Origin of the sequence: Streptosporangium sp. NPDC002721, assembly GCF_042888905.1 — a bacterium.
GTDB lineage: Bacteria > Actinomycetota > Actinomycetes > Streptosporangiales > Streptosporangiaceae > Streptosporangium.
Genome location: NZ_JBIAQI010000017.1, coordinates 183,128 through 240,798 on the forward strand (window position 1 = coordinate 183,128; position 57,671 = coordinate 240,798).

At 70.5% G+C, this 57,671-nt stretch carries 47 protein-coding genes and 2 riboswitches (1 of these 49 cut by a window edge); of the genes, 14 read left to right on the plus strand and 33 right to left on the minus strand.

The window, feature by feature from the left end; all coding sequences use genetic code 11:
• The 3 genes from ACFYWM_RS24820 to ACFYWM_RS24830 all read right to left on the minus strand — a co-directional run.
• Positions 1-1,963 carry the 5' portion of a (Fe-S)-binding protein gene (locus ACFYWM_RS24820; protein ID WP_389917827.1) on the minus strand. The gene continues 188 nt to the left of window position 1, outside the view, so only the first 1,963 of its 2,151 coding nucleotides appear in the window; the start codon lies at positions 1,961-1,963; its stop codon lies beyond the left edge, outside the window.
• A 198-nt stretch (positions 1,964-2,161) separates the two neighbouring features.
• Positions 2,162-2,836, minus strand: coding sequence for a TetR family transcriptional regulator (locus tag ACFYWM_RS24825; protein ID WP_389917829.1), 675 nt, complete (start codon positions 2,834-2,836; stop codon positions 2,162-2,164).
• Complete coding sequence (locus tag ACFYWM_RS24830; RefSeq protein WP_389917830.1) at positions 2,833-3,642, minus strand: sugar phosphate isomerase/epimerase family protein; 810 nt, start codon at positions 3,640-3,642, stop codon at positions 2,833-2,835. Before ACFYWM_RS24830 ends, ACFYWM_RS24825 begins: the two co-directional genes overlap by 4 nt.
• Positions 3,643-3,804: 162 nt before the next feature.
• Between ACFYWM_RS24830 and ACFYWM_RS24835 the strand changes: the two genes are divergently transcribed.
• The 5 genes from ACFYWM_RS24835 (at position 3,805) to disA (ending at position 8,104) form a co-directional block, all read left to right on the plus strand.
• The gene (locus ACFYWM_RS24835) at positions 3,805-4,503 is read left to right on the plus strand and encodes a class I SAM-dependent methyltransferase (protein ID WP_389917832.1); all 699 of its coding nucleotides are present in this window, start codon (positions 3,805-3,807) and stop codon (positions 4,501-4,503) included.
• A gap of 104 nt (positions 4,504-4,607) precedes the next feature.
• Positions 4,608-4,988: a MerR family transcriptional regulator gene (locus ACFYWM_RS24840; protein WP_389917834.1), complete on the plus strand. Its 381-nt coding sequence runs from the start codon at positions 4,608-4,610 to the stop codon at positions 4,986-4,988.
• The gene (trxA, locus tag ACFYWM_RS24845; protein WP_362869363.1) at positions 4,985-5,299 is read left to right on the plus strand and encodes a thioredoxin; all 315 of its coding nucleotides are present in this window, start codon (positions 4,985-4,987) and stop codon (positions 5,297-5,299) included. Before ACFYWM_RS24840 ends, trxA begins: the two co-directional genes overlap by 4 nt.
• Before the next feature lie 105 nt (positions 5,300-5,404).
• Positions 5,405-6,808 (plus strand): DNA repair protein RadA, encoded by a 1,404-nt coding sequence (radA, locus tag ACFYWM_RS24850; RefSeq protein ID WP_389917836.1) that lies wholly within the window; start codon positions 5,405-5,407, stop codon positions 6,806-6,808.
• A gap of 210 nt (positions 6,809-7,018) precedes the next feature.
• Positions 7,019-8,104 carry a DNA integrity scanning diadenylate cyclase DisA gene (gene disA, locus ACFYWM_RS24855; RefSeq protein WP_389917837.1) on the plus strand — a complete coding sequence of 362 codons (1,086 nt, stop codon included), beginning with the start codon at positions 7,019-7,021 and terminating at the stop codon, positions 8,102-8,104.
• 138 nt (positions 8,105-8,242) lie between these two features.
• On the opposite strand, the gene ACFYWM_RS24860 is transcribed toward disA, so the two are convergent.
• The gene (locus ACFYWM_RS24860) at positions 8,243-8,914 is read right to left on the minus strand and encodes a hypothetical protein (protein ID WP_389917839.1); all 672 of its coding nucleotides are present in this window, start codon (positions 8,912-8,914) and stop codon (positions 8,243-8,245) included.
• Between the two features lie 98 nt (positions 8,915-9,012).
• Here ACFYWM_RS24860 and ACFYWM_RS24865 point away from each other — a divergent pair, with 98 nt between their 5' ends.
• On the plus strand, positions 9,013-9,933 hold the full coding sequence (locus ACFYWM_RS24865) for an A/G-specific adenine glycosylase (protein ID WP_389917840.1): 921 nt from the start codon (positions 9,013-9,015) through the stop codon (positions 9,931-9,933).
• 182 nt (positions 9,934-10,115) lie between these two features.
• Here ACFYWM_RS24865 and ACFYWM_RS24870 read toward each other — a convergent pair whose 3' ends face one another.
• The 5 genes from ACFYWM_RS24870 to ACFYWM_RS24890 all read right to left on the minus strand — a co-directional run bounded on the left by ACFYWM_RS24870 (position 10,116) and on the right by ACFYWM_RS24890 (position 17,706).
• Positions 10,116-11,066: a TIM barrel protein gene (locus ACFYWM_RS24870; protein WP_344744010.1), complete on the minus strand. Its 951-nt coding sequence runs from the start codon at positions 11,064-11,066 to the stop codon at positions 10,116-10,118.
• A gap of 371 nt (positions 11,067-11,437) precedes the next feature.
• Positions 11,438-13,945 (minus strand): ATP-dependent Clp protease ATP-binding subunit, encoded by a 2,508-nt coding sequence (locus tag ACFYWM_RS24875; protein ID WP_389917842.1) that lies wholly within the window; start codon positions 13,943-13,945, stop codon positions 11,438-11,440.
• A 279-nt stretch (positions 13,946-14,224) separates the two neighbouring features.
• Positions 14,225-14,557: an Lsr2 family protein gene (locus ACFYWM_RS24880; protein ID WP_389917844.1), complete on the minus strand. Its 333-nt coding sequence runs from the start codon at positions 14,555-14,557 to the stop codon at positions 14,225-14,227.
• Between the two features lie 1,292 nt (positions 14,558-15,849).
• Positions 15,850-16,935, minus strand: a complete 1,086-nt coding sequence (locus ACFYWM_RS24885; protein ID WP_389917846.1) for an RDD family protein — start codon at positions 16,933-16,935, stop codon at positions 15,850-15,852.
• A gap of 228 nt (positions 16,936-17,163) precedes the next feature.
• Positions 17,164-17,706 (minus strand): amino-acid N-acetyltransferase, encoded by a 543-nt coding sequence (locus ACFYWM_RS24890; protein ID WP_389917906.1) that lies wholly within the window; start codon positions 17,704-17,706, stop codon positions 17,164-17,166.
• A 466-nt stretch (positions 17,707-18,172) separates the two neighbouring features.
• Positions 18,173-18,319, plus strand: a riboswitch (cyclic di-AMP (ydaO/yuaA leader).
• A 5-nt stretch (positions 18,320-18,324) separates the two neighbouring features.
• Here ACFYWM_RS24890 and ACFYWM_RS24895 point away from each other — a divergent pair.
• Positions 18,325-19,374 (plus strand): NlpC/P60 family protein, encoded by a 1,050-nt coding sequence (locus ACFYWM_RS24895; RefSeq protein ID WP_389917847.1) that lies wholly within the window; start codon positions 18,325-18,327, stop codon positions 19,372-19,374.
• A 339-nt stretch (positions 19,375-19,713) separates the two neighbouring features.
• Here ACFYWM_RS24895 and ACFYWM_RS24900 read toward each other — a convergent pair whose 3' ends face one another.
• From ACFYWM_RS24900 to ACFYWM_RS24925, 6 genes are all read right to left on the minus strand, one after another.
• Positions 19,714-19,914 (minus strand): LuxR C-terminal-related transcriptional regulator, encoded by a 201-nt coding sequence (locus ACFYWM_RS24900; protein WP_362873574.1) that lies wholly within the window; start codon positions 19,912-19,914, stop codon positions 19,714-19,716.
• Between the two features lie 1,304 nt (positions 19,915-21,218).
• Positions 21,219-22,721, minus strand: coding sequence for a bifunctional lysylphosphatidylglycerol synthetase/lysine--tRNA ligase LysX (gene lysX / locus ACFYWM_RS24905; RefSeq protein WP_389917850.1), 1,503 nt, complete (start codon positions 22,719-22,721; stop codon positions 21,219-21,221).
• Between the two features lie 213 nt (positions 22,722-22,934).
• The gene (locus ACFYWM_RS24910) at positions 22,935-23,717 is read right to left on the minus strand and encodes a type III pantothenate kinase (protein WP_350972521.1); all 783 of its coding nucleotides are present in this window, start codon (positions 23,715-23,717) and stop codon (positions 22,935-22,937) included.
• Entirely contained in the window at positions 23,717-26,272 is a 2,556-nt protein-coding gene (locus ACFYWM_RS24915) for an L-aspartate oxidase (protein ID WP_389917851.1), read from the minus strand. The genes ACFYWM_RS24910 and ACFYWM_RS24915 overlap by 1 nt, the downstream gene beginning before the upstream one ends.
• 308 nt (positions 26,273-26,580) lie before the next feature.
• On the minus strand, positions 26,581-27,408 hold the full coding sequence (panC, locus tag ACFYWM_RS24920) for a pantoate--beta-alanine ligase (RefSeq protein ID WP_389917908.1): 828 nt from the start codon (positions 27,406-27,408) through the stop codon (positions 26,581-26,583).
• Positions 27,409-27,722: 314 nt separating this feature from the next.
• Positions 27,723-28,613, minus strand: a complete 891-nt coding sequence (locus ACFYWM_RS24925) for a Rossmann-like and DUF2520 domain-containing protein (protein WP_389917853.1) — start codon at positions 28,611-28,613, stop codon at positions 27,723-27,725.
• Positions 28,614-28,958: 345 nt separating this feature from the next.
• Between ACFYWM_RS24925 and ACFYWM_RS24930 the strand changes: the two genes are divergently transcribed.
• Positions 28,959-29,900 carry an SAM-dependent methyltransferase gene (locus ACFYWM_RS24930; RefSeq protein ID WP_389917855.1) on the plus strand — a complete coding sequence of 314 codons (942 nt, stop codon included), beginning with the start codon at positions 28,959-28,961 and terminating at the stop codon, positions 29,898-29,900.
• Between the two features lie 212 nt (positions 29,901-30,112).
• Here the strand turns inward: ACFYWM_RS24930 and ACFYWM_RS24935 are convergent, their stop codons facing one another.
• A complete protein-coding gene (locus tag ACFYWM_RS24935; RefSeq protein WP_389917856.1) occupies positions 30,113-31,312 on the minus strand; it encodes a cytochrome P450 in 1,200 nt (399 codons plus the stop codon).
• Between the two features lie 27 nt (positions 31,313-31,339).
• On the minus strand, positions 31,340-32,221 hold the full coding sequence (locus tag ACFYWM_RS24940; RefSeq protein ID WP_389917858.1) for a TerC family protein: 882 nt from the start codon (positions 32,219-32,221) through the stop codon (positions 31,340-31,342).
• A 265-nt stretch (positions 32,222-32,486) separates the two neighbouring features.
• Positions 32,487-32,602: riboswitch (SAM riboswitch) on the plus strand.
• A gap of 52 nt (positions 32,603-32,654) precedes the next feature.
• Between ACFYWM_RS24940 and ACFYWM_RS24945 the strand changes: the two genes are divergently transcribed.
• From ACFYWM_RS24945 to ACFYWM_RS24955, 3 genes are read left to right on the plus strand one after another with little or no spacing between them, the layout of a single operon-like run.
• Positions 32,655-33,995 (plus strand): aminotransferase class V-fold PLP-dependent enzyme, encoded by a 1,341-nt coding sequence (locus ACFYWM_RS24945; RefSeq protein ID WP_389917860.1) that lies wholly within the window; start codon positions 32,655-32,657, stop codon positions 33,993-33,995.
• Between the two features lie 17 nt (positions 33,996-34,012).
• Positions 34,013-35,197 (plus strand): NADH-quinone oxidoreductase subunit D, encoded by a 1,185-nt coding sequence (locus tag ACFYWM_RS24950; RefSeq protein ID WP_389917862.1) that lies wholly within the window; start codon positions 34,013-34,015, stop codon positions 35,195-35,197.
• A gap of 17 nt (positions 35,198-35,214) precedes the next feature.
• On the plus strand, positions 35,215-36,540 hold the full coding sequence (locus ACFYWM_RS24955; RefSeq protein WP_389917864.1) for an acyltransferase family protein: 1,326 nt from the start codon (positions 35,215-35,217) through the stop codon (positions 36,538-36,540).
• 15 nt (positions 36,541-36,555) lie between these two features.
• On the opposite strand, the gene ACFYWM_RS24960 is transcribed toward ACFYWM_RS24955, so the two are convergent.
• From ACFYWM_RS24960 to dacB, 11 genes are all read right to left on the minus strand, one after another.
• A complete protein-coding gene (locus tag ACFYWM_RS24960) occupies positions 36,556-37,008 on the minus strand; it encodes a DUF3180 domain-containing protein (protein WP_389917866.1) in 453 nt (150 codons plus the stop codon).
• A complete protein-coding gene (gene folK / locus ACFYWM_RS24965; protein ID WP_389917868.1) occupies positions 37,005-37,502 on the minus strand; it encodes a 2-amino-4-hydroxy-6-hydroxymethyldihydropteridine diphosphokinase in 498 nt (165 codons plus the stop codon). The genes ACFYWM_RS24960 and folK overlap by 4 nt, the downstream gene beginning before the upstream one ends.
• Positions 37,499-37,888, minus strand: a complete 390-nt coding sequence (gene folB, locus ACFYWM_RS24970) for a dihydroneopterin aldolase (RefSeq protein WP_389917910.1) — start codon at positions 37,886-37,888, stop codon at positions 37,499-37,501. The genes folK and folB overlap by 4 nt, the downstream gene beginning before the upstream one ends.
• A 416-nt stretch (positions 37,889-38,304) precedes the next feature.
• Positions 38,305-38,745, minus strand: coding sequence for a nuclear transport factor 2 family protein (locus tag ACFYWM_RS24975; RefSeq protein WP_350972537.1), 441 nt, complete (start codon positions 38,743-38,745; stop codon positions 38,305-38,307).
• Positions 38,742-39,593, minus strand: a complete 852-nt coding sequence (folP, locus tag ACFYWM_RS24980) for a dihydropteroate synthase (RefSeq protein WP_389917870.1) — start codon at positions 39,591-39,593, stop codon at positions 38,742-38,744. The genes ACFYWM_RS24975 and folP overlap by 4 nt, the downstream gene beginning before the upstream one ends.
• Positions 39,594-40,008: 415 nt before the next feature.
• Positions 40,009-40,593 carry a GTP cyclohydrolase I FolE gene (folE, locus tag ACFYWM_RS24985; protein ID WP_362695303.1) on the minus strand — a complete coding sequence of 195 codons (585 nt, stop codon included), beginning with the start codon at positions 40,591-40,593 and terminating at the stop codon, positions 40,009-40,011.
• Between the two features lie 2 nt (positions 40,594-40,595).
• Positions 40,596-42,599, minus strand: a complete 2,004-nt coding sequence (ftsH, locus tag ACFYWM_RS24990; RefSeq protein ID WP_389917873.1) for an ATP-dependent zinc metalloprotease FtsH — start codon at positions 42,597-42,599, stop codon at positions 40,596-40,598.
• 280 nt (positions 42,600-42,879) lie between these two features.
• Complete coding sequence (gene hpt / locus ACFYWM_RS24995; RefSeq protein WP_362695307.1) at positions 42,880-43,437, minus strand: hypoxanthine phosphoribosyltransferase; 558 nt, start codon at positions 43,435-43,437, stop codon at positions 42,880-42,882.
• Positions 43,438-43,449: 12 nt separating this feature from the next.
• Entirely contained in the window at positions 43,450-44,463 is a 1,014-nt protein-coding gene (gene tilS / locus ACFYWM_RS25000) for a tRNA lysidine(34) synthetase TilS (protein WP_389917875.1), read from the minus strand.
• 279 nt (positions 44,464-44,742) lie between these two features.
• Complete coding sequence (locus ACFYWM_RS25005) at positions 44,743-45,837, minus strand: zinc-dependent metalloprotease (protein ID WP_389917912.1); 1,095 nt, start codon at positions 45,835-45,837, stop codon at positions 44,743-44,745.
• Between the two features lie 77 nt (positions 45,838-45,914).
• The gene (gene dacB / locus ACFYWM_RS25010; protein ID WP_389917877.1) at positions 45,915-47,282 is read right to left on the minus strand and encodes a D-alanyl-D-alanine carboxypeptidase/D-alanyl-D-alanine-endopeptidase; all 1,368 of its coding nucleotides are present in this window, start codon (positions 47,280-47,282) and stop codon (positions 45,915-45,917) included.
• A 121-nt stretch (positions 47,283-47,403) separates the two neighbouring features.
• Between dacB and ACFYWM_RS25015 the strand changes: the two genes are divergently transcribed.
• Positions 47,404-47,901, plus strand: a complete 498-nt coding sequence (locus ACFYWM_RS25015) for an inorganic diphosphatase (protein ID WP_329087576.1) — start codon at positions 47,404-47,406, stop codon at positions 47,899-47,901.
• Between the two features lie 250 nt (positions 47,902-48,151).
• On the opposite strand, the gene ACFYWM_RS25020 is transcribed toward ACFYWM_RS25015, so the two are convergent.
• The 4 genes from ACFYWM_RS25020 to ACFYWM_RS25035 all read right to left on the minus strand — a co-directional run bounded on the left by ACFYWM_RS25020 (position 48,152) and on the right by ACFYWM_RS25035 (position 54,605).
• Positions 48,152-49,441: an NlpC/P60 family protein gene (locus ACFYWM_RS25020; protein ID WP_389917879.1), complete on the minus strand. Its 1,290-nt coding sequence runs from the start codon at positions 49,439-49,441 to the stop codon at positions 48,152-48,154.
• A 358-nt stretch (positions 49,442-49,799) separates the two neighbouring features.
• Positions 49,800-51,827: a sigma factor gene (locus ACFYWM_RS25025; RefSeq protein ID WP_389917881.1), complete on the minus strand. Its 2,028-nt coding sequence runs from the start codon at positions 51,825-51,827 to the stop codon at positions 49,800-49,802.
• A 285-nt stretch (positions 51,828-52,112) separates the two neighbouring features.
• Entirely contained in the window at positions 52,113-52,931 is an 819-nt protein-coding gene (locus ACFYWM_RS25030) for a hypothetical protein (RefSeq protein ID WP_389917883.1), read from the minus strand.
• Between the two features lie 63 nt (positions 52,932-52,994).
• A complete protein-coding gene (locus ACFYWM_RS25035) occupies positions 52,995-54,605 on the minus strand; it encodes an ABC-F family ATP-binding cassette domain-containing protein (protein ID WP_389917885.1) in 1,611 nt (536 codons plus the stop codon).
• Between ACFYWM_RS25035 and ACFYWM_RS25040 the strand changes: the two genes are divergently transcribed.
• Positions 54,575-55,093, plus strand: coding sequence for a transposase (locus tag ACFYWM_RS25040; protein WP_389917886.1), 519 nt, complete (start codon positions 54,575-54,577; stop codon positions 55,091-55,093). The genes ACFYWM_RS25035 and ACFYWM_RS25040 overlap by 31 nt on opposite strands.
• A 1,307-nt stretch (positions 55,094-56,400) precedes the next feature.
• Here ACFYWM_RS25040 and ACFYWM_RS25045 read toward each other — a convergent pair.
• On the minus strand, positions 56,401-57,354 hold the full coding sequence (locus ACFYWM_RS25045; protein WP_389917914.1) for a MarR family winged helix-turn-helix transcriptional regulator: 954 nt from the start codon (positions 57,352-57,354) through the stop codon (positions 56,401-56,403).
• On the opposite strand from ACFYWM_RS25045, the gene ACFYWM_RS25050 reads away from it, so the two are divergent.
• Positions 57,253-57,573, plus strand: coding sequence for a hypothetical protein (locus tag ACFYWM_RS25050; RefSeq protein ID WP_389917888.1), 321 nt, complete (start codon positions 57,253-57,255; stop codon positions 57,571-57,573). The genes ACFYWM_RS25045 and ACFYWM_RS25050 overlap by 102 nt on opposite strands.
• Positions 57,574-57,671 lie beyond the last annotated feature (98 nt).

Sequence of the window (57,671 nt, forward strand, 5' to 3'; positions counted from 1 at the left end):
GCTCGGTGTTGATGCGCTTTCCGAGCCGCTCCTCCATCCACATCCGCGCGCCGCCCGCGCCGCAGCAGAAGCCGCGGTCCTTGTGGCGGTGCATCTCCTGGGTCTTCACCCCGGGCACCTTGGCCATGATGTCGCGGGGCTGGGAGTAGACCTTGTTGTGGCGCCCGAGGAAGCACGGGTCGTGGTAGGTGATCTTCTCCTCGATCGGCGTGACCGGGACCAGCTTCCCCTCGTCCACGAGCTTGGCCAGCAGCTGGGTGTGGTGCACCACCTCGTAGGTGCCGCCGAGCTGGGGATACTCGTTGGCGAGGGTGTTGAAGCAGTGCGGGCAGGTCGCGACGATCTTCTTGACCCCGGCCTCGTTCAGGGTCTCGATGTTCTGCTTGGCCAGCATGTCGAAGAGATACTCCATGCCCAGACGGCGGGCCGGGTCGCCGGTGCACGCCTCCATCGGGCCGAGCACCGCGAACTTGACCCCCGCGACGTGCAGCAGCTCCGCGACCGCCTTGGTGGTCTTCTTGGCCCGGTCCTCCAGGGCCCCGGCGCAGCCGACCCAGAAGAGGTACTCGGTGTCCTCGGGCATCGTCTCGTCGATGAGCTGGACCTCGACGGGGTCGACCTCGCGCCCCGCCAGCTCCTCGATCCAGTCGGCCCGCTTCGTCTCGGACATCCCCCACGGGTTGCCCTTGTTCTCCAGGTTCTTGACCATGACGCCGGCCTCGGACGGGAAGTTGGACTCCACCATCGCCTGGTAGCGGCGCATGTCGAGGATGTGGTCGATGTGCTCGATGTCGACCGGGCACTGCTCGACGCAGGCGCCGCAGTTGGTGCAGGACCACAGCACGTCGGGGTGGATGACGCCGTCCTCGCCGACCAGCGGCTTCTCCAGCAGGGCCAGCACGTCCTCGTGGAAGCCCGCGCGCTGCTCCTGGGTGGCCGTCAGGTACGGGGCGACCTTGAAGGCGTGGTCGCGCTGCTCCAGGATCAGCATCTTCGGCGAGAGCGGCTTGTCGGTGTTCCAGGCCGGGCACTGGTCCTGGCAACGCCCGCACTCGGTGCAGGTGTAGAAGTCGAGGAAGCCCTTCCAGGTGGTGTCCTCGATCTTGCCCCGGCCGAGCCGGTCGCCGTCGAGCTCCTCGTCCTCGAAGTCGACGAGCTTGCCGTCGATCCGCATCGGCTGGGCTGGGCCGTTGCCGTCGGGGCGCCGGGAGAAGGCCACGTTCATCGGCGCGGTGAAGATGTGCAGGTGCTTGGAGTTCACCACGATCACGAGGAACACCAGCATGACGCCGATGTGCAGGAGCAATCCGACGTGTTCGAGCACCTCGTTGGCCGAGGGGCCGAGCGGGCGCAGCAGGGCGGCGGTCGCGTCGGAGGCGAACGCCCCCGAGGCGTAGGGCAGGTTGCCGGTGTTGGCCGCCGCGCCGCGGAAGAGGAGCATCGTCCAGATCACGTTGAAGATCATGAAGAGGACGAGCCAGGCACCGCCGAGGTGCGACCCGAAGAATCGGGACCTGCGGCCCAGCTTCTTCGGCGAGTTCTTGATCCTGATGATCGCGAAGGCGAGGAGCCCGAGCAGGGCCGCGACCGCGATGAAGTCCTGCAGGAAGCCCAGCACGGCCCACGTCCCGACGAGCGGGATGTGGAAGTCGGGGGTACCGGTGACGGCCCCCTGGATCAGCGCTCCGTACGCCTCCAGATAGACGGTCGCCAGGATGAAGAACGCCCACATGACGAAGAAGTGCGCGACGCCCGACGCCGTCCACTTCAGCAGCTTGCGCTGCCCGAAGACCTCGACCAGCTGGGCCTTGATCTCGTCACCCAGATGGGTCCTGGCGTACTCGACGCGCTCGGGCGCGGCGGGCCCGACGGTGGCGAGCTTGTACAGGAACAACACGCGGCGCGCGGCAAGCGCGACCGCGACGGCTGTCATGACCAGCCCGATGATCGCTACCCAGAGCACGGGTCCTCCCACAGACGGCGTTGGCTGCCAGCGTACGACCGCCGGTCATCCACGATGACAAGGGGCCTCCACGAATCCTACCGGTGAGTAACTTCCCTTCGCACCGGGACCCGCGGCGACCGTGGTCACCCTATGGTCAACACCGTTCCCAGAACAATGCTCTGTACGCCTCCGGGCGACCCGGATGGGCGGGAAAGGCTATCGGGGCGGGTCGAGATAGCCCTGGACCGCGGGGGTGAGCAGTTTCACCAGATCCTCGATGTCCAGCGAGGCCAGCGGTTCCAGCCTGAGGACGTGACGCACCAGGACCACGCCGAACATCTGCGCGAACGCCGCCTCCATCCGGACCTTGGGGACCTCCAGGGCCTCCGCGACCCGGCCGAGGAGCGCCTGGCCGAGGAACTCGCGGATCGTGGCGACCATCTGCTCGTTGGTCATCGCGGTGCGGACCAGAGCCAGCACCGGCTGGCGCGCCCCCTCGTCCGAGATGATCGTCAGGATGAGCCGGACCAGCCGCTCCCCGACCTCCTCGCGGGGCACCGCCATGACCGCCGAGAGGACGACGTCGGGGGTGATCGGCAGGTCCATCGCCTCGACGAACATCCCCTCCTTGCCGGAGAAGTAGTGATGGACCAGCGCCGGGTCCACCTCCGCCCGGCGGGCGATGCCTCGGATGGTCGCCTTGTCGAACCCCTTCTCCGCGAAGGTCTCGCGCGCCGCCGCGAGGATCTGCCCCCGCGTGTCGGCCGACCCCGGCCTGCGCCCCGGACGCCTCCTGACCTCCGACGACTCGGAGGACTCACTCACGGAGAGCTCGGAGGACCCGGAGAGCTCGGAGGACCCGGAGGACTCGCTCGTGGAAAGCTCGCTCATGCGGGGGTGGAGGCGGCGAGGTGCAGCCGGGCGAAGGCCAGCGCCTCCGCGAGGTCGTCGATCCGCTCGGAGCGGCTGGTGGCCTTGCGCGTGTTGATCTCCAGCACGACCAGCCCGGAGTATCCGTTGCCCGCCATCCGCTCCAGGATCGGCGCGCACGGCTGGGCGCCCCGGCCGGGAACCAGGTGCTCGTCCTTGTTCGGCACCCCCAGGCCGTCGGCCAGGTGCAGGTGGGCGAGCCGGTCGCCGAGCTTGGTGAACATCTCCAGGGCGTCGGACCCGGACACCGCCGTGTGCGACAGGTCCAGCGTGACCTGCGGGAAGTCGTAGTCGACCGGGTTCCAGTCGGGCGAGTAGGGGACGACCTCGTTGCCCCTGGCCTTCAGCGGGAACATGTTCTCCACCGCGAAGACCACATCGGTCTCGTCGCGCATCCTGGCCAGGCCGACCTCGAAGTCGCGCGCGTAGTCGCGCTGCCAGCGGAACGGGGGGTGCACCACGACGGTCCTGGCGCCGACCCGCTCGGCGGCGCGCTGCGCGCGCTGGAGCTTGGCCCACGGGTCCTTGCCCCACACGCGCTGCGTCACCAGCAGGCACGGGGCGTGGATGGCCAGGATCGGCAGCTGGTAGTGGTCCGACAACCGCTCCAGGACGTCGACGTCCTGGCTCACGGGGTCGGCGCCAACCATGATCTCCACGCCGTCGTACCCCAGGCGCGCGGCCAGCTCGAAGGCGTCGGGAGTACGTTCGGGATACACCGACGCGGTGGACAGCGCGATCTTCGCGCTGGATACACGGACGCTCATACCGCTTCCTCGTCTCCGGCTCGGAGCGCACACTCGCGAACACCGCCGGGCCGACCGGCCCACTCGCTCAAGTCGCTCACCTTTGCCAGCCTAAGCGGGTCCGGAGAGCGGTGCTGTCCGCCACCACCGACGCGTCCGAGATCACACCATTACGGTGAGGGCATGCCGAGGTTCTTACGGGGCGCCATCCCCAGCCCCAACATCTGGAACACCCCCCAGACCTACGAGCTGGAGAACCGGGCGGTGGACCCCGAGGGGCGCGCGGAGGCCGCGATGTCGGCCGTCCGCTCGTGGACCGGGGCGACGGTCCTCGACATCGGCTGCGGCACCGGCTACCACCTGCCCGCCCTCGCCGCCACCGCCGGCCGCGTGATCGGCGCGGAACCGCACGAGGACCTCGTCCGGCTGGCCAGGCGCCGCTGCCGCGCCCTGCCGAACGTCGAGATCCACGCCGCCACCGCCCAGGACCTCCCGCTGCCCGGCGCCTCCGTGGACGTGGCCGTCGCCCGCTGGGCCTACTTCTTCGGCCCCGGGTGCGAGCCGGGCCTGGCCGAGCTCTCCCGGGTGATGCGGCGCGGCGGCGCGGCCTTCGTGATCGACATCGACCCCACCCGCGGCGCCTTCGGCCGCTGGTTCGGCCAGTCCATCCCCGCGTACTCGGCCAAATCCGTCGAGAGCTTCTGGAACCGCCAGGGCTGGCGGACGGAGAGGCTCGACCTGCGCATGTCCTTCGAGCGCCGCGCCGACCTGGAGGCGGTGCTCCGCATCGAGTTCACCCCCGCGGTCGCCGAACAGGCCATCGCCGAGACCCCCGGCCTGGAGATCGCCTACCCCAACGTGCTGCGCTGGAAGCTGTTCTGACCCTCCCCCGGACACGCGCGGACCCGGCCGTACGGGAACAACGGGACGGGGCTTGACCTTGACGTTGATGTCAAGGTTTATCGTCGTCCCATGGGGAGGGCCGGATGCGGATCGGTGAGCTGGCGCGGCGGGCGGGTGTCAGCACCCGGGCGCTGCGCTACTACGAGCAGCAGGGCCTGATCACGGCCCGGCGCTCGGCCAACGGCTACCGGGAGTACGGGGAGACGGACCTCAGGCTCGTCTCCGAGATCCGTTCGCTGCTCGCCGTCGGGTTCACCCTGGACGACGCCCGCCCGTTCGTCGACTGCCTGCGGGCCGGACACGACTCCGGGGGGTCGTGCCCGGAGTCCGTGGCCGTCTACCAGCGCAAGCTGGCGGAGATCGACGACGAGATCCGCGCGCTTCTCACCCGGAGGGCGGAGGTGGCGGCACAGCTGACCACGGCCTGCCCAGGATGTGTACTGAGGAAAGTGGGAGAGTCATGATCACATTGACCGCGGAGAACTTCGACGAGCAGGTGCTGCGGAGCGACAAGCCCGTCCTGGTCGACTTCTGGGCCGAGTGGTGCGGGCCGTGCAAGATGATCGCGCCGGTCCTGGCGGAGATCGAGTCCGAGTACGGCGACCGCGTCACGATCGCCAAGCTCAACGCCGACGACTACCCCGAGATCACGGCGAGGTACGGCGTCCTCGGCCTGCCGACGCTCAACCTCTACAAGGGCGGCGAGGTGGTCCAGCAGATCAAGGGCGCCAAGCCCAAGCGCCTGCTCCTCGCCGACCTCGAAGGCCACATCTGACGGCCGCGTCTGACGGCACACCTGAGGGAGCACGCGCCGTCCTCCACCCGGTACGACACCCCGTACCGGGTGAAAGTTGTCGGCCCCTGCCGGTAACGTGCGGCCATGGCGAAGAAGGCTGGTGGCTACCGCTGTGCCGAGTGCGGGTGGCAGACGGCCAAGTGGGTGGGGCGCTGCGGCGAGTGCCAGGCCTGGGGCACGGTCGAGGAGGAGACGGCGGCCGCGGGGGCACGTGTGGCCCCCGCCGCGGCGGTGTCCGCGCCGGCGGTGCCGATCGGCCAGGTCAAGGCCGAGGTGGCGCACGCGCGCGGCACCGGCGTGCCCGAGCTCGACCGGGTCCTCGGCGGCGGCCTGGTCCCCGGGGCCGTCGTGCTGCTCGCCGGTGAGCCCGGCATCGGCAAGTCGACCCTCCTGCTGGAGGCGGCGGCCAAGATCGCCCGCCAGCAGACGGTCCTCTACATCACGGGCGAGGAGTCGGCCGCCCAGGTGCGGATCAGGGCCGACCGGATCGGCGCGATCCAGGACCGCCTCTACCTGGCCGCCGAGACCGACCTGGGCGCGCTGGTCTCGCACGTCGAGAAGGTCCAGCCCGACCTGCTCATCGTCGACTCGGTGCAGACGATCGGCTCCACCCAGGCGACGGGCGTGCCGGGCGGGGTGACCCAGGTCAGGGAGGTCGCGGGAAACCTGGTGCGGCTGGCCAAGGAGCGCGGCATGTCCACCGTGCTGGTCGGCCACGTCACCAAGGAGGGCTCGATCGCCGGTCCCCGGACCCTGGAGCACCTGGTCGACGTCGTGCTCCACTTCGAGGGCGACCGGCACTCCCGCCTCCGCCTGGTCCGCGCGATCAAGAACCGGTACGGCCCGGTCGACGAGGTCGGCTGCTTCGACCTTCACGAGAGCGGCATCGAGGGCATCACCGACGCCAGCGGCCTGTTCGTCTCCCATCGCACCGACCCGGTGCCCGGCACGTGCGTCACGGTCACCCTGGAGGGCACCCGGCCGCTGCCCGCCGAGGTTCAGGCGCTGGTCGCCAGGACCGAGGCCCAGCAGCCGCGCCGCTCATCCTCGGGCCTCGACACCTACCGGGTGACGATGGTCCTGGCCGTGCTGGAGCGGCGGCTCAACGCCAAGCTGGGCGGGTGCGACGTCTTCACCGCCACCGTCGGGGGGATCAAGCTCAGCGACCCGGCGGTCGACCTTGCGGTGATGCTGGCGGTCGCCAGCGCGGCCGGCGACAAGGCGCTGCCCTCCGGCCTGGTGGTGCTCGGCGAGGTGGGCCTGGCCGGGGAGCTGCGCCCGGTGCGCGACGTGCGGCGCCGCCTGTCGGAGGCCGCCCGGCTGGGCTTCACCCGGGCGCTGGTCCCCGCGGGCTCCCTCGACACGGGCAAGAGGCGCAACGGCGACCACTCCCTGGTCCCGGTGGCCGGCCGCGGCGCGCCCTTCGCGCCCGGATTCGACGTCGTCGAGGCGGAGAACGTCTGGGACGCCCTCACCCACGTCACCTGAGCCTCCCGTAACCGTCCACGAACGCCGTACGGGGCGTGGGACCACCCGCGCCGGTGCGGCGCGTCACGGGAGCCGCACGAGACAGGGGTGGCAGCCCCGCGCCGGTGCGGCGCGTCACGGGAGCCGTACGGCGCGTGGCATCCACCGATTCCGGGCCGCGCGGGGTCTTCGCCGGTAAGCTGAGCGTTATACGCAGACCACGGGGGTCATGTGGCAGCAACCTACAAAGGGCTCGACGAACGCCGCCGGGCCGTCCTGGCCGCGGTCGCACCGGGCACCGCTCTGCGCGACGGGCTGGAGCGCATTCTCCGCGGGCACACGGGTGGCCTGATCGTGCTGGGATACGACGGCACGGTCGAGGAGATCTGCAGCGGCGGCTTCGAGCTGGACGTCGAGTTCTCCGCGACGCGGCTGCGCGAGCTGGCCAAGATGGACGGGGCCATCGTGCTCAACTCCGGCGACCTGCGGATCGTGCGCGCGGCCGTTCACCTGATGCCCGATCCCTCGATCCCCACCGACGAGTCCGGCACCCGCCACCGCACCGCCCAGCGCGTGGCCCTGCAGACGTCGCTGCCGGTCATCTCCCTCAGCAAGTCCATGCGGATCATCGCTCTCTACCTCGACGGCATCCGCTACGTGGTGGAGGAGTCGGCGGTCATCCTGTCCAAGTCCAACCAGGCCCTGGCCACGCTGGAGCGCTACAAGCTCCGCCTTGACGAGGTCTCCGGCACGCTCTCGGCCCTGGAGATCGAGGACCTGGTGACGGTCCGCGACATCGCGGTGGTCGCCCAGCGGCTGGAGATGGTCAGGCGCATCTCCGAGGAGATCGCCGGTTACGTCGTCGAGCTCGGCACCGACGGGCGGCTGCTCTCCCTGCAGCTGGACGAGCTCGTGGCCGGCACCGAGAGCGACCGCGAGCTGATCGTGCGCGACTACCTGCCCGTGGCGGGCCGGCGGCCACGCAAGTTCGCCGAGGCGCTGCACGAGCTCGACCAGCTCTCCTCCGCCGAGCTGCTCGACCTCTCGGTCGTCGCCCAGATCCTCGGCCACTCGGGCAACGACGCCCTGGAGACCCCGGTGAGCCCCCGGGGCTACCGCCTGCTGGCCAAGGTCCCGCGCCTGCCGAACACGGTGGTCGACCGCCTCGTCGACCAGTTCGCCAGCCTGCAGAAGCTCCTGGCGGCCAGCATCGGCGAGCTTCAGGAGGTGGGCGGGGTGGGCGAGGCGAGGGCCCGCCACATCCGCGAGGGCCTGTCCCGGCTGGCGGAGTCGTCCATCCTGGAACGCTACGTCTGAGGTCCCCGCCCGTGCGGGGCCCAGGCGCCCGCGACGCCCCGCCCGGCGCGGACCCCTGACTCCCCGCCGGCCGAGAGCCCTCGACGACCACCGGAGACGGACCCGGGGTTCGCCGCCAGGCGAAGGGCCCCTCGACGGCTACCTGAGGTGGAAGACGGCCTTGCGGCTCCTCAGGCCCGGGGCGTGGACCACCGCGACGTAGGTGCCGGGCAGGGCCGCGGCGCGGTCGGCGGCGCAGTCGTCACCGGACCGGCGACGGTCCCACACCAGCTCCTTGACGTACGGGATGCCGCGGTTGAGCTCGCGGACGTTGGCGGCCTCGCCGCTGACGCAGTCGGAGGAGGACCACACGCGGTCGTCACCGGAGGTGATGCGCACCTCCAGGGCGCGCGGTCCCACGTCGGTGGTGCACATCACCTTGCCGACGTTGACGAGGGTGAGGATGAACCGGGGCCGGATGCCGGCCGGGTAGATCGTCCCCTGGCCCTCCATGCTCAGCACGAGCTGCGGGGAGGCGCAGGCCTCGCCGGGCCGCCTGGGCCTGGCGGACGCCTTGACCACCCCCGGCGAGGGGGTCGGGCTCGCGGACGGCGAGGGGACGACCGTCACGGTCGGCAGGACGGCCGCCAGCGGGTCCGGGGTCTCCTGCCGGGCCGCCGTGTTCCTCTCCCTGACGTCGTCCGGCCCGCTCGTCGACGAGCAGGCCCACGCCACGACGGCGACCACCACGAGCACACCGACGAGCGCGGCCATCCGGCGCCGCCAGTAGACGTCGACTCCGATATCGCTACGGAACGTGTCGGGATCCATACGCTCAGTATGGTTAGTCCTCGCGGGCCACAGCAGGCGACCCGCCGCTTCCGGCCTGTTTCGGCCTCCGGGCACGGGGCGGTGACGGGCGAAGGCCGGTGAAGACGGGCCAAGGGCGCCCGAGGCCGCACTATCGTCGAAAGGTGCCCGAGCCGAACCGCTTACTCGAACCCGTCCTCGACTGGTACGCCGGCAACGCCCGCGACCTTCCCTGGCGGACGCCCGGCGCCTCCCCCTGGTCGATCCTGGTCAGCGAGATCATGCTGCAGCAGACCCCGGTGGTCAGGGTGCTGCCGGTCTGGACCGAGTGGATGGAACGCTGGCCCACGCCCGCCTCGCTCGCCCGCGAGTCCCCCGGCGAGGCCGTACGCCACTGGGGCCGCCTCGGCTACCCCCGCCGGGCGCTGAACCTGCACGCGTGCGCCCGCGCGATCACCGAGCGGCACGGTGGCGAGGTTCCCACGGAACACGACGCCCTGCTGGCGCTTCCCGGCGTCGGCGAGTACACCGCCGCCGCGGTCGCCAGCTTCGCCTTCCAGGGCCGCCACGCGGTCCTCGACACCAACGTGCGGCGGGTCCTGGCGCGGGCCGTGAGCGGCCTGGAGTATCCGCCGAAGGCCACCACGCCCGCCGAGCGCAGGCTGGCCGCCACGCTGCTCCCCGACGCCGACCGCGCCCCCGTCTGGGCCGTCGCCGTCATGGAGCTGGGCGCCCTGGTCTGCACCGCCCGCGCCGCCCGCTGCGCCAACTGCCCGATCAGCGACCTGTGCGCCTGGCGCCTGGCGGGCAAACCGGCCTACGACGGCCCGGCGCGCAGGGGCCAGACGTACGCGGGGACGGACCGCCAGTGCCGTGGCCGCCTGCTCGCGGTGCTGCGCCAGGCCCACGGCGCCGTGCCCAAGGAGGCGCTCGACGTGGTCTGGGACGACGCCCCGCAGCGCGAGCGCGCCCTGGACGGCCTGGTGGCGGACGGCCTGGCCGAGGTCCTCGACGACGGCGCCTACCGCCTGCCGGGCTGAACCGGCGGCGCCCACCGCCTAACCGGACTGAACCGGCGGCGCCCATCGCCTGCCGGGCTGAGAGGACGACGTCTGTCGCCTGCCGGACCGAACCGGCGGCGCTCAGCGCCTGCCGGGCTGAACCGGCCGACGGCGCTCACCGCCTCCCCGGCCGCGTCACGCGAACCGGTGGGCGAGAGGGGTCAGGCGGCGAGGCGCAGCCCGAGGGCGGTGAGGCTGGTGCGGGCCCAGTCGAGCTCTTCGGCGATCATGTTGACCAGGGCGCCGGGCCCCCTGGTCCTCAGGGGCACGGCCAGATCGTGGGTCTCCACCTCGATGTGCGCGGTGCCGTTCACCGCGCCGGAGAGCATCGCGGTGAGGGTGTCCTCCAGCACCGGACGGGTGCTGGGCAGCTCCTGGCAGGCGGCGGCCATGTGGTTGTGCACGTGGCCGAGCTTCACGACCGGGGCTCCGGTGTCGGCCAGGCCGCGCAGGGCCGCTCCGGGCTCCTCAGAGCCGCCGGCGAGGTAACAGGCGTCCAGGCAGATCCCGAGATGCTCGGAGTCGATGCCGCCCACCCGGTCGAGGGCCTGCTTGGTGGTCTCCAGCACGCATCCGGGCCACGGCTCGAAGCCGACCCTGATCGTCTTGCCGGTGACGCTGTGCAGCCCGCGCAGCTCGCGGGCGAGGCGCTCCAGCCGCCGCGAGGCGATCGAGTGCAGGTCGGCCGGCCAGTCGCGGCGCCAGCCGATGGGAATGGTGGAGATGCTCCCGAACCGGACGTCCTCCGGGAGCAGGAAGGCCAGGATCTTGGCCAGGGCCATCGTGTAGCGGTAGCGCTCGGGCTTGGCCCAGTCGGGACCGGGAACCTCCTGGTTCCTGCCGCCGGTGCCGTTGAGGCTGACGACCTCCAGGCCGCGCTCCTCAAGGGAGCGGCGCAGGCGCACCAGCTCGATCCGGTCGGCGGTGAGGTGGTCGGCGACGCTCGGGGAGAGCCAGAGGCCGACCCCCATCCGCTCCACTCCGAGGCGCTTGCGCACCGGCACCGCGTACCGCGTCAGGTGCGCGATGAGGTTCTCCAGATCCTCGGCGGGGTGCACGCCCGCGTTGTAGGCCAGGTGAACGAGCGTCCCGTCCTCGTGCCGTAAACGCATGCGTGCCTCCAAGGCGTACTTTCGGTGTAAGCGTCCCCGATGGCCCCGCGCCGGTCGTCGACGGCGTGAGCCGGAGCTCTCCTGTCGGGAGCCCGACCCGGTCCTCCGAAGCATCCCGCGCGGGCACCGACCTCCGCGTCACTCCCGGAGCTGATTCCTCGGTACGTCGCCAGGCTGACCCCGACACCGCTCTCACCGCAGTCCGTACGACGTTGAGATCATCTGATGGGATTGAGCGAGCTCGCTCTACAGAGTGTAGTACTACCTGTCGTGGCGAGATACCGTCTTTGGTAACAAATGAGCAGACCCCGCCGTGAGTCTCCTCACGGCGGGGTCTGCTCCCTGTCTGATCAGGTCATACCTGGTCGGTCCTAGTTCTGGATCGGCTCCGCGATGGCGGCGGCCGAGTCGGGAACCTGGGCGACCGGCGCGTTCTCACCGATGAAGGTGAACTTCGCGTTCTCGCCCTCGCCCTCGATGCCGATCTTCACGATCTGGCCGGGACGGAGCTCGCCGTACAGGATCTTCTCGGACAGGGTGTCCTCCAGCTCGCGCTGGATCGTACGACGGAGCGGGCGGGCGCCCATCACCGGGTCGTAGCCACGGTCGGCCAGCAGCTGCTTGGCCTCCTGCGTGAGCTCCATCCCCATGTCGCGGTCCTTCAGACGCAGGCCCACCTGGGCCAGCATCAGGTCGACGATGCGGATGATCTCCTTCGGCGTGAGCTGGTGGAAGACCACGATGTCGTCGACACGGTTGAGGAACTCGGGCCGGAAGTGCTGCTTGAGCTCCTCCTGGACCTTGGACTTCATCCGGTCGTAGTTGGACTCGGCGTCGTTGTTCTTCGCGAAGCCGACGCCCTGGCCCTTGGAGATGTCGCGGGTGCCGAGGTTCGTCGTCATGATGATGACGGTGTTCTTGAAGTCGACCACCCGGCCCTGGGCGTCGGTCAGGCGACCGTCCTCCAGGATCTGCAGCAGCGAGTTGAAGATGTCGGGGTGGGCCTTCTCGATCTCGTCGAACAGGACGACCGAGAACGGCTTGCGCCGCACCTTCTCCGTCAGCTGCCCGCCCTCCTCGTACCCGACATAGCCGGGAGGCGAGCCGAACAGGCGGGAGACGGTGTGCTTCTCCATGAACTCCGACATGTCCAGCATGATCAGCGCGTCCTCGTCCCCGAACAGGAACTCGGCCAGCGCCTTGGACAGCTCGGTCTTACCGACACCGGACGGGCCGGCGAAGATGAACGAGCCACCCGGACGGCGCGGGTCCTTCAGACCGGCGCGGGTGCGGCGGATCGAGCGGGACAGACCCTTGATGGCGTCGTCCTGACCGATGATCCGCTTGTGCAGCTCGTCCTCCATGCGGAGCAGCCGCTGGGACTCCTCCTCGGTGAGCTTGAAGACCGGGATGCCGGTGGCGGTCGCCAGGACCTCGGCGATGAGCTCCTCGGTGACCTCGGCGACGACGTCCATGTCGCCGGCCTTCCACTCCTTCTCGCGGCGCTCGCGCTTGAGCTGGAGCTGCTTCTCCTGGTCGCGCAGCGCGGCGGCCTTCTCGAAGTCCTGCGCGTCTATCGCGGACTCCTTGTCGCGCCGCACGTTGGCGATCTTCTCGTCGTACTCGCGAAGGTCCGGCGGCGCGGTCATGCGGCGGATGCGCATGCGCGAGCCGGCCTCGTCGATGAGGTCGATCGCCTTGTCGGGCAGGAACCGGTCGCTGATGTAGCGGTCGGCCAGCTGCGCGGCGGCCACCAGGGCGCCGTCCGTGATGGAGACGCGGTGGTGTGCCTCGTAGCGGTCGCGCAGGCCCTTGAGGATCTCGATCGTGTGGCTGAGGCTGGGCTCGGCCACCTGGATCGGCTGGAAGCGCCGCTCGAGCGCCGCGTCCTTCTCCAGGTGCTTGCGGTACTCGTCGAGGGTGGTGGCCCCGATGGTCTGCAGCTCGCCCCGGGCCAGCATCGGCTTGAGGATGCTGGCGGCGTCGATCGCGCCCTCGGCGGCACCCGCGCCGACGAGCGTGTGGAGCTCGTCGATGAACAGGATGATGTCGCCTCGGGTGCGGATCTCCTTGAGGACCTTCTTCAGCCGCTCCTCGAAGTCACCGCGGTAGCGGGAACCGGCCACCAGGGCGCCCAGGTCGAGGGTGTAGAGCTGCTTGTCCTTGAGGGTCTCGGGCACCTCGCCCTTGACGATCTTCTGGGACAGGCCCTCCACGACGGCGGTCTTGCCGACGCCGGGCTCGCCCACCAGGACCGGGTTGTTCTTGGTCCTGCGGGACAGGACCTGCATGACCCGCTCGATCTCCTTCTCCCGACCGATGACCGGGTCGAGCTTGCCCTCACGAGCGGCCTGGGTCAGGTTGCGGCCGAACTGGTCCAGCACAAGGGAGGTCGACGGCGCGGCCTCGGTCGGGCCGCCCGCGGCGGCCGGCTCCTTGCCCTGGTAGCCGTGGAGCAACTGGATGACCTGCTGGCGGACCCGGTTGAGATCGGCCCCCAGCTTCACCAGCACCTGGGCGGCGACGCCCTCGCCCTCACGGATGAGGCCGAGCAGGATGTGCTCGGTGCCGATGTAGTTGTGTCCCAGTTGCAGGGCTTCGCGGAGCGAAAGCTCAAGGACCTTCTTGGCACGCGGGGTGAACGGAATGTGCCCCGACGGCGCAGACTGACCCTGGCCGATGATCTCCTCGACCTGCTGACGCACACCTTCAAGACTGATGCCGAGGCTCTCCAGAGCCTTGGCGGCAACGCCTTCACCTTCATGGATCAAGCCAAGAAGAATGTGCTCCGTACCGATGTAGTTGTGGTTGAGCATCCGGGCCTCTTCTTGGGCCAGGACGACAACCCGCCGTGCGCGGTCGGTGAACCTCTCGAACATCTCGTCGCTCCTCACAGAGCGGTCAGGCAGGTCCGGGATATCCGAGCCCTGTCATCCCGCATGGTAGCCCCGACCCGGCGACCGCTCTATGCAGAAGACGTTCCCCGAGAGCAGGGCGTTCACCCTCCATCCAACTACTTACGAGGGGCGGGATGTTCCCGCTACGCCGCAAGCGAACGACGTTTGTCTGTCGGCGAAACGCATCATGCGGTCATGGCCGCCACCGGACCCCACCGTGACCGCCATAACCGCATGATTCACTCGATCCACAGAGCCGATCTAGTGAGCCCGCTCGTACTCTTCGACGATCTTGGAGGCGATTCGACCGCGCTCGCTGACATTGAGGCCGTGAGCCTTCGCCCACGCCCGGATGTCGGCGCTCTTCTCTCGCGTGAGCGCCCGCGCTCCGCCTGCGCGGCGGCGACGGGGAGCCAGGGCGCCCGACCGGCGGGCGCTCTGCACGAAAGGCGACAGGGAGTCACGGAGCTTCTTCGCGTTAACGTCACTCAGGTCAATCTCATAGCTGGTGCCGTCAATCGCGAAGGCGACAGTCTCATTGGCCTCGCCCCCATCGAGGTCGTCGATGAGAATCTCCTGGATCTGCTTGGCCATCTACACAATCCTTTCGCGGGTATTGTTTCATTCGCAAGCTAAACATATACCCGCGATCGAAGAGCGGCAATTCCAGGAGCCCGGCGATTCTCACAGGCAACCGAGACTCGCAGTCGAGGCTCCCGTGGATCAGCTCTTCTGCGACTCGGGGTCGGGTCGTTTTGCCGGTCGTCGGCCGACGGCTTCACTCCGAAGTAGCTTGACAACTCCGAAGATGAAGGCCCCGCCGACGACCGCCGGGGGTATCAACGCGGACAATACGTCGTACATTCGTCCTCGCTCCGCACCGTGGGTGGCTTTCTGGGGACCATGGAAATGTGGTGGCGACTCCCGGGCCGCGCAGGCACGCCCGATCGGTCTGGAACCGCCCACAGATGACCATAGCGCCACCGGCCGGCGACGTGCGTCAGCAGGGGCGACCATGTCCGTCTCTCTCCAGCCTAATGCTTCTCTCCAGCCGCCTTACCGGTTGCGGCCGTAAAGCCGCGAGGAAAAACCAACGGGGCGATCAGGTGATCATCACCGTCTCGGTAATACCAATGCCAGGCGGGTTCGCGGCCGCCGCGCCGTCGAGCTCCCTGCGCCGAAACCCCTGATGAAGGGGCCGGCCGGGCGGGACGAAGAGCACCTTGCCATGGAACCGGAGATCGGCGCGAGCGGGTTCAACACGGGAATACCCGCCGTCGGCGGAACACCCGGACGGAGAGCCGCTCGCTTCATCACCCCGGTGTGAGCCGATGTGACGCAAGCGTATGGAACAAGACGGATCTTCAACACTTTCTCGCCAAGAGTACGACCCGCTCTGGCACGGAGTACATAGTCGTAGACCGTATAACCACCAAACGCGATGGACTCCTCGGACAACCCCGCCAACACCACGCGCCTCCGATCCGGGTCCGTAAGAAGGCCTTCACCGGCTGTCCTGAACGCGCGGCGCAAGGCGAAGAAGAGAATCCGGCACGAGATCGCCGAGGATGCCGGAGGCGCGCCGGGCCGACCATTCGGTGAGTAGTGCGCGAACCCCCGACGGCGGTGGATGCGGCATTGACGCCTCATAGGAGACCCGCGGGCACCGGTGAGCCCGTTGTGGGCACCGTACGCGAATATTCCGGTGGGCGGGGCGAGACTCGGTCATAAGTTCCCCCGCGTTGCTCAGGATGCGGCAAATGGTTTCGCGCTTCCGCGGCCCCCGGACCCCGAGACCCATACGTGGCCCCTAAGACCCCTCGTTTTCTCACCCGTACGTGAAAACGGGGCCGGCGGTTCAACCGCCGGCCCCGTTATTCAGGGAACTACTTGATCTTGACGACGACCGTCGAGGCGACCTTGTCGTGCAGGGCCTGCTTCAGCGGCTTGTCCCACAGCTGCCACAGGACGTTCACGAGATAGAAGACGTAGGCGACGAAGCCCGCGAGCGGGATCCAGGTCAGGCCGTAGGGCCCCCAGAGCACGCCCGCGCGCTTGAGCGCCGTGTCGGAGCTGAGCCCGCCGGGCGGCAGGACGCCGCCGACCGGCACGACCTTGATGCCCATGACCATCTTGCCGACCGTCTGCCCGCCGCGGCTGAGCATGAAGAACTCGTAGGCCACGTAGATGGCCGCGGTGATCAGCGAGGTGAGCAGGCTCGCGAGGAAGAAGCCCCCTCCCGAGATGGCGCCCGTCTCCAGGTTGAAGTCGACGGGCGTCACGACAATGGCGGTGATCACCGCGTTGACGATGAACAGCGGGATCGCCAGGATGACCCCGTCGACGATCCTCGCCACCAGGCGCTGCCACCACTCGGCGAGCGGGGCCGGGGCCCCGGGAGGACCGCCGTACGGCTGACCGTAGCCCTGCTGCCCGTACGCGGGCTGCTGCTGGCCGTAGCCCTGCTGCCCGTAGTCGGGCTGCTGGCCGTAACCCTGCTGGCCGTACTGCTGCTGCCCGTAGTCGGGCTGCTTGCCGTACTGCTGCTGGCCGTAGTCGGGCTGCTGGCCGTAACCGGGCTGGGGCTGCTGCTGCCCGTAGCCGGGCTGCTGGCCATAGCCCGGCTGCTGGCCGTAACCCTGGTCGTGGGTGGGCTGCTGGCCGTATCCGGGCTGCTGCCCGTACGCCCCCGTGCCACCCTGCTGCCCGTACGCGCCGGTCCCGCCCTGCTGGCCGTAACCCTGGTCGTGGGAGGACTGCTGGCCGTAGCCGGGCTGCTGCCCGTACGCCCCCGTCCCACCGCTCTGCTGCCCGTACCCCTGCTGCTGCCCGTACCCCTGCTGCCCGTAGTCGGGCTGCTGACCGTACCCCTGCTGGCCGTACTGCTGCTGCCCGTAGCCCTGCTGGCCGTAACCGGGCTGGCTCTGCCCTGGGCCGGTGTTCGGCTGTGAGGCCTCCGATCGATATCCCACAACTGTCACGTCGGGGTCGAGTTCGCCAGGGGCTCGACCCACGTTGTGCTGTCCGTAATCCGGCTGCCCCGACGGTGTGCGATCGCGGTCGGGATCATCCTGTCGATACGGCGGCTGTCCGGTGCTCACCGCGTCACCTCACTTAGACTGCGCATGTGGCAAATGTCAGACGCACATGCATGCTGCTGCACAAGGTATCGATATAGGTATCAACAGTCACCTTTCCGATCAGTCAGCTCTAAAGTCATCAGAGTCGGGCTCACGTGTCAGATGCAGCAGCATCCGGGTGTTTCCCAAGGTGTTGGGCTTGACGTGTTCCAGATCGAGGAACTCCGCCACACCCTCGTCGTAGGAGGCGAGAAGTTCCGCGTAGACCTCCGGGGCGACGGGTGTGCCCTGGATTTCCCGGAATCCATGCCGGGCGAAGAAGTCGACCTCGAAGGTCAGGCAGAAGACCCGGCGCAGGCCGAGCTCGGCGGCCGTGCGGATGAGCGCGGAGACGATCCGGTGGCCGATTCCCAGCCCCCTGCGGGTCGGGTCGACGGCGACGGTGCGGATCTCGGCCAGATCCTCCCAGAGGACGTGCAGGGCCCCGCAGCCGATCACCGTCCCCTCCGCGTCGGTGGCGACCCAGAACTCCTGGACGTCCTCGTACAGGGTCACGGTGGCCTTCGCCAGCAGGCGCGGGCCGGCACCGCCGTAGGTGTCGACGAGCCGTCTGACGGCGCGGACGTCCGGGGTGCGTGCGCGGCGGACCGTGATCTCGGGGATCTCGGGGACCTCGGGGCCCGTCCCGGCCTCGGGCGCGCCCCGCTCCGCCTCCGTGGATCCGGCACGCCGCTCCCCGCCGCCGGGGGCGCTGACGACCGGCACGGGAGAATGCTCAGCAAGCTGCTCCATGACCGTTCAGCGTACGTCCTCACCGGTCTTTGATTACGGCTCATCCTTAACTCGCGACCCGCGGGCCGCTCATGACCGTTGGCGATCGCTTTACCACTCTCGGTACGCGACACCTCCCGTGTGCCTCAACTCACCTTTGGCACGGTCCCGGACCTGGGAAGACCCCTCGTCCCACCCGTCACTTGGAAGGCAAAGCCTGCGTAATGGCCATGTTGATCATATTGCGGTGTGATCTTTTCGTGACACCTCGGTTGCGAAACCTCTACTGAATTCGCAGTTCTGGTTGAGCATGAACCACAGGTGCACTAATCTCCGTGCTCGATGTCAGAGATGTGAAAAGCCTGACCCGCCGAATCCTCCCGCGTGGGGAACCGGGGACCCACCACGTCCTCCGGGGTGAATCCGAGTGCCACCGGCGCACCCGGTAGGGCTGCCTCCGGCCCGAACCCGTCAGCTAACCCGGTAGGCGGCCGAGAGAGGAGCCCATTGGTGAAGCGCACGCGCGACCTCGGAGGAGAGCGGGCGGGTCACGACACCCGCGGTCGAGAACGCGCGCCGCGAGGGCTGCGCCGTCGCATGGCGGTCGTCGGCCTGGCATTCGCCACCCTGACCCTCGGCACCCCGCTGGTGTCCGCCACCGCGGACCCCGAGCCCAGCCTCCAGCAGCTGGCCAAGCAGGCCGAGAAACTGCACCAGGAGATCGGCACGCTCGCGGAGCGCTACAACGGCGAGCGGGTCAAGCTCAGGCAGGCCCAGCGGGCCGCGGAGAGCGCCAAGAAGATCCTCGCGTCGAGCGAGTCCGAGCTGGCGTCCCGTCGCACCAAGGCCACCCTCCTGGCGCAGAGCACCTACATGTCGGGCGGCCTGAACTCCGGGCTCGCCTTCACGCAGGCCACCGATCCCGACGCCTTTCTCGACCAGGCCACCACCAACTACGCGCTCCAGCAGCAGCAGAGCGAGGAGCTCGCCCAGGTGAGCCGGGCGATCGCGGCCGCCGAGCGGGCCCAGGCCGGCGCCAAGGCCAGGACGGCGGAGGTCAAGAAGCTCCTCGCGGAGATCGACGGCAACCGGACCAGGATCGAGCGGCTGGTCGACCGGGTCGAGAGCGACCTGTTCAGCGAGGTCCGCACCAGGGCCGTCAGCAACCGGGGCGCCCGGGTGAAGACGGACGTGCCCATCGTGGGCAGCGGCAAGGGCGCGGAGGCCGCCCGCTGGGCGCTCACCCAGCAGCTGAAGCCGTACGTCTGGGGTGCCGAGGGGCCCAACTCCTTCGACTGCTCCGGCCTGGTCATGTGGGCCTACCAGAAGGTCGGCATCAGCCTGCCGCACTACACCGGCGACCAGTGGACGGCGGGCACCCACGTCTCCAGGAACGAGCTGCGCCCCGGCGACCTGGTCTTCTTCTACAGCGACCTGCACCACGTCGGGATCTACATCGGCGCGGGCCTGATGGTCCACGCGCCCCGGACCGGTGACGTCATCCACATCACCACGATCGACAACCGGCCCTTCGCCGGAGGCGTCCGCATCGCCGCCTGAGCCGCCGGCTCCCGGCCGGAGCGGTGTGGCTCGAAACGGTTTCCGACCGGGCGGGCGGCCTTCCCAGACTGTCGGCTCGGGCGGGGGCCTGTCAGGCCTGTCGACTCGGACGGGGTGGCCTGTCAGGCCTGTCGACTCGGGCGGGGGTGACCCGTCCGGGCCGCCGACCGGGTGGGAGTGGCCTGTCCGGCCTGTCGGTTCGGGCGGGGGTGACCCGTCCGGGCCGCCGGCTCGCACGCGTGTGGCCTGTCCAGCCTGTCGGTTCGGACGAGTGTGGCCTGTCCGGGCCGTCGGCTCGCACGCGTGTCCGGCCCGACCTGCCGGACACGCGGCGACGCGTCAGATCAGGCGACGGCGAGCCGCCCAGGCCACGGCCTCGATCGCCGTGGCCACGCCGATGCGGTCGCAGATGCCTCTCAGCCTGCGCCTGACCGTCCGGCCACTGATGTCGAGGCGACGCCCTACCCGATCGACCGTGACACCCTTGGCGAGCTCAGCCAGCAGCACGAGGTCGTCGTCACTGAGACCGATTTCGCTCATGCCCAGGGGGCTGTCGCCATGGCGTGAATCCACTTCTGGATATGCCATCAAGAGTCACTCCCCCCACTCTGGAAACCGGGTGCGAGACGCCGGAAATGAATACCGTCCGCCAGGAACGGTAAACGCCTTGTTCAAAGGTCGTCAAGTTCCACTCTTCATAGCGTGCGTCCAGTATTGACATAGCAGGCGCTACGTGAAGTACTCATGATATGTCAGTGCCTTTGCGGCTATGTCATGATCGAGCCCAGGCACGAGCCGGCAAGCACCCCCTGGCTGCGACGATCGAAGTCCTGGCAGAACAAGGTTTCGCCGGAACCGCCGTCTCACCGGGCGCTCCGAAGCCGATCCCCCGGGGATCCCGGCCCGCCCGCATTTCCCGGCAAAAATTGATCTCTTCCCCGTGCTCTCCGGCGACCATGCCTCAGCGCCTTGACCACACGCCACGGAAAACGCGGAAATATGAGGGTCAAGGGCGAGGCTTTGCGGCATTCGCGAAGTATCACGTGGTAACGGCGGACCGTTGGGCGATATTGGACATACTGGAAAGGGATATCTGCACCATGCGGAAACGCGTCCGATATTGCGCGGACCAGCGGAGCCGGTGAGACCATGTGCTCGGCGACCGTTTCCCGCCCACCGGATCCGCCCCGACGCCCCGAGCACTTCCACGGGGAATCATCCCGATCCGTGAACCTTTCACGAGAGCGATGCGCCCCGGCGCCTCGGGGTGACTCTCCTGCGAGGACGGCCCGGAGACGGTAGGGGAACCACTCCGGCGCGCCCCGGCCGCGCACGGCTCGCGCTCCGGTTCGTGTTCGCACCCACCGGCGCGAGACCGCGCAGGACGCCGATCGGCGGGGTGGGACGGTGACGGGGCCGCCCGGTGGGAGCGGAGGGGTGACGGAGCCGCTTGACGGGAGCGGGACGTTGACCGCGCCACTCGGCGCGGCTCGGCTGGTCAGGCTCTCCGGGCGCTCCTCGAACCCGCCGTCCCGTGTGGGCGGTGTGGGCCCCGCCGGGCCTCGGCCCGACCGCGAGTGGCCACAGGGCTCGCGCTTCGAGCGGTAACCGGGGTCACGTCCCGAGCCGCGACTGGGAACGCGTTCCAAGCGGTGACCGGAGCCGCGACCGGGAGCACGTCCCGGGCGGCGAACGGGGTCGTCGGCCGGTCTCGGTCCGGGAGTGGTCCTGCCCGGGAACACACCGTCGCCAGAGGGCGGGACAGCCCCTCATGACGGTGGCGCCGGGCCGGGAAGTGCCCGGCGCGGCGCCACCGTGGCAGGGAGATCGTCCGCCCGCCTGGCTCAGGTGGTCGGCTTGACCAGCGGGAACAGGATGGTCTCGCGGATGTTCTTGCCCGTGAAGGCCATGATGAGGCGGTCGATGCCGAGGCCCATGCCACCGGTGGGCGGCATCGCATATTCCAGGGCCGTGAGGAAGTCCTCGTCAAGCTGCATGGCCTCGACGTCGCCGCCCGCGGCGAGCATGGACTGCTCGGTGAGACGGCGGCGCTGCTCGATCGGGTCGTTCAGCTCCGAGTAGCCGGTGCCCAGCTCGGTGCCGAAGCCGATCAGGTCCCACTTCTCGGTGAGGAGCGGGTTGTCCCGGTGGACGCGGGCCAGCGGGGAGGTCTCCAGCGGGTAGTCCATGACGAACGTGGGCTGGACGAGCGTGTGCTCGACGAGGGCCTCGAAGATCTCCTGGACCAGCTTGCCCTGGCCCCACTTGGCGTCCCAGTGGATCTCCCGCGCGTCCGCGAGCTTGCGGACGTGCTCCAGGGGCGTCTCGGTGGTGACCTCCTCGCCCAGCGCCTCGGAGACCGACCCGTACAGGGTGATCCGCGGCCACTTCGCCAGGCCGAGGTCGATCTCCTGGCCCTCGTGCACGACCACGGAGTGGCCGAGAGCGGCCAGCACGGCCTTCTGGATCATCCGCTGGGTGAGGTCGGCGATGTCGTTGTAGTCGAGATACGTGCCGTACGCCTCCAGCATCGTGAACTCGGGGTTGTGGGTGGAGTCGGCGCCCTCGTTGCGGAAGTTGCGGTTGATCTCGAAGACCTTCTCCAGCCCGCCGACCACCAGCCGCTTGAGGTAGAGCTCGATCGCGATGCGGAGGTAGAGCTCCATGTCGTACGCGTTGATGTGGGTCTTGAAGGGCCTGGCCGTGGCTCCGCCGTGGATCGGCTGGAGCATCGGCGTCTCGACCTCCAGGTAGCCCTCCTCGTGCCAGAAGTCGCGGACGGCCCGGACCACGGCACTGCGGGTGTAGGCGAGCTTCCTGGCCTCGTCGTTGACGATGAGGTCGACGTAGCGCTGGCGGACCCGCGCCTCGGGGTCGGTGAGCCCGGCGTGCTTCTCCGGCAGCGGGCGCAGGCACTTCGAGGTGATCGCCCAGCGGTCGGCGAGGATGGACAGCTCGCCCCTGCGGGAGGTGATCACCTCACCCTCGATGCCCACGTGGTCGCCGAGGTCGACGTCGCGCTTCCACGCGGCCAGGGACTCCTCGCCCACCTTGTCCAGGGAGATCATGACCTGGAGGTCGCCGGAGCCGTCGCGGAGGGTGGCGAAGCAGAGCTTGCCGCCGGTCCTGGACAGCATCACGCGGCCGGTGACGCCCACTTTGTCGCCCGTCGCGGTGTCAGCGGAGAGATCAGCGTATTTCTGGCGGATCTCGGCGTTGGTCGCGGTGCGCGGGAAGTTCACCGGGTAGGGGTCGACGTCCTCGGAACGGAGGCGGTCGAGCTTCTCCCGGCGTACGCGCATCTGCTCGGGCAGATCCTCGGCGGGATTCGTCACGTCATCGGTCACAGTTCCAAAGGGTACCGATGCGGCGAACCCCGTGAGTTCGCCGGTCGCGCGGCGGGGAGAGCCTGTCGTACGGCGTGGGAAGCCGGTCGCGCGGCACGCGGGCAACGGGTCGTGCCGCGCGGGGAGCCGGTTCGCGGCACGGGGAGAGGGTGTTCTCTCCGTGCCGCGGCGTGCCCGACGTGCCGCGGCGCCCTCTGACGTGCCGCGGTGTCCTCAGGGGGCGTTGCGGTGGTAGATCAGCCGCAGGCCGATCAGCGTGAGCCAGGGCTCGTGCATGTCGATCGAGCGCGCCTCGCTCACCACGAGCGGCGCCGCGCTGCCGGTGGCGACCACGGTGACGTCGTCGGGGTCGACGGCGAGCTCGGCCGCCATCCGCTCGACGATCCCGTCCACCTGGCCGGCGAAGCCGTAGATGATGCCGGCCTGGAGCGCCTCGACGGTGTTCTTGGCGATCACCGAGCGGGGGCGGATCAGCTCCACCTTGTGCAGCTGCGCCCCGGCCGCGGCGAGCGCGTCCACCGAGATCTCGATGCCGGGGGCGGTCACCGCGCCGACGTACTCACCCTTGGCGGAGACGGCGTCGAAGGAGGTCGCGGTCCCGAAGTCGACGATGACGCACGGCCCGCCGTACAGCTGGATGGCCGCCAGCGCGTTGACGATGCGGTCGCTGCCGACCTCCTTCGGGTTGTCCATCCGGACCGGCACCCCGGTGCGGACCCCGGGCTCGACGATCACCGCGTTCACGTCGCCGTAGTAGCGGCGGCACATCTCGCGCATCTCGTTGAGCACCGAGGGGACGGTGGAACAGATCACGATGCCGTTGACGTCGGCGCCCTTGAGCAGCGGCGACTGCCCGAGCAACCCCTGGAGCACGACGGCGATCTCGTCCGCCGTGCGCCGGGCGTCCGTGGCGATCCGCCAGTGCTCGATGACGTCCTCACCCTCGAAGAGCCCGAGCACGGTGTGGGTGTTGCCGACGTCGATGGCAAGCAGCATCAATTCCCCCGAAGGTCCAAGGCGATGTCCAGCGCCGGTGCCGAGTGCGTGAGCGCGCCCACGGCAAGGTAGTCAACACCTGTTTCGGCCACGTCACGAGCGACCTGGAGGGTGAGCCCCCCGCTGGACTCCAGCCGCGCCCGGCCGTCCACCAGCCGTACGGCCCGCGTCAGCTCCTCGACGGTGAAATTGTCCAACAGGATCTCCTCCGCTCCCTCGGCCAGCACCGGCTCGATCTGGTCGATCCGGTCGACCTCGACCTCGATCGGCAGGCCGGGGTAGGCGTCACGAACAGCACGGAACGCCTCCGCGACCCCGCCCGAGGCCACCACGTGATTGTCCTTGATCAGCGCGGCGTCCGAAAGCGACATCCGGTGATTGGTTCCGCCGCCGCACCGGACGGCGTACTTCTCCAGGGCGCGCAGTCCGGGCAGCGTCTTGCGGCTGTCCCTGATCCGGGCCCCGGTCCCCTCGACGGCCAGGACCCAGCGGCCGGTCAGGGTCGCGATGCCGGACAGGTGGGTGAGCAGGTTGAGCACGGTGCGCTCGGCGGTCAGCAGGTCCCGGGCAGGACCGGTGACGGTCATCAGCACGTCGCCCCGGACGACGCGCTCGCCGTCCTTGACCCTGCGCTCGGTCACCAGGCGGCCCCGGCTGAGGTGGGAGAACGCGCCCTCGGCCACGGCCAGCCCCGCGACCACGCCGTCCTCGCGGGCCACCACGTCGGCGGTGGCCGTCTGGTCCGCGGGGATGGTGGCGAGGCTGGTGACGTCGCCCGCCTCCTGCAGGTCCTCGGCCTCGGCGGCCTCCAGGATCGCGGTCACCGCCGCCGGGTCCAGGCCCGCCTCGATCAGGTCGTTCTCCACCTGGGCCGGCAACGCGGTCGCGTGCCGCCCGTGCGGTACGTATGTCATGGCGGGTCCCTCCGCTGTCAGGGTGGTGTCGAGGTGGCCCAGCCACCGGTCGTCGTCGCGCTCGGGAAAGTCCTCCCGCCAGTGGGAGCCCCGGGTCTCCCGGCGCTCGCGGGCGGCCGCCACGAGCGCGGAGGCGACCGTCAGCAGGTTCGTGGTCTCCCAGGACTCGGTACAGGGCTCGACCGTCACCGGGGTCCACCTGAGGTTCATCAGGGCCCTGGCGACCTCTCCCAGGGACTCCTGGCCGCGCAGCACGCTCGCCCCCCGGCTCATGTGCGCCTGGATCCTGCTGCGGGCCCTGGGGTCGATCAGGCCGGTGGGCCGGTCGTCGGGGGCCGGCTCGCTCGCCGCGGGCGTCGCGTTCCCGGCGCGTGCGGTCCGTACCGCGTGGATGTCGGCGGCGATGCGCCCGGCGAAGACCAGGCCTTCGAGCAGGGAGTTGGAGGCCAGCCGGTTGGCGCCGTGCACGCCGGTGCACGCGACCTCGCCGCACGCGTACAGGCCGGGCACGCTGGTACGGCCGCGCAGGTCGGCGCGGACGCCGCCGCTGGCGTAGTGGGCGGCGGGCGCGACGGGGACGAGCTGGGTGACCGGGTCGATGCCGTGCTCCAGGCAGACCGCGTGGATCGTCGGGAAGCGGGTGCGCCACTTCTCCTCGCCGAAGTGGCGGGCGTCGAGATAGACGTGGTCGGCGCCGGTGGCGCGCATCCGCCGCATGATCGCCTTGGCCACGACGTCGCGGGGGGCGAGGTCGGCGAGCTCGTGGACGTCCCGCATGAACGGGGTGCCGTCCGCGTCGACGAGCACCGCGCCCTCGCCCCTGACCGCCTCGGAGACCAGCGGCTGCTGGCCGGTGGAGTCCTCGCCGAGCCACAGGACGGTCGGGTGGAACTGGACGAACTCCAGGTCCCTGACGACGGCTCCCGCGCGCAGCGCGAGCGCCACCCCGTCGCCGGTGGAGACGACGGGGTTGGTGGTGGCGGCGTAGACCTGGCCCATGCCGCCGGTGGCCAGCACCACGGCCCCCGCCGTGACCGCGCCCACCCCGTCGCGCTCGCCCTCGCCCATGACGTGCAGGGTCACCCCGGCGGTACGGCCCTCGGCGTCCTTGAGGAGGTCGAGGACGAGCGCGTGCTCGATCACCTCGATGTCCGACTCCGCGACGGCCTGGACGAGTGCCCGCTGCACCTCGGCCCCGGTGGCGTCGCCGCCCGCGTGCACGATGCGGTCGCGGCGGTGGCCGCCCTCCCTGGTGAGCTGGAGCGTCCCCGTGGCGTCGGTGTCGAACCGGGCGCCCACCGCGATCAGCCCGCGCAGCGCGTCGGGCCCCTCCGTCACCAGGACCCGGACGGCCTCCTCGTCGCAGAGGCCCACTCCGGCGACGAGCGTGTCGGACAGGTGCTCCTCGGGGGTGTCCCTCGGGTCGAGCACGGCGGCGATGCCGCCCTGGGCCCAGCGGGTGGAGCCGGACGACAGGACGTCCTTGGTGACGACCAGGACCTTCGCCCCGGGTTCGAGGGCGGCGTAGCGCAGCGCCAGGGTGAGGCCGGCGACGCCGGAGCCCACCACGACCACGTCCGCCCGTACCGTCCAGCCCGGAGCCGGAGCGGTCAACCTCTGGGGAATGGCCGGGATGCTCATAGCCGCCTCCTCGCGGGGTTCATTAGAGGCCGTTCATTTCGTCAGTGTGACGATAACGTGGCCCGCGAAGCGGCTGTTCCCCGGGGTGGGACATTTCACCCGAACCTTGAGATAACAGCAGCTTAGGGAGCTTAGGGACGTACGCGACGGCTCACCGGCCACCGGCCCGCGCCGGCCGCGCACCGGCCACCGTCAGCCGCGCACCAACCACCGGCCACCGCCGGCCGCGCACCGGCCCGCGTGGGCTGCCCATCATCAGCCGTTCACCGCTCACCGCTCACCGGTCCTCACCGGCGAGCGGCCCGGAGTCAGCCGGCGGCGAGCGTGACGTTGTCGATCAGCCTGGTGGAGCCCACCCTGGCGGCCACCGCGAGGATCGCCTCACCGGCGTGGTCGTCGCCGACCTCCGCGAAGGTCGCGGGGTCGACCAGGACCAGGTAGTCGAGCGCCAGCGACGGCTCGGCCTCCAGGACGGCGAGCGCGGTTCGGCGGATCTCCGCGGGCGCGCGCCGAGCGGACCCCGCCGTCAGGGCGCGGGACAGGGCCAGGGCCGTCACCCGGTCCTCCGGCGACAGGTAGCGGTTGCGGCTGGACAGCGCCAGGCCGTCCGGCTCGCGGACCGTGGGCCCGCCGACGATCGAGACCGGCAGGTTCAGGTCGGCGACCATCCTGCGGATCACCGCGAGCTGCTGGGCGTCCTTCTGCCCGAACACCGCCACGTCCGGCTGGACCAGGTTGAACAGCTTCAGCACCACGGTCAGCACCCCGTCGAGGTGGCCGGGCCTGAACTCCCCCTCGACTACCGACCCCATCCCGCCCGCGGAGACGCCGACCTGCCTGTCCGGCAGGTACATGTCCTCGGCCGAGGGGGCGAACACCACGCTCACCCCCTCGGCCTCGCAGATCTCGACGTCGGCGTCGAACGTACGGGGATAGCGGGAGAAGTCCTCGGCAGGCCCGAACTGGAGCGGGTTCACGAAGATGCTCACCGCCACGTGCGCGGCCCTCTCGCGGGCCAGCCGGATGAGCGAGCGGTGCCCCTCGTGCAGCGCGCCCATGGTCGGCACGAGCGCGAGCGCGCTCCCCCCCGAGGAGGCTCCCGCGCCGATCCCCAGTGTCTCGCGAGCCTTGAGCAGCCCTGCGCGGTCGTCCGCCACGATCACTGGAACCTCCCGGGGGTGCTCCGGCTCCCGGGCCGGAGAGGAATGACGGTCATCGGAATCCGCCGGTTGCCTTCGCCGGACGGATTCGGCTCACCCGGTCAGCTAACCGGATCGGGTCGCCGGAGCGGGCACCGGGGCGGCACGGCGAGGACCCGGGAACCGCACGCCGCCCCCCGGGCCGCTCCCGCCGTCCCGAGGCCGTACGTCGCTCCCGGCCGCTCCGGTGCCCCACGGGCCCTCAGGGCCGCGCGTCGCCTCCCGGGCCGCTCTCCGTCCACACACGGCCCTCAGGTCCATATGTTGCCGCCCAGGGCGTCCAGGAGGCGCTCCGCGGCCTCGGGCTTGAGCAGCCCGGCCGCCAGCGCCCGGTCGGCGGTGAGCCTGGCGAGCGCCACGTAGGCGTCCGCCGCCTCGGGGGCGGCGAGGATCAGCGCGTCCACGTGCCTGCGGACGGTCCCGGCGTCGCCGCGCACCACCGGGCCGGTCAGCCCGGCGATGCCGAGCCTCAGCACGTTCTCCAGGGCCGCGCCGAGCAGCGGGCCGAGCATCCGGCCCGGCTGCTCCACGCCGATCCTCTCCAGCAGCTCCGAGGACTCCGCGATGAGCGTCACCATGTGGTTGGCCGCCTGCGCCAGGGCCGCGTGGTAGAGCGGCCGGTCCTCGTCGGCGATCCAGACCGGCTCGCCCTCCATCTCGATGACGAGGGCCTCGGCCACCGGGCGGAGCGGGTCGGGGGCGGTCACCCCGTACGAGATCCCGGTGAGGCGGCGCAGGTCGTCGTCGCGGCCGGTGAAGGTCATCACGGGGTGCAGCGCCAGCGGCAGCGCCCCGGCCTTGATCGCCGGGTTCAGCACCGCCAGGCCGTACGCGCCGCTGGTGTGGGCCACCAGCTTGCCGCGCAGGTCGACCCCCGTCTCGACCAGCCCGGAGACCAGGCCGGGCAGCACGTCGTCGGGGACGGTCAGCAGGACGAGGTCCGCACCGGCCACCACGTCCTCGGGCCGGGTGGGGACGAGCCCGAGCCGCTCGACCGCCCGCTCCCTGGAGGCGTCGGAGACACCGCTCGCCGCCACCACCCGGTGTCCCGCCCTGACGAGCGCGGCGCCGAGCGCCGAACCGACCCTGCCCGCTCCAACCACTCCGACGGCCAGCCGTGCCGGGCGATCGACTGCGTCCATGACGTCCCGTCCTTCGACCATGTGGGGCTCCGTGCCCGATTGACCAGCGTAACGGGCCAGGCCGTCGTAACCGTGGCAAGCCGCGTCATCGGTAGCGGTCGGTAGCGGACCTCCGGAGGTCTGGCCTGGAAGAACCGGGAGCTTACGGGACCCGCCGGAGAACCCGCGGGCCCGGCTCACGCGGCGATCCGGGCGGTGGCGCGCCGACGCGGCGTCGACAACGATCGCGCAAACCGGTGACAGAATGTAGTCATGCATTCACTCGAAGCGTCAGCGCGAGTCGATCTCGTTCCCCCGCCCCGGCGGGTAGCGTCTGAGAGCGTGTGGCTCACCTGGCGTGCCGCGATGGAGCATGCGCTCTACGGCGAAAGCGGCTTCTATCTCCGGGAGCGCCCCTCCAGTCATTTCCGGACATCGGTCGGTGCCTCCCCCGTCTTCGCCGAGGCCGTGCTGCGCGAGCTGGCCGCGGTCGACGAGGCGCTCGGCGGCCCCGATCCGCTCGACCTGGTCGACATCGGCGCCGGCGAGGGCGAGCTGGCGGCCGGCGTGCTGGCCGCGGCGCCGCCCGCGCTCCGGTCGAGACTGCGGGTGACGGCGGTCGACCTGGCGTCCCGGCCGCCGGAGCTGCCCGAGGAGATCGTCTGGGCGAGGGCCGCGCCGGACGGGATCCACGGGCTGGTGATCGCCAACGAGTGGCTCGACAACGTCCCGGTCGATGTCGCGGAGCAGACGGCCGACGGGCCCCGGCTCGTCATGGTCAACGTCACCGACGGTGAGGAGCGCCTCGGCGGCAGGCCCTCCGAGGCGGACCTCGCCTGGCTGGACCGATGGTGGCCGATGCGGGCCGTCGGGGAGCGGGCCGAGATCGGCAGGCCGCGCGACAGGGCCTGGGCGTCGGTGGTCGTACGGCTGGCGCGCGGCCGGGCGGTCGCGATCGACTACTCCCACGCCCTGGACGACCGGCCGCCGTACGGCACGCTGGCCGGATACCGCGACGGAGCGATGGTCGCGCCCGTGCCCGACGGCTCGTGCGACATCACCGCCCACGTGGCGCTCGACGCCTGCGCGGCCTCCGGCGAGAGCGCCGGGGCCGTCACGACGGCGCTGACCACGCAGCGCGAGGCGTTGCGCGCCCTCGGCGTCACCGGGGGCCGTCCCCCGGTCGCGCAGGCCGGGAACGACCCGCGCGGCTACCTGCAGGCCCTCGCCAGGGCCTCGGAGGAGGCGGAGCTCATCGCGGCGGGCGGCCTCGGCGGGTTCGGCTGGCTCTCCCAGAGCCGCCGCTGACCCACCGCGCCGACATCCGGCTGTCCCCAGAGCCATCACCGACCCACCACACCGACGCCCGTCTCAGAGCCCCGTCGACCCGCCACACCGGCGCCGGCCCGGCGGGGCTCACCGCCGAGGGCTCACCGCCGGGGGCTCACCGCCGGGGGCGAGCACCGTCCGTCGCTCGGGACGACACCCGTGTGTGACGGGTCACCCGTGTGCGACGGGTTTCAGACCCGTACGTCGAGCGAGGTCAGGCCCCGGATGACGTAACCCGGGCCCCAGGAGGGCTCGGCGGCGAGTTCCATCTTCGGTGCCCTGCGCAGCAGGGCACCGAAGGACTCGATCAGCTCGACCCTGGCCAGCGGCGCCCCCAGGCAGAAGTGGATTCCGGCGCCGAAGGAGATGTGCGGGTTGTCGGCCCGGCCCACGTCCAGGCGGGCGGGGTCGGCGAAGACCTCGGGGTCGCGGTTGGCCGAGCCGAACAGCAGCGCCACCTCGGCGCCGCGCGGGATGTCGACCCCGCCCACCGAGATGTCCTCCAGCACCCAGCGCTCGAACATCTGCAGCGGGGTGTCCCAGCGCATCAGCTCCTCGACCGCCGTGGGCAGCAGCGCGTGGTCGGCGCGGAGCCGGTCCAGCTCGGCCGGGTTGCGGAACAGCGACCACCAGCCGTTGCCGGTGACGTTCACGGTGGCCTCGTGCCCGGCGTTGAGCAGCAGCACGCAGGTGCCGACCAGCTCCTCCTCGGTGAGCCTGTCACCCTCGTCGGCCACCAGGGCGAGCGCGCTGATCAGGTCGTCGCCGGGGTCGGCCCTGCGGGCGCGGGCCAGCTCGACGAGGTAGGCGGAGAACTCCTCGGCCGCCCGTACGGCCGTGTGCTGGGCCTCGACCGACGGCTGGAGCTCGTACATGCCGCAGATGTCGGCCGACCAGGGCCGCAGCAGGTGCCGGTCGGCCTCGGGGACGCCGAGCATCTCGGCGATCACCGTGACCGGGAGCGGCTCGGCGACCTCGGCGATCAGGTCCCCGCCGCCGCGCTCGACGAAGGCGTCCACCAGCTCCCCGGCCATGCGGGCGACCTTGGGGCGGAGCGCCTCGACCATGCGGGGGGTGAACGCCTTCGACACCAGCCGCCGGAGCCTGGTGTGCACCGGCGGCTCGACGTCGAGCATCCCCGCCCTGATCACCCGCCAGAACGGGTCCTGGAACCCGGGGTCGTCCGGCCTGCCGAACTCCCGGTGCGAGGCGACGTGCAGGTAGGAGCGGCCGAGCCTGCGGTCCCGCAGCAGCGCGTTGACGTCGGCGTGCCTGGCCACCAGCCACTGGCCGGTCGGCTCGAAGAAGCTGACCGGCCGCTCCCGCCTCAGCTCGTCGTAGACGTCGTAGGGGTGGGCGACGAATTCCGGATTCCAGGGATCAAAGAGCACGTAAGCATCGTAATCCCCGGTCCAGGATCAGGCCCGTTCGTCCGGCTTCCCCCTCTCGGCGGGCTCGTCGGCGCGGCCCGCCGGAGCTCCCTGGCTCACCGGGGCCTCCTGGGTCCCGGCGCTTTCCTGGGTCCCTGCGCTTTCCGGGGTCTCCGAACCGGCGTCACTCCCGGCCTCGTAGCGGGCGCGCAGCTCGACCGGCTTGCGCCTCACCTTGCGCATCCGGATGTTCAGCAGCTCCACCAGCAGCGAGAACGCCATGGCGAAGTAGATGTAACCCTTGGAGATGTGCTGCTCGAATCCCTCGGCGATGAGAACGACACCGATCAGCACCAGGAAGGACAGCGCGAGCATCTTGATGCTCGGGTGCCGCTCCACGAAGCGGCTGATCGGCCCGGAGGCGACCAGCATCACGATGACCGAGACGATGACGGCCGCGATCATGACGCCGATCTCGTCGACCATGCCGACCGCGGTGATCACCGAGTCGAGCGAGAAGACGACGTCGAGGATCATGATCTGGATGATCACCGAGGTGAAGGACGAGGCCACCTTGCCGTCGGAGTGACCGGAGTCGCCCTCCAGGCTGCCGTGCATCTCATGGACGCTCTTGCCCAGCAGGAACAGGCCTCCGAGTATCAGGATCAGGTCGCGCCCCGATATCCCCTGCCCGAACACCTCGAACATCGGTTCGGTGAGCCTCACCACCCACGACAACGCCAGCAGCAGCAGAAGGCGGCTGATCAGGGCGACGGCGAGACCCAGCTTGCGGGCCTTGTCGCGCTGTGCGGGCGGGAGCTTGCTCACCAGGATCGAGATGAAGATGATGTTGTCGATCCCCAGGACGATCTCCAGGGCGACAAGGGTGAAGAACCCTATCCATATCTCCGGGTTGGTCACCCAGTCCATTGCTTTCTCCTTCGTCGGTCGGCGCTTGGAGCACACCGTCGGCCAACTGCCCGAACGCTTCTTCGGCTGACTGCCAGGACGACCGGGAGGCGCCCGGAGTTCCTCTCTTTCATCACACTTCGCTCTCGAATTCGCCGAGAGCTCCCGATGGGCGTTCGTCCCGGTCGTCACGCTTCGCCGGGCGCTCGCCCGAGGCTCCGATATCGGGTTGATCACGTTTCGGACTTGCGGGGCACCGCGAAGTGTCGGTTATAGTTCCCCCGTAGGTCATGAGTGCCAGTGACAAGCCCCGGCTCGCTGGCCGGCAACCCTCGCGTCCGCGGCGGGGTGCCCCGGGTGAGGACCTGGTCCGGCACGAGGTGTGCCGGGCAAGCGCGGGCTCCAGGCACCTGTGTCACGGGTTGGGGTCCGATGACCTCGAAGGAGCCCTGGCATGTCCACCCTGACGATCCTCAGCACCCCCGAGAGCCTCGCCTCCGCTCAGGCGAGCGCCCCCGAGAGCACCGCCTCCGCTCACGCGAGCTCCCTCCAGGCCCGTACGCCGGGTGAACGCCCGATCCCGGCCGTGCTCGGCTCGGACCTGGAGGTCCCGGTCAGGGGCGGCAGGCTCGTCCGCTACGCCAACCTCGACTACGCCGCGAGCGCCCCCTGTCTGGAGCCGGTGAGCGCCGCCGTCGCCGCCGCGCTCCCGGCCTACTCCAGCGTCCACCGTGGCGCCGGGTACGCGTCCCAGCTGACCACGGCCCGCTACGAGCAGGCCAGGCACACGGTGCGCGCCTTCGTCGGCGCCCGTCCCGACGACTCCGTGATCTTCACCCGCAACACCACGGACGCCACCAACCTGCTGGCCCGCAGCCTGCCCGAGGGCACCACCGCCGTGGTCTTCGACACCGAGCACCACGCCTCGCTGCTGCCCTGGGCGCGGGCCGTGCGGCTCGCGGCCCCGGCCTTCCCCGGCGAGGCCGTCCGGGCCGCCGACGACGCCCTCGCCTCGATCGACGGTCCCAAGCTGCTGGTCGTGACCGCCGCCTCCAACGTCACCGGGGAGCTCTGGCCGATCGCCGCGCTGGCCCACATCGCCCACCGCCACGGGGCCCGCGTCCTCGTCGACGCCGCGCAGCTCGTCCCGCACCGCCGCCTCAACCTGACGGCGCTCGACCTGGACTACGTGGTCTTCTCCGGCCACAAGCTCTACGCTCCGTTCGGCACCGGGGCGCTGATCGGCCGCTCCGACTGGCTGGCCGAGGCCGAGCCGTACCTGCGGGGCGGCGGCGCGGTGAAGGCCGTGAACGACGACGGCACCGAGTGGCACGACGACCCCGAGGCCCGGCACGAGGCCGGGACCCCGAACGTGCTGGGCGCCGTCGCGCTCGCCGCGGCCTGCGACGCCCTGACCGCCACCGGCTGGACCCCGCTGGTCCGCGAGGAGGAGCGCCTCCTCGGCCGCCTGCGCGCGGGCCTCGCCTCCGTCCCCGGCGTCCACGAGCTGTCCCTGTGGGGCCCGGACCACCCGCGCGTCGGCATCGTCTCCTTCGTGGTGGACGGCTTCACCGCCCGCGAGGTCGCCGAGGCCCTGTCCGGCGACTACGGCATCGGCGTCCGCGACGGCAAGTTCTGCGCCCACCCCTTCGTACGGCACCTGCTGGGCGCCAAGGACGGCGGCTGCGACGACGTCACCGCCTCCGCCGTCCGCGCCTCCATCGGCATCGGTACGACCTCCGAGCACGTCGACCGGTTGGTCGACGCCCTGCGGGATCTTGCCTCGCGCGGCTGACGTGACAGCATGGCCCTATGACTGAAGGCGCGCCCCGCGAGCTGAACGTGGGTATGGGGGCGGGCGCCGAGGCCGTGCGGGGGGCGTACGGCAAGGAGCTCGCGACCGAGGACATGATCCTCAACATCGGACCGCAGCACCCGTCCACGCACGGCGTGCTGCGGCTGCGGCTCACGCTGGACGGGGAGCGGATCAGCGCGGCCGAGCCGATCGTGGGCTACATGCACCGGGGCGCCGAGAAGCTCTTCGAGGTCCGCGACTACCGGCAGATCATCGTGCTGGCCAACCGGCACGACTGGCTGTCGGCGTTCGCCAACGAGCTGGGCGTCGTGCTCGCGGTGGAGCGGATGCTCGGCATGGAGGTGCCGGTCAGGGCGGTCTGGACGCGCACGCTGATGGCCGAGCTCAACCGGGTGCTCAGCCATCTGATGTTCCTCGGCTCCTACCCGCTGGAGCTGGGTGCGATCACCCCGATGTTCTACGCGTTCCGGGAGCGCGAGACCCTCCAGGCCGTGATGGAGGAGATCTCCGGCGGGCGCATGCACTACATGTTCAACCGGGTCGGCGGCCTCAAGGAGGAGATCCCTTCAGGGTGGACGGGCCGGGCCGCCCAGGCCGTGGCCGACGTGCGGCGACGGCTGCCCGACATCGAGAACCTGATCGCCGGGAACGAGATCTTCCTCGCCCGCACGCGCGGGGTGGGCGTCCTCGACCGCGAGACGATCATGCAGTACGGCGTGAGCGGCCCGATCGCCCGCGCCGCGGGCGTCGACGTCGACCTGCGCAGGGACGAGCCCTACCTCGCCTACGGCGAGCTGCCGGTGAAGGTCGTCACCCGGTCGGCGGGAGACTGCCACGCCCGGTTCGAGGTGCTGCTGGAGCAGGTGAAGGTCTCCCTCGACCTGGCCGACGCCTGCCTGGAACGGCTCCTCGACCTGCCCCCGGGGCCGGTCAACCAGCGCCTGCCCAAGGTTCTGAAGGTTCCCGAGGGCCACACCTACGCCTGGACGGAGAGCCCGCTCGGCCTCAACGGCTACTACCTGGTCTCGCGCGGGGAGAAGACGCCGTGGCGGATGAAGCTCCGCTCGGCCTCCTTCAACAACGTCCAGGTGCTGCGCGAGATGCTTCCCGGCCACCTGGTCGCGGACATGGTGGCCATCCTGGGCTCGATGTTCTTCGTCGTCGGCGACATCGACAAGTAAGGCACGGTTGCAACCGCATGATCGAGCCCGGTGAGGACCAGGAGAGGGCGACCCCCTCGGCGCTCCCCACACCCCTCCCCGCCTCCCCTGGAACTCCCGCCACCTCTCCGGAAACCTCGGCTTCTCCGGAAACCTCGGCTTCTCCGGGAACCCCCGCCTCTTCAGGAACCCTCGCCGCCCCTCCGGGAACCCCCGCCCCTCCGGGAACCTCCGCTTCTCCGGGAACCCCCGCCTCTTCGGAGACCCCCGCCGGGGACGGGCCGCGGCGGGACCGGTACGTCGACTGGTTGCGCGCGTTCAGCCTGATCGTCGTGGTCGTCTGGCACTGGGCGTTCACGATCCTGCAGTGGGGCCCCGACGGCCCCTCGCCGACGAGCCCGCTGGGTTTCACCTCGGGGCTGTGGATACTGACCTGGCTGCTGCAGGTGCTGCCGCTCTTCTTCTACGTGGGCGGGCACGTCCACCTGCTGTCGTGGAACCGGGCCTGCGAGCGCGGTGTCGGCATCGGCACCTTCGTGTGGCGGCGCATCCGGAGCCTCGCGATCCCCGCGCTGGCGCTGGCCGGGACCTGGATCGTGTTCGGCGCGCTCGTGGCGTGGGCGTTCGGGATCGAGTGGATGGACCGCGTGGTCCTGCTCGTCATCAGCCCGCTCTGGTTCATCGGCGTCTATCTCGTGCTGATCGCCCTGCTCCCGATCTCGCTCTGGCTGCACCAGCGCTACGACGTGCTGGCCCTGATCTGGCTGGCGGGGGCGGCGCTCGTCGTCGACGTGCTGCGGCTGCGCTACGGGTACGAGGCCGCGGGCTGGCTCAACATGATCATCGTCTGGGGACTGGCCCACCAGGCCGGTTTCTTCTACGACAGGGTGGTGGCGCTTCCCCGCCGCTTCGACGTCGCCATCCTGTGGACCGGCCTGTTCGCCCTCTTCGGCCTGGTCTACTCGGGCATCTACCCGGGTTCGATGGTGGGCGTCCCCGGCGACAAGCTCTCCAACATGGCCCCGCCCACCTTCGTCATCGTGGCGCTCCTGATCTTCCAGATCGGCCTGGTGGAGGTGCTGAGGCCGTCCATGGAACGCCTGCTCGAACGTCCCGGATGGCAGCGCGTGAACGAGACGGTCAACCGGTTCGCGCTCCCGCTGTTCCTGTTCCACACGACCGGCATGGCGATCTGGGTGGCGCTGACCTGGTGGCTGGCGGGTGTCGGACCCGGTGTGGGGGTGCGGCCCGACCTGTTCTGGTGGCTGGAGCGCCCCCTGGCCGTCGCCGGGGCGCTGGTCTGCACGCTCCCGGTCATCATGCTCTTCGGCCGCAAGTGGACGGCGAGACGGCGGCCACGCTAGGGCGCGGCTCCCGCCTCAGCGATCGTCGTCCGCGGAGTCCCTGGGCACCTTGCAGCAGTGCTCCAGGTACAGGGCCGAGCAGATCAGCAGCACGCACGCCAGCAGCGACCCGCCGGTGATGAAGAAGTCGCGGCGGGGGACCTCCTGCTCCAGCAGCTCCACCGTGTAGAGGGTGAACCCGGCGAAGATCCCGCCGAAGATCGCCCCGCCGTACGCGGAGGCCTTGGCCAGGGCGGCCAGGCGGGCCACGGCCAGGGGTTCGACGGGCTTGGTGTCGGGCCTGCGCTCGATCCTGGCCTTCGTCATCCACCCGCTGTAGAGCTCGCCGATCGCCAGCAGCAGCACCGTCGGGATCGCCGTCCACGGCACGGTCGGCAGATCCGAGTAGAGCGGTTTGAGGAGTCCCCAGGTGAGAATCGCGAACACGAGGAAGATCCCGACGAGGGCACCGGGACGGGTTGGCTTCACACGGGCCTCTGGAGGGTCAGGTCGGGGCGTGGCCGTACGTATCCCTGGTCGAGACCGGCCAGCAGGTCGGCCGCCCGGTGCCCGGAGAGGACGGCGCCGGGGTCGGCCCGCACCCAGGGGACCAGCACGAACGCGCGCTCGTGCGCCCTGGGGTGCGGCAGGGTGAGGTCGGGGTCGTCCATGGCGACGTCCCCCACGGTGATCAGGTCGACGTCCAGGGTGCGCGCTCCCCAGCGCTCCACCCGGACCCTTCCGAAGGCGTTCTCCACACCTTGAGCACGATCGAGGAGCTCCCGAGGTTCCAGCGCGCTCTCGGCGATCACCACGGCGTTGAGGTAGGCGCCCTGTTCCGGACCGCCGACCGGATCGGTCTCGTAGACCGGCGACACCGCGACGAACGTGAGACCCGGCTTCTCGAAGAGGGCGTCGAGCGCGCTCCGCAGGGTGTCGAACCGGTCGCCCAGATTGCTGCCGAGCGCCAGGACCACCCTCATGCCCGGCTCCGGGTGATCGTCACGATCACGTCGTCGAACGGCAGCGGGATCGGCGCGGCGGGCTTGTGCACGCTCACCTCCGCCGCCTGGACGAGCTCGCGGGACAGGCAGACGTCGGCCAGCCGCTGGGCGAGGGTCTCGATCAGGTCGACCGGCTCGCCCGCCACGACCCGCGCCAGGTCCTCGGCGAGCTCGCCGTAGTGGACGGTCCTGGTGAGGTCGTCACCGGCCGCCGCCGGCGCCGTGTCGAGGAACAGGGTGACGTCGACGACGAACTCCTGGCCAAGCTCCCGCTCCGCCGCCAGCACGCCGTGCCGCCCGCGCACCCGCAGCCCCCTCAGGCTGATCCGGTCGGCGGCCCTCCCGCCGGACGCGCCCGGTGGCAGGCCGTACGCCACCGCCCCGGACGGGCCCGCGGCGAGGTTCACCAGTGAATCCAGCGGGTCCAGTGGGTCCAGTGGGTCCAGTGGGTCCAGCGGATCCAGTGACCGGCCGCCGATCGGGCCGCCGACCGGCTCGTCGGCCGGATCTCCGATCAGGTCGCTGACGCCGTCGTCGATCCGCAGGGGAGCCTCGTCACGTCCCCCGGCCCCGTTACCGATTCCTTCAGCGTCTCTGACGCTGTGACCGGCCCCGAGTCCGTCACCGGCCCCGAACCCGTCACCGATCCGCCCCGCGCCCCCGGTGGAATCGGCACGCCCGCCGGGCCGCCCGTCCGTCACGGAACCGCCGTTCGAGGCGGGCCGCTCCCCGGCCGCCGGATGGCCGCCACCCCCGCCGTGCCGTTCACCGGTGCGCTCGCTCACGCGGCTTCCTCTTCCTCGTCCTCGTCGTCGCCCTGCAGCACGGGTGAGCCGTGGTGCAGCCAGAGCCGCCACCCCGCCGACGTCCGCACGAAGGTGTTGCTCGCGACCACCTTGCCCGCCGCGAAGCTGGAATCACCTTCGTCGCCCGCGGTGAGGATGTTCTCCTCACAGGTGAGGATGGCGACGTCGCCCAGGACCATGACGCGGACGTCGGTCAGCACGAACTGGATGTAGGGCGTGTTGGCCATGATGAGCGCCCACGAGCGCAGCACCTCCTGCCGGCCGTTCACGATCGGCCAGCCGGGGTGGACGCAGCTCACCTGCTCACCCTCGATGTCCTCGGCCCAGATCTCGGTCATCCGGTCGAGGTCGGCGTCCTCGATGGCGGTGTAGAACGCCTGGTTGACCGTCTCGACGGCGGTGGTGTCGACGCTCATGATCTCGCTCCCTGAACTGCGGCAGCCACACGGACGGCGTCCGCGTTCGGACGGACGTCGTGCACGCGCACACACCAGGCCCCCGCCTGCGCGGCGAGCGCGGTCACGGCGAGCGTGGCATCGTCACTACGACTGAAAGGGCGCGGCACGCCCTCCGGGTCGGCCAGGAGGCGACCCAGGAAGCGTTTCCGCGAGGCTCCGACGAGCAGCGGGTAACCCAGCTCCGCGAGCCTGTCGATGCCCGCGATCAGCGCCCAGTTGTGTTCGGGGTTCTTGGAGAAGCCCAGCCCCGGGTCGAGCACGATCTGCTCCTCCGCCACTCCTTCGGCCAGCACGGAGGCGACCCGCTTGGCGAGCTCCTCGCGCACCTCGGTCACCACGTCGCCGTACACGGCCCTGCGGTCCATGGCGTGGCTGTGGCCCCGCCAGTGCATCACCACGTACGGCACCCCGGAGGCGGCCACGACCCTCGGCATCGCCGGGTCGGCCAGCCCTCCGCTGACGTCGTTGACCAGGCTCGCCCCGGCCTCCACGGCCATCTGGGCGACCTCGGCCCGCATGGTGTCGACGCTGACGGTGACGCCCTCGCGGCTCAGCTCCCGGATGACGGGCTCGACCCTGGCGAGTTCCTCCTCCAGCGACACCCGGGCGGCGCCGGGCCTGGTGGACTCGCCACCGACGTCGACGATGTCGGCGCCCTGCTCGACCAGCTCCAGGCCGTGACGCACGGCCACCGCCGGGTCGAACCACCTGCCCCCGTCGGAGAAGGAGTCGGGAGTCACGTTGACCACGCCCATGACGAGGCACCGGCCCGCGTCCGGCAGCCCGGGCACACTCCACGTAGTCATGGCGACAAGCCTAGGCGTTGCGCACTGTACGCCCGTCTCGTGGGTCCGGCTTGCGCCATAACGAATCCGCACACCCGTCACAGGGCGGACGGCCCTCGGCCGGTGTCCCGCCCGGGACCTCTGGCCGGCATGCGTTCTCCCCCACTCGGAGTCGGCGGCTTCGCGGGACCTTCGGGCGTGGCCGTCTCGATCCGGGAGTCGGGGAGAAGCCCGGCCCTGCCGGGTGTGGCGGTATCAGCCCGGTCAAGGTCGGCCTGGGGAGCTTTCCCCGCCCCGCAGCCCTTCCCCGCCACCGACCGGGTCCGGCCACCGACAGCCCTCGACAACGCGGAAACCCCGCCCGGACCGACGATGGCGGTCCGGGCGGGGTCACCCGTACAGGCTGTGCGGGCTCCCGAAAGCGCGCGGGAGGCGGTCAGCGGATGATGAGGGCCATCGCCTCGGCGCGGGTCTTGTCACTGTTGCGGAAGTCGCCGCGCACCGCCGAGGTGATCGTCTTGGCGCCCGGCTTGCGGACCCCCCGCATGGTCATGCAGAGGTGCTCGCACTCGATCACGACGATGACCCCCCGCGGCTCCAGCACGTTCATGAGCGCGTCGGCGATCTGGGAGGTCATCCGCTCCTGCACCTGGGGACGCCTGGCGTACACGTCGACGAGGCGGGCGAGCTTGGACAGGCCGGTGACCTGGCCCTTCGCGTTCGGGATGTAGCCGACGTGGGCGACGCCGTGGAAGGGCACGAGGTGGTGCTCGCAGGTCGAGTAGACCTCGATGTCGCGGACGAGCACCATCTCGTCGTGGTCGACGTCGAAGACCGTGGTTAGGACGTCCTCCGGGGTCTGCCCCAGCCCGGCGAACTGCTCCGCGTAGGCGCGGGCGACGCGGGCGGGGGTGTCGCGGAGGCCGTCGCGGTCGGGATCCTCGCCGATGGCGATGAGGATCTCCCGGACGGCACCCTCCAGCCGGGCCGCGTCTACCTGAAGCGGCTTGGCACCTCCCACGCTCAGTTCACGTCCTTGGGCGAGGCGTCGGGGTGGCCCGTCCCCGCCGGAAGGGCGCCGTTGCCGCCGGCCTCGCCCGCGGGGAGCGAGCCGTTGCCGGACTGCTCCTTGCGGGACAGGATCGGCGGGCGGTTGGAGGGCAGCCGCTTGCCGTAGCCGGAGTAGGAGGGCCTCTTCTCCTTGACGACGACCGGGGCGAAGATCTGCAGAACCTGTTCGCGGGAGAGGGTTTCCTTCTCCATCAGCTCCAGCACCAGGTTGTCGAGCACGTCGCGGTACTCGACGAGGATCTCCCAGGCCTGGTCGTGGCCGGACTCGATGAGGCGGCGGACCTCCTCGTCGATCGTGGAGGCGATCTTCTCGGAGTAGTCGCGCTCGTGACCCATCTCGCGGCCGAGGAAGACCTCACCGTTGCCGCTGCCGAACTTGCGGGCGCCGAGCTGCTCGCTCATGCCGTACTCGGTGACCATGCGGCGGGCGATGGAGGTGGCCTTCTCGATGTCGTTGGAGGCGCCGGTGGTGGGCTCGTGGAAGACGAGCTCCTCCGCCGTACGGCCGCCGAGGAGCATCGCGAGCTGGTCCAGCATCTCCGAGCGGGTCGCGAGGAACTTGTCCTCCATCGGCAGCGTCATCGTGTAACCGAGGGCGCGTCCACGGGACAGGATCGTGATCTTGTGGACCGGGTCGGAGTTGGGCAGCGCGTGCGCGACCAGGGCGTGCCCGCCCTCGTGGTACGCGATGATCTTCTTTTCCTGGTCCGACATGACGCGGGACTTGCGCTCGGGCCCGGCCATCACGCGGTCGATGGACTCCTCGAGCAGCTCCATCGTGATCAGCTTCTCGTCGGCTCGCGCGGTGAGCAGCGCGGCCTCGTTGATCACGTTGGCCAGGTCGGCACCGGTGAAACCGGGCGTCCGGCGGGCGATGATGTCGAGGTCGACGCCCTCGGCGAAGGGCTTGCCTCGGCCGTGCACCTTGAGGATGCCCTTGCGGCCCTCCAGGTCGGGGCGGTCGACGGTGACCTGGCGGTCGAAACGACCGGGGCGCAGCAGCGCCGGGTCGAGGATGTCGGGCCGGTTGGTCGCGGCGATCAGGATCACGCCGCCCTTGACGTCGAAGCCGTCCATCTCGACGAGGAGCTGGTTCAGCGTCTGCTCGCGCTCGTCGTGGCCACCGCCGAGACCGGCGCCGCGGTGGCGGCCCACCGCGTCGATCTCGTCGATGAAGATGATCGCCGGAGCGTTCGCCTTGGCCTGCTCGAACAGGTCGCGGACCCGCGAGGCGCCGACACCGACGAACATCTCGACGAAGTCGGAACCGGAGATGGAGTAGAACGGCACCCCGGCCTCACCGGCGACGGCCCTGGCGAGCAGGGTCTTGCCGGTTCCGGGCGGGCCGTAGAGCAGGACGCCCTTGGGGATCTTGGCGCCGATCGCCTGGAACTTGGCCGGGGCCTGCAGGAACTCCTTGATCTCCTGGAGCTCCTCGATGGCCTCGTCGGCACCCGCGACGTCGGCGAAGGTGGTCTTCGGGGTGTCCTTGGTGATGAGTTTCGCCTTCGACTTGCCGAAGTTCATCACCCTGGAGCCGCCGCCCTGCATCTGGTTCATGATGAACAGGAAGAACAGCACGATGAGGACGATCGGCAGGAAGCTCACCAGGAGCCCGAGAAGGAAGTTCTCCTTGGGCACGTCGACGTTGTATCCGCCGGGCAGCTTGTTGGCCGCCTTGGCCGCCTGGAGCTTGTCGGCGAGCTGCACGCCCTGACCGGTCACCCACGAGGAGTAGTAGCGCTTCTTGTCGGTCAGAGTGACCTCGATGCGCTGGTCCTTGTCGATGATCTTGGCGTTGGAGACCTTGCCCTCGTCGATCCAGCTGATGATCTGGGAGGTGTCTCGTCGCTCGAAGTTGCCCTCACCGCCCCACATGGAGGTGACGAGAAGGAGCAGTACGACGATGCCCAGGATCCACAGCAGTGGCCCACGTGTAAATCGCTTGAGATCCATCCGATGCGGAACCCCGGCGGGCCCGTCCCTTCCTGACCAGAGCCTGGCAACCCCGGGCGAACCCGGGGTTCGCGGTATCCCTAACCGCTCCAACTGACTACCCAGAGACGGCGGGAGGCCACCTCTTCGGTTGTCCGAAGGTACACCGGCGTGGCGCGCGGGGTCACCGCGCGGACAGACCGGCTTTGCCCTACCAACGTACGTCAGGTAGGTCCGTGTTCCCCGCCGCTATGGGCAATGTCGCGTTTGTGAAGGGCTTACTTCGCGCAGGGCGTACTTTTCAGCCCGCTCCGTATACGTGAGGGGCGAGAGTTCCGATGAAGGGAAGGTTGCGGTAACGCTCGGCGTAGTCGAGGCCGTAACCGATCACGAACTCATTGGGAATGTCGAAGCCGATGTACTTCACGTCGATCGGCACCTTGACCGCGTCCGGCTTGCGCAGCGCGGCGCAGATCTCCACCGAGGCGGGGTTGCGCGACTTCAGGTTGTGGACCAGCCACGACAGGGTCAGGCCGGAGTCGATGATGTCCTCGACGACCAGGACGTGGCGTCCGGCGATGTCGGTGTCGAGGTCCTTGAGCACGCGCACGACGCCCGACGACCTGGTGCCCGCCCCGTAGGAGGAGACGGCCATCCAGTCCATCTGCACGGGCAGGTGCAGGGCTCTCGCCAGGTCCGCCATCACCATGACCGCGCCCTTGAGCACGCCCACGATCAGCAGGTCCTTGCCCGCGTAGTCCTCGTCGATCCGGCTCGCGAGCTCCTTGATCTTGGCTTGGAGCTCTTCCTCGGGAATGAGGACCTTCGAGAGGTCCCTGCCCATATCGGCTGCGTCCACCTGGGATTTTCCTTACGAAACGGGGCTGGCTGGCTGTCTGGCGAGTATCAGGGTGTCATACCGGCGGATCGCGCCCACCCCCCCGGGCACCTCTACGCGCCGCTGCCCCCGCCACGCCGTGATCAGACGGTCGACCTGCAGGACGTGCGAGGCCGCGAGCGTGCCGGGCGGCGACCCCGCGTCGATCGCGGCTCTCCGCAACACCCTCCGCCGCACGGCGGCCGGAAGCGCCTCCAGGTCCCGTACGGCCACCGTCACCGTTCCGATATCGCTTAGAGCGCAATCCCGTACGGCGACACGGGCGTAGATCTCCCCGGCCCAGGCGTCCAGCGCGTCGGCGTCGTCGCGGCACAGGGACGCGGTCCTGGCGAGCGCCTCGGCGACGCCGGGGCCGAGCTCGTCCTCCAGCGCGGGCAACAGCCGCTCGCGAACCCGGACCCGGGTGTAGCGGGGGTCGAGGTTGTGCGGGTCGTCCCACGGGGTCAGGCCGAGCGCCGCGCAGGCCGCCACGGTCGTCGCGCGGCCGAGCTCCAGCAGCGGCCGCCGGTAGATCCCGGCGCGGGCGGGCATCCCGGCCAGCGACCGGGTGCCGCTCCCCCTGGCCAGCCCGAGCAGCACGGTCTCGGCCTGGTCGTCCCTGGTGTGCCCGAGCAGCACGGCCACCGCCCCCAGACGCTCCGCGGCCTCCGACAGGGCCGCGTACCTGGCCTGCCTGGCCGCCGCCTCCGGCCCTCCCGAGGTGCCGACGGAGACGGGCAGCGCCTCGGCGAGGTCGAGCCCCAGGCCGGGAGCGAGCCGTACGACGTCGCCCGCGCGGTCGCCCGACCCCTCCTGCAGGCCGTGGTCGACGCTGAGCAGCCCGGCGCGCAGCCCGGCGCGGGGCGCCGTGAAGCCCAGCGCGGCGGCGAGGGCCAGGGAGTCTGCGCCGCCGCTGCACGCGGCCAGCACGAGGGCGCCCGGCTCCAGGTCACCCAGTGCGAGCCGGACGGCGCGCCGGACGTCGGCGACGGCGGGATGCGGACCCATGCCCGCCATTGTCCGGCCTCGGAAGGAAGGGCGGCACGACCGCCCCGCTCACGGCCGGCCTCGAAACGGGCGCCCCGCTCACGGTCGATCTCGGTTCGAGGCCGTGTCGCGCTCGAATCCGGCCTCGGACCGGGTGCCGCGCTCGCGGCCCGATCTCGAAGCGGGCGCCCTGCTCACGATCGCCCCTGGGTCCGCCCCGGCCGCCGCTCGGCCTCGGACCGGCCGGGCGGCCCGGTCGATCCGGACGGCCCGGACGATCGGGTGGCCCGGCCGGGCCGGTCAGCCGGTGGTGCCGCTCGCCTCGGGGATGGCCGGGGTGCCGATCACCCTGGCGATCCAGCGCTCCGGCTTGGCGATCTCCGCCTGGCTGGGAAGCGTCTCCGGCGAGGTCCAGACCTTGTTGAAGCCGTCGATGCCCACCTGCCCCACGACCGTGCGGACGAAGGCCGAGCCCTCGGCGTACTGCTTCATCTTGAGGTCGAGGCCGAGCAGCCTGCGGATCGTGCGGTCGAGACGGGAACCGCCCTCGCGGCGGTGGTGGAACTTGGCGCGGATGTCGGCGACCGTGGGGACCACCGAGGGGCCGACCGCGTCCATGACGTAGTCGCCGTGTCCCTCGACCAGGGTCATCACCGCGGTGAGCCGGTCGAGGATCACCTTCTGCTCGGGCGTCTGGATCGCGTCGATCAGGTTGCCCTCGCCGCCCCTGACGACGTCGGCGAACGTGTCGGCGGCCGAGCGGAGCCGCTCCAGCAGCGCGGGCAGGTCGATGTCGGAGGCGAGCAGGAAGTCGGTCGTCTGCGTCCTGACGTACTCGCGCAGCCAGGGGACGCCGGTGAACTGCACCCGGTGGGTCTCCTCGTGCAGGCAGACCCAGAGGCGGAAGTCACGCGGGTTGACGTTGAGCTCGTGCTCGGCGTGGACGATGTTGGGCGCGACCAGGGTGAGACGTCCCGTGGGCGCCTGGCCGGTCGGGTCGGGCGGCAGGAACAGCTCGTACTGCCCCAGGACCCGGGAGGCGAGGAAGGCCAGCACCGCGCCCACCTCGACGCCGGTGACGCGCGAGCCCACCGCGCTCACGATCGCCGGAGCCTGGTTGCCCCGGGCGGACATCCGCTCGGTGAGCGGCTCCAGCACCACCCGGAACCCCTCGATGTTGGCCTTGATCCAGCCGGGCCTGTCGACGATGGTCGCGGCCTGCGGCGCGGTCTCGGTGTCGATTCGGGTGAACTCGCGGACGTGCCCCTCGGCCTCGCGCGAGAGCCGCCGTAAGTCGGCGACGGCCTGCCGGGCCTCCTCTCGGCTGACTTGCGGCCCGGGGCGCACCAGGCGCGTTCCGGTCGCTACGGCAAGATCCCAGTCGATCACCTGCATACCGTCCACCGTACGTGCTCTCCTTCCGACTCGCGCACCCGGACTCTTTCGCCGGCTCGCGCGTCCGGAACCCGTGGTCAGCCGGTGGCGACCGCGGCGGCGAGCCTGTCGAGGGCCGCCTCTGCCTTGCCCCAGCCCGGCGGTACCTTGTCCGCCATGAAGGCGAAGGTCACCAGGCGTCCGCCCCGCGTGGTGGTCATGCCCGCCAGGGTGTTGACCCCGTCGAGGGTGCCCGTCTTGGCGCGGATCAGCCCGTAGGCGGAGTGGAGCTTGCCGAACCTGTGCCCGAGGGTGCCGCTGAAACCGGCGACCGGCATGCCGCTCATGATCGGGTGCAGGGCGGGGTTGGCGGGGGAGGCCGCCGCGGCGACCAGGCGGGCGAGCGCCTCGGGGGCGATGCGGTTCTTCGGCGACAGCCCGCTGCCGTCGAACACCCGCACGCCCTTCGCCGCGCCGAGCCTGGTCAGCACCTTGCCGACGGCCGCGGCGCCGCCGTCGAAGGAGGCCGGCTCCCCCTCCTTGAGCGCCACGTGCCTGGCCAGCGCCTCCGACAGGTCGTTGTCGCTGAGCGTGAGGGCCCGCTCGACCAGGGCGTAGACCGGCGCGGAGTCGACCCGGGCGAGTTCCTGCGCGCCGGCCGGGGCCTTGGATCGCCTGGCGGATCTGGAGACCGTGACCCCGTACTTCGACAGCAGCGACACGAACGCGGCGTGCGCCGTGCGGGAGGGGTCGGAGACCCGCTGGTCGCTGTCCCGCGAGACCCTTCCCTCGTCGATCATGAGCGCCGTGACGGGGGCGACGCTGCCCTCGGGCACGTAGCCGGGCTTCCAGGTCGCGGCGGTACGCGGCCCGGTGTAGAGGGAGTCGTCGTAGGCGACCGTCACCTTGGTCACCCCGGCCGCCTTGAGTGCCCTGGCGGTACGCGAGGCGAGGGTGGCGAGCGAGGCGGGCCGGGGGTAGACCGAGTTCCCCGCCGTCCTGGGACTCGCCAGGGTGGGGTCACCGCCGCCGACAAGGATGATCGAATTGGGCGAGGCCCCCCGCACCACGCGGGTGTTCAGCCTGGTGTCGGGTCCCAGCGAGGCCATCGAGGCGACCGCGGTGACGACCTTGGTGGTGGAGGCGGGGGTGATGCCCGTGGCCGCGCCGCTGCCGAACAGCAGGGCACCCGTCTCCGCGTCGAGGACCGCGGCACCGACACTTTCCCCCAGGGCGGGGTCACCCAACGCCTCGGTCAGCCGTCCCGCCAAAGTACCCTTGGCGGGGAGAGGGCCGTTCCCCCCCGCGGCCAGCACCGGACCAGCGGTGATGACCGGGACGGGGGGCGGCTCGGCCGACGCGACGATCGTCTCGGGCTCACCCTCGACCAGCACATCGCTGGTGATCAGGTGTGCCCCGGCCGCGACGACGAAGATCTGCAGCAGGACGAGAGTGACCAACGCCACCCACCGCTCACGCCGCATTTCGTCGCCGTCCTCTCATCATCTGTATCCAAAAGGCATAAATCGCCTACGAGACATTAACGCCCAACCGGGGGTGCCCGGGGGCCTGAGTGGAGGAACCGCGGTGGAGTTCGACGTTCTCGTTGAGATTCCCAAAGGGCAACGGAACAAGTACGAGGTGGACCACGAGTCAGGCCGCATCAGGCTCGACCGCATGCTCTTCACCTCCACGCAGTACCCCGCCGACTACGGCTTCATCGAAGACACCCTCGGCGAGGACGGTGATCCACTCGACGCCCTGGTGTTGCTCCAGGAGCCGACCTTCCCCGGTTGTCTGATCAAGTGCCGGGCGGTCGGCATGTTCCGCATGACCGACGAGAAGGGCGGCGACGACAAGGTCCTGTGCGTCCCCGCCACCGACCCCCGGATGGAACACATCCGCGACATCCACCACGTCCCGGAGTTCGACCGCCTGGAGATCCAGCACTTCTTCGAGGTCTACAAGGATCTGGAGCCCGGCAAGTCGGTCGAGGGCGCCAACTGGGTCGGCAGGGTGGAGGCCGAGGAGGAGATCGTCCGTTCCATCAAGCGCGCCAAGGACGAGGTCCACGGAAAGCACTGACTCGTGACCGGGTCATCACCCGGTCCTTGACCGGCCGCCCCCTGGCCGGTCATCCTCCGGACGGTCATTCCCCGACCTGTCGCTCTCCGGCCGGTCGTTCTCTGGCCGGTCATTCCTCGACCTGTCGCTCTCCGGCCGGTCGCTTTCTGGCCGGTCGTTCCTCGATCGATCGTTCTTCAGTTGGTCGTTCTCTGATCGGTCGTCCTTTTCGGCCGATCGCCTTTCGGCCGGTCACTTCTTCGGCCGGTCGTCACGCGGGACGGGTCGCGCCCACGAGGTCGCTGCGCCACATCGGCGCGACCCTGACCACGTCTCCCGTCTGCGGGGCGTGCACCATCAGCCCCCGGCCGATGTAGATCCCCACGTGGTGGATGTCGCCGGGGTTGCTGGTGATCTGCCCGTAGAAGAGCAGGTCGCCCCGCCGCAGCTCGCTGAGCCGCACGTGCGGGCCCGCCGTCCACTGGGTGCCGGTCCAGTGGTCCAGGGCGATCCCGACCCGCTCCCAGGCCCGCATGGTCAGCCCCGAGCAGTCGTAGGCCGCCGGCCCGGCGGCCGCCCACACGTACGGCTTGTCGAGCTGGGTGAGCGCCCAGTCGGCGGCGATGTCGCCCCTGGCGGAACCGGCCGCCACGTCGCGCGCCCAGCGCGACGCGGACTCTCCCGAGGCCACCGCCATCCGCGCCGCCTCGCGGCGCATCGCGGCCGCCTGGTATCGGGCGCGCTCGGCCTGCTCCCTGGCGATCCTGGCCTGCTCCAGGGCCGCCTCGCGTCTCCTGGCGAGCAGGTCGGCGGTGTCGCGCGCCTCCGCGGCCAGCTTCTCCAGCCGGGCCTGCTCCTCCTTGATCCGCCTGGTCTCGTCGACCTGCCCGGCGACGGCCTCCTCGGCCGCGACCTTCGCCTCCTCGGCCCTCGCCTGCGCCTCCCGCTGCGCGGCGTAGGCGTCGTCAGCCTGCGCCTGGAGGATGGCGAAGACCTCCTGGGCGTCCCGCAGCTGCTTGAGCGTCTCCGCCTGTCCCCCGCCCATGTGGGCCAGGATGCTGGCCCTGCGCAGGTAGCCGTCGTCGGTGGGGCCGCCGCTGTCGGTCATCATGGCCATCATCGGCTGGGTGATGTCCAGGCCGCCGTAGCTCTGCGCGGTGATCGCGGCTACCGCCTCCCTGGCCTCCCCGACCTGGGAGCCCGCCGTCCTGGCCCGCTCCGCCGCCTGCTCGGCGACCTCCCTGGCGCGAGCCGTCCTGACCAGCTCCCCGTTGTACGACTCGACGAGGCGCTCCGCCCGGGCGACCAGCTCCTCCAGCCTGGCCTGCGCCTCGGCGACCAGGACCGTGGTCGAGCCGAGCCTCTCGCCGCGCTCGCGGGCCAGCGCCCGCGCGTCGGCGACCTCATCGGCCGACGGGCCCGACACGCCGCCCGGAGCGGCGTCGTCGGTCGGGCCCGGCCGGCCCGGAACAGCGCCGGCGGGGAGCCCCGGCCCGGCGATCAGGCAACAGGCGAGGCCCGCCACCGCGGCGGCATGACGGCGCCGTCTGACTGGATGCATGCGTCTCCCCCGGAGTCCCCCTCGAATACCGCGTGTCGCGGCCCCACTGCGTGTCGCGGTCCCACCGCGTGACACGGCACGTCGCCGCGTGCCAGGCGGCGGCCTACCTCAACATTCCCGTTCGTCACTCTCCGCACACATGCCACTCACGCCTCGTGGTCACCGCCCGCCACAATACCCCCGCCGACCAGGGTTTCGGTCCCCGTATCCCGCGACCGACCTCCCGCTCGGCGGGTGCGCGGTGGTTTTCTCCCCGGACATCCGTACGGCCCGCCCGGTGGAGGTCCGGAGCGGGCCGGGAACAGGGAGACCATGGCCGGGGACAGGGGAGTCAGGGCCGGTCAGCAGGTGAGGTGGGTCAGGCCGACGTGCCGGCCGCCCCGGGGAGAGCCGGGGACTCCGGCCGCGAGGGCGGTGTGGCGGGGTTCGTACCGGTGGAAGCCGACGGGGAACCTTCCGAGGACCGCCCCTGGCCCGAGTCGCCCGACGATCGCCCCTGACCCGCGCCCTCCGAGGCGCGCCCGCGGCTCGCACCGTCCGAGGCCCGTCCGAGGCCCGAGTCGCCCGAGGCCCGCCCCTGGCCCGTGCCGTCCGGGGTGTGTCCCCGGCCCGATCTGGTGGAGATTCGTTCCGGGCTCCGGCTGTCGGGACCTTCCGCGTGACCCGCGCCGTCCGAGGGCCGCCTCGGACCGGCGGGAGCCTGCTGGGAACCGTCGGGGACCTGCCGCGAACCGGATCTCGGGTGGCCGTGGTTCGCACGCGGGCGTCGCGGATCGGCGTACGGCGGCCGGAGGGTCGCCCGCGAGGTCCAGGAGTCCGTGCCGGGGGGCCGGGGGTTCGCCCGCGGGGGCTCCGGATCGGTCCGCGGGGGCCGGGGGATCGCGCGCGGGGGCCTGTGCTCCCCTCTGGGGAACCTCGGGTTCGCACGCGGAGGTGCCGGACTCGACTCCGAGGGCACCGGATCCGCCGGTCGGTGGGTGATCCCGCAGCGGCGGGCGGAGTGTCCGTGGTGGTCGCGGTGGTGCCTGTCCGGCGTGCCGGCCCCGGAGGATCCGGGCGGCACCGGCGACACGGGTGACACGGGCGACACGGGCGACACGGGCGAGGGCGGCTCGGCCGGAGTGTCCGGTCCGTCATCCGAAGGTTCTTCGTGGGCGGGGCGGGCGGGATCGGCCGGCCCGTCGCCGGAGGATCCGTCATCGGGCCGCCAGGGCGAGACCTCCGTCCGAGGGTCGGCCGGACCCCGCTCTCCCCGCCGGTCGTCCTCGGATGCGGGCCCGATGGCGCTGACCGGCTCCGTCGTCCCGAGCGAGCCGATCCGCTCGACGGCCACCCCCTCCCCGACGGACTCCAGCGGCACGGACACGCCTCCCCGCCGGGGCCCCTCCGGTGTCCGGGCGCCCGGAGGCTGTTCCACCACCGGGAACGTGCCCGAGGCGACGCCGGAACCCGCGTCTCCCCGGTCGACCACGGTCTGGGCGAGGACCATGACCAGCGCCGCCACGGCGGCGGCCGCGGCCGTCGCGCCGGCCAGCGCGTAGGGCCGGCGGCTTCCGCGAACCCCGCGGACGGGGAACCCGGCGCCGTCGAGGGGACCGGCCAGGCGGGCGACGTCGCGCCGGTAGGGGACCCGCTCGGGGTCGGTGAAGTGGCCCATCACCCACGCGCGCAGCGTGGGCGGGAGCGCGACCGGGGGGAGCAGGTCGAAGACCTTGGCCGCGGAGACCTGCCTGACCCGGTGCGGGGCGCAGGTGTCGCAGCGGTTCACGTGGCGGATGACCCGCTCGCGCGTCTCCGGCGTGAGTTCGCCGGTGAAGCCGGCGAGCATGCGGGCCCGGGTCGCGCAGTCGTGGGGCCCTTTGCGGACGAGGACCTCCGCGGTGACGACGTCGCGCAGGCGCTCCCTCGCCGACTCGTACAGCGCGCCGGCGACCTTGGGGGTGACGCCCAGGACCGCGGCGAGGTCGATGGGACCGAAGCCGTGCCGGCAGCTCAGGTCGAGGACCTCGCGATCGTCGGGCGACAGGCTCCGGATGGCGTTCCACGCCATCACCCGCAGGTCCGCGTCGCCTCCGGCGGCGACCACCGGGACGGGGGTCACCGGCGCGGGGACCACCGGGTCGGGCCCCTCCGCGCGATGACGCCGTACGCACTCCCCCCGAGCGAGTGCGTACAGCCACGCCTCCAGCCGACGGGAGTCGGCGAGCGCGTGAATATGGGCCTCGGCGGCGACGAAGGTGCCGAGGAGCGCCGACTCCGCGGCGTCGGAGGTGGCGAGCATTGAACGGCAGTATCGGTAGACGCTTTCCGCGTATGAGTCGTAGAGATCGGCGAGGGCTCCGGGACTCCGCGCGCACAACGCCGCGACCAGGACACTGTCAGTCATGTAATCGAAGGTAAACGCTGGGTGAGCTGAAATTCCAGCGATTCACGGACGGTAACTCGGATTGTCTCCGTAGCGTCAATGAACCAAGTAAAAGCATGCCGTTGACAGCAATCATAAATATTGATGAATAGCTATTTAATCGAATTAATCCCCCCTATCGGTACATCGAGGAAGGACTCCCGGCCACGGGCGAGCGGTCACGGGCCGAGCGGTCACGGGCCGAGCGGTCACGGGCCGAGCGGTCACGGGCCGAGCGGTCAGGGACGGATGATCACGGACGAACGGTCACGGGCGGACGGCGCCCGCGAGGGGGGCCTGCCTGCCACGGTCCTTGGCGAACGGCGGCATCTTCGGCTTGGTCGTGTTCAGGGGCAGCGAGCCACCGAGGGCGAGCTGCTCGAAGGGGCGGCTGCTCGACCCCCAGGTGCGCGCGGTCACCTCGGCCGAGGCGATGTCGCGGGTGTCCTCGACGCTCTTGATCTGCAGGATGAACCGGCGCTTCTGCCCCGCCTGGACGTTGTCCACGAACGTGCTCCCGCCGCCGAGCAGCTTGCCCCGCTTGTCGCGCAGGAGCGCGGTGACGGCCAGGCTGCGGGCCGGTATCACGTACGGGGTGCCGACGTAGCCGGTGACGAGATAGTCGCCGTCGGCCGTACGGTCGGTCAGCACCTCGCGGACCGGGAAGGGCTGGAAGGCCGAGACGATCCGGCCCGCCTGGTGCCAGCGCGCCGGGCGGTACGCGATGCTCACGGTGGCGGGCTTGTCCTGGGTCACCACCTGGCCGGTGAAGGGGAGCGCCCCCGCGGGGGGAACGGCGTCCAGCGGCTGCTCCAGCCGGACGACCTCCCTGCCCTCGGAGTTCTTCGCCACCACGGTGGCCACGACGTGCTCGCCGAAGTGCCAGGGGTTGGGGTTGGCGAGCACCCCGGCCCAGTTCACCACGTACCCATCATCGCCCTTGATGATGGACGAGGCCTGCTCCCTGACCGCGAGGGGCTGGAGCGCGGCGGCCTGCTTCGTCTCCTCGTCGTCGTCGGTGCATCCGGCGCATCCGACGAGGAGAAGGAGGGCGAGGGCGCCGACGATTCGGGTGCTGTGCGTCACGTAGCCGTGATAACCGGTGATGGACCCCCGCCCACCTGGACACGCCGCAAACGGCCCGAGTCTTTACCTCTGCCGGACCACCCGGGCCTCGTCCCATACCGGTTCGGATGATTCGTAGACCTTCCCATCGGCGCCGAAGACCAGATACCGGTCGAAGTCATCGGCGAACCAACGGTCGTGGGTGACGGCGACCACGGTCCCGTCGAAGGCGTCCAGCCCCTCCTGGAGTGCCTCCGCGCTGGCCAGGTCGAGGTTGTCCGTCGGCTCGTCCAGCAGGAGCAGGGTGGTGCCCGACAGTTCGAGCAGCAGGATCTGCAACCGGGCCTGCTGGCCGCCGGACAGCGTCTCGAAGCGCTGCTCGGCGATGGTCCCGGCCAGCTCGTAGCGGGACAGCACCTTCATCGCCTCGTTCTTGAGCCGGGCGTGCTCGGTCATGACGATCTCGCAGGGCGTCCGGCCGATGAGCTCGGGACGGGCGTGCGTCTGGGCGAAGTGGCCGGGGACGACCCGGGCGCCGAGCCTGGCCACGCCGGTGTGCCGGACCTCCTCCCCGGCGATCAGGCGCAGGAAGTGCGACTTGCCCGAGCCGTTGGACCCCAGCACCGCGACCCGCTCGCCGTACCAGATCTCCAGGTCGAACGGCTTCATCAGGCCGGTGAGCTCCAGCTTCTCGCAGATCACCGCCCGCTTGGCGGTCCGGCCGCCCTTGAGCCGCATGCTGATGAACTGCTCCTTGGGCGCCGCCTCCGGCGGCCCGGCCTCCTCGAACCTGCGCAGCCGGGTCTGGGCCGAGTGGTAGGCGGCGGCCATGGTGTCCATGTACTTGGCCTTCTGCTTCAGCATGAGGACCAGGCGCTTGATCTTGGCGTGCTCCTCGTCCCAGCGCTTCTTCAGCTCGTCGAGGCGCTCGTTGCGCTCCCTGCGCGCCTGCGCGTACGAGCGGAAGCCCCCGCCGTGGACCCAGATGTTGCCGGACTCGACGGTGATGATCCGGTCGGCGGCGTTGGCCAGGAGCTCGCGGTCGTGGCTGACCAGCAGCACCGTCTTGGCCGTCTCGCGCAGCGCCCGCTCCAGCCAGAGCTTGCCCGGCACGTCCAGGTAGTTGTCGGGCTCGTCGAGCAGCAGCGTCTGGTCGGGCCCGCGCAGCAGCGCCTCCAGCACCAGCCGCTTCTGCTCGCCGCCCGACAGCGTGTTGACCTCGCGGTACTTGCAGTTGTCGTACGGCATGCCGAGGGCGGCCATGGCGCAGGTGTCCCAGAGCACCTCGATGTCGTAGCCGCCCGCGTCGGTGTAGTCGGTGATGGCCTGCGCGTAGCGCATCTGCGCCTTCTCGTCCTCGCGCTCCATCATCACGAGCTCGGCGGCGTCGAGCCGCTCGGCCGCCTCCCGCACGCGCCGCGGGGCGACGCTGACCAGCAGGTCGTGCACGGTCCTGCCGTCGCGGATGCTGCCGATGAACTGCCGCATGACGCCCAGGCCGCCGGAGCTCGCGACGCTCCCGTCGACCGGCTGCAGGTCGCCCGCGATCAGCCGCATCAGGGTCGTCTTGCCCGCCCCGTTGGGCCCGACGAGTGCCGCCTTGACCCCCTCGCCGACCCGGAAGGACACGTCGTCCAGCAACGGCCGCCCATCCGGCAGGACGTATGTCAGATGGCCAACCTCAACGTGCCCCACGACGATTTCCTTTCAAAGGTCCTCGCGCAGGGTACCCGCCAACCGGCCATGCGGACATTCCGATTTCCGCCGTCCCGGCCCCGTCCGCTCGCACGGGGCCGGGTCTTACAGGCGACAGGGCACCGAGAACTCCCGGCAGGCCCGCGATCGTGTACGTGGTGCGTACCGGCTGTTTTCGGCGGGGGCTTCCGACCGGCTTCCCGCCCTGGCAGACCGTCTACCGGCACTTCGTGTGCTGGGAAGACCAGGGAGTGACCCAGCAGATCATGGACGTACCGCGCCGACGGGTCCGTAAGGAGTCCGTGAGGGGTCCGGCCGCCAGGCCGAGCCTTCGGCCGCGGTGCCGGACTCCGCCGACGGCCTACCGGCGGCTCGCTCGCGATCATGAGCATCGGCCGCCGACCGGTGAGGCGATGATCCGCTGGGCCTCGCCCACTGACACGAGCCCGCCGAACCAAATGATCACTACTCGAACACGCGGCCGGTAACCGCAGCTCAGAGCCATGGCCGCTGAATTCTCACCGGTTGCCACGGGGAACCCCCTACCGGTTCGCTGAATCCGTCACATGGCACAAAATATCTTTTCTATGGACACGAGTAATTAAATCCACATAAAATATATTATCAGGATTTTTGTCAGAAAGAGACGGTCAACCGAAACCATTATTGGTATTACACTTTTAATTACGGACCACCTAATATCAGGCCAAGATCGTACACTTATCCGCAAGTTTGAAGATGTGCGAAATGAGGTATTTGTTTCGCCAGTGGCGCTGATTACTCTCCCGATCATGGTTTCTCAACGGGAGGGGCATCTTTGTCACTGAAACTGCGTCGCATCATGTCGGCGATCGCCGCGGGGGGACTCGTTCTGGCCATGGCGAGTCCGGCGGCCGCATTCGCGCCGCCGTACATCAACGAACCCACCGGCCCCTACACACTGCCGGTGGACGCCGACGTGCCCAAGCGTGGCTGCACCACGACGCTGTCCGACCCCAAGAACGCGAGCGGGAGCACCCAGGCCGTCCAGGTGATCTACGCCTGGCACGACGGCGGCGGGAACAACTACGAGACCCACGTCGAGCAGATCGCCAAGCTGGTCGACCGGATGGACCTGGAGCTGGACGACTCCACCAACTACGACCAGCACCTGAAGCTGAGCTGCCGTACCGGCTACGACACCGGCACTTACTCCGGTTACGCCCGCGCGCTGGTCGTACCGGAGAAGATCGAGGCCGGCGTGATCGGTGGCGAGACCACGGTGGACAAGATCACCGATGATCTCGGGGCGGCGGGATACGACAACGCCAACCGCAAGTACGTGGTGTTCGAGGACTTCAACGGGACCGCGACCGCCTGGTGCACGACGACGTGCGCGGCGACCACCGACGAATGGTCCAGCGCCACCATGCTGCACGAACTGACCCACCTCGCCGCGGACGGTTTCTACGTGGACCATCCCAAGGTCACCGAGACCGTCGACCACCTCAGCTATCCCGACGTCATGTCCAACCCGGCCTACGACTGGCAGCTGGACCATGACTTCAACAACTACTATGACCCGAGCGAGACCACGGCGACCTTCTACACCGGCAACGAGGCCGGTGACACCCGCAAGGTGAACGTCGCGGCCTGGCCCTACTTCACCACCCCCACCTGCTGCGACATCGGCTACAGCAACGACCTGCTGACCGCGCAGGAACGCACCGTCGAGGCCGACGCGCCGTACGCCACCCCGACCGGGTTCAGCGTCTCGGGCGGCGGCTGGATCCAGGTGACCCCGCCCGGCCCGACGTCACAGATCTCGGCCAAGCACTACGACGGCCGCCGGTCGCTCACCATGAACGTGCAGTCGTACGCCGACGGCGTCGTATCGGTCACCCGCAAACCCGCGGTGACCGCCGGCCAGGCCTACAAGTTCTTCGCCAAGATGACCACCGCCACCTCCGGCAACGTGAAACTGCGCCTGTCCTGGTACAACTCGTCCAATGCCCTGATCTCCACCAGCGACGGTCCGGTGACCGCGCTGACCGGCGCCTGGACGGAATACCGGCACAGGGCGACCGCCCCGGCCGGAGCGGCGAGCGTCCAACTCTCGGTGGTCAGCCCCGCCGGCCAGAGCTTCGTCTACCAGCTCGACGCCCTCCAGCTCAACCACTGCAACAACGGCAAGACCACCGACGGCTGCCGCCTGGACACCTGGCAGTGACCTCCAGGTGACGCACTGACCCGGCGCCTCCCGGCCCGGTACACCGGAGCCCGCCGGGAGGCGCCACGTCGGCCCTCGTCGCGACCGACGAGGTTTCTCCGTCACCCGGTTCTCGCCCGCCGTCCCTCCAGGTGGGCCGACGCTATGGCGCTCTGCGGGTGGTGGCCCGGCTCCTCGCACCGATCGCCGGTCACGGGCGTTCCGCCGCCACGGCATCGTCCGGCCGCGCCGGGCCGCACAGCCGGTGAGCGAGAAGACCCCCACCCGGTGGCCTCCCCGCGCCGTCACTCGGGCAGAGGGGTCAGCCTTCCGGGTGGCGTCGGCCCAGCTCCGCGACGAAGGCCGTGAGCAGGCGTGCGAACTCCTCCCTTCCCGCCCGGACCAGCCGCGCATCGCCGCGTCGAAGACCTCACGGCGGAAGCGGTGGACCCGTTCGGCGTGCCCGGCGCCCAATTCGGTGAGCTCCAGCGTGCTGCGGCGGCCGTCAACCGGGTCGGCCACCCTGCGAAGCAGCCCCGCCTCGACGGCCCTGGCCACCAGGCGGCTGGCGCGGGGCTGGTCGACGCCCATCCGGCCGGCGACGGACGTCACCGTCGCGGCTTCCGGGCGCACGAAGGCCTGCGGCGGCGGGTGAGCACCGACCGCGTCCGTCTCACCGCGGGGATCGGCGCCGAGGAGTACCTGGCCACGATCGACGCTCTGACGAGGATGTCGGCCAACCTGACCAGGCCCGGCGGAGCTCGCGAGACCAACCGCTGATCTTCGAGTCCCAACCGGACCGAGCCTCGCGGGAGGAGCGAGCCTCGCGGGAGGAGCGAGCCTCGCGGGAGGAGCGAGCCTCGCGGGAGGAGCGAGCC

Excerpts from the sequence above, each read along its gene's own strand:
- ACFYWM_RS24940 (WP_389917858.1), bottom strand. The coding sequence starts at position 32,221 with ATGGACTGGGTGACCAACCCGGAGATATGGATAGGGTTCTTCACCCTT.
- ftsH (WP_389917873.1), bottom strand. The coding sequence starts at position 42,599 with ATGGATCTCAAGCGATTTACACGTGGGCCACTGCTGTGGATCCTGGGC.
- ACFYWM_RS24835 (WP_389917832.1), top strand. The coding sequence starts at position 3,805 with ATGCCGAGGTTCTTACGGGGCGCCATCCCCAGCCCCAACATCTGGAAC.
- ACFYWM_RS25020 (WP_389917879.1), bottom strand. The coding sequence starts at position 49,441 with ATGCATCCAGTCAGACGGCGCCGTCATGCCGCCGCGGTGGCGGGCCTC.
- ACFYWM_RS24915 (WP_389917851.1), bottom strand. The coding sequence starts at position 26,272 with ATGAGCATCCCGGCCATTCCCCAGAGGTTGACCGCTCCGGCTCCGGGC.
- ACFYWM_RS24975 (WP_350972537.1), bottom strand. The coding sequence starts at position 38,745 with ATGAGCGTCGACACCACCGCCGTCGAGACGGTCAACCAGGCGTTCTAC.
- ACFYWM_RS24880 (WP_389917844.1), bottom strand. The coding sequence starts at position 14,557 with ATGGCCAAGCAGATCCAGGAGATTCTCATCGACGACCTCGATGGGGGC.
- ACFYWM_RS25040 (WP_389917886.1), top strand. The coding sequence starts at position 54,575 with ATGTCAGATGGCCAACCTCAACGTGCCCCACGACGATTTCCTTTCAAA.
- folK (WP_389917868.1), bottom strand. The coding sequence starts at position 37,502 with ATGAGGGTGGTCCTGGCGCTCGGCAGCAATCTGGGCGACCGGTTCGAC.
- ACFYWM_RS24955 (WP_389917864.1), top strand. The coding sequence starts at position 35,215 with ATGATCGAGCCCGGTGAGGACCAGGAGAGGGCGACCCCCTCGGCGCTC.
- ACFYWM_RS24825 (WP_389917829.1), bottom strand. The coding sequence starts at position 2,836 with ATGAGCGAGCTTTCCACGAGCGAGTCCTCCGGGTCCTCCGAGCTCTCC.
- ACFYWM_RS24830 (WP_389917830.1), bottom strand. The coding sequence starts at position 3,642 with ATGAGCGTCCGTGTATCCAGCGCGAAGATCGCGCTGTCCACCGCGTCG.
- ACFYWM_RS24860 (WP_389917839.1), bottom strand. The coding sequence starts at position 8,914 with ATGGATCCCGACACGTTCCGTAGCGATATCGGAGTCGACGTCTACTGG.
- ACFYWM_RS25005 (WP_389917912.1), bottom strand. The coding sequence starts at position 45,837 with ATGCAGGTGATCGACTGGGATCTTGCCGTAGCGACCGGAACGCGCCTG.
- tilS (WP_389917875.1), bottom strand. The coding sequence starts at position 44,463 with ATGGGTCCGCATCCCGCCGTCGCCGACGTCCGGCGCGCCGTCCGGCTC.
- ACFYWM_RS24900 (WP_362873574.1), bottom strand. The coding sequence starts at position 19,914 with ATGAGCGAAATCGGTCTCAGTGACGACGACCTCGTGCTGCTGGCTGAG.
- ACFYWM_RS24945 (WP_389917860.1), top strand. The coding sequence starts at position 32,655 with ATGTCCACCCTGACGATCCTCAGCACCCCCGAGAGCCTCGCCTCCGCT.
- ACFYWM_RS24925 (WP_389917853.1), bottom strand. The coding sequence starts at position 28,613 with ATGGACGCAGTCGATCGCCCGGCACGGCTGGCCGTCGGAGTGGTTGGA.
- ACFYWM_RS24840 (WP_389917834.1), top strand. The coding sequence starts at position 4,608 with ATGCGGATCGGTGAGCTGGCGCGGCGGGCGGGTGTCAGCACCCGGGCG.
- ACFYWM_RS24910 (WP_350972521.1), bottom strand. The coding sequence starts at position 23,717 with ATGCTGCTTGCCATCGACGTCGGCAACACCCACACCGTGCTCGGGCTC.
- ACFYWM_RS24930 (WP_389917855.1), top strand. The coding sequence starts at position 28,959 with ATGGAGCATGCGCTCTACGGCGAAAGCGGCTTCTATCTCCGGGAGCGC.
- ACFYWM_RS24875 (WP_389917842.1), bottom strand. The coding sequence starts at position 13,945 with ATGTTCGAGAGGTTCACCGACCGCGCACGGCGGGTTGTCGTCCTGGCC.
- radA (WP_389917836.1), top strand. The coding sequence starts at position 5,405 with ATGGCGAAGAAGGCTGGTGGCTACCGCTGTGCCGAGTGCGGGTGGCAG.
- trxA (WP_362869363.1), top strand. The coding sequence starts at position 4,985 with ATGATCACATTGACCGCGGAGAACTTCGACGAGCAGGTGCTGCGGAGC.
- ACFYWM_RS25025 (WP_389917881.1), bottom strand. The coding sequence starts at position 51,827 with ATGACTGACAGTGTCCTGGTCGCGGCGTTGTGCGCGCGGAGTCCCGGA.
- ACFYWM_RS24950 (WP_389917862.1), top strand. The coding sequence starts at position 34,013 with ATGACTGAAGGCGCGCCCCGCGAGCTGAACGTGGGTATGGGGGCGGGC.
- ACFYWM_RS24870 (WP_344744010.1), bottom strand. The coding sequence starts at position 11,066 with ATGCGTTTACGGCACGAGGACGGGACGCTCGTTCACCTGGCCTACAAC.
- folP (WP_389917870.1), bottom strand. The coding sequence starts at position 39,593 with ATGACTACGTGGAGTGTGCCCGGGCTGCCGGACGCGGGCCGGTGCCTC.